This is a genomic window from Streptomyces ferrugineus (genome assembly GCF_015160855.1).
GTDB lineage: Bacteria > Actinomycetota > Actinomycetes > Streptomycetales > Streptomycetaceae > Streptomyces > Streptomyces ferrugineus.
On record NZ_CP063373.1, the window covers coordinates 677,926 to 732,598 of the forward strand.

Genomic DNA, 54,673 nt, shown 5'->3' on the forward strand with positions numbered 1-54,673 from the left:
GCGTCGACGAACTGGTCGCCGAGGCGATGGACCGCTGCCGGCACGCCGCCGGGACCAAGCAGATCACCATGGCGGCCGGCGGCACCGAGGACCTCAGCATCTGGGGCAACCGCGGCCAGCTCGCCGCAGCGCTCGGCAATCTCGTCGAGAACGCCGTCAACTACTCGCCCGCCCGCACCCGCGTCGGCATCGCCGCCCGCCGGGTCACGGCCCCGGGCGGAGACCTCATAGAGATCGCCGTGACCGATCAGGGCATCGGCATCTCGGACAAGGACAAGGAGCGCATCTTCGAGCGCTTCTACCGCGTCGACCCGGCCCGTTCCCGTGCCACCGGTGGCACCGGCCTCGGTCTCGCGATCGTCAAGCACGTGGCCGCCTCGCACGGCGGGGAGGTCACGGTGTGGAGCTCCGAGGGACAGGGCTCCACGTTCACCCTGCGGCTGCCGGAGGCGGGTGCGGCCCGCGACCGTGCTCAGCAGCACCCCGATCTCGACGACGAGGCCGGGCAGCCCGCACCATCCGATCCCCCCAATTCCCCCGACTCAACCGCGTACGAAACGCTTTCCGCCCCGGAGGTCCTTCCGTGACCCGTGTGCTCGTCGTCGAGGACGAGGAGTCCTTCTCCGACGCCCTGTCGTACATGCTCCGCAAGGAGGGCTTCGAGGTCGCGGTCGCGACCACCGGGCCCGACGGACTCGACGAGTTCGAGCGCAACGGCGCCGACCTCGTCCTCCTCGACCTGATGCTGCCCGGCCTGCCGGGCACCGAGGTCTGCCGCCAGCTGCGCGGCCGCTCCAACGTCCCGGTGATCATGGTCACCGCCAAGGACAGCGAGATCGACAAGGTGGTCGGCCTGGAAATAGGAGCCGATGACTACGTCACCAAGCCGTTCTCCTCGCGCGAGCTGGTCGCCCGTATCCGGGCCGTCCTGCGCCGCCGCGGCGAGCCGGAGGAGGTGACCCCGGCCGCCCTGGAGGCGGGCCCGGTCCGGATGGACGTCGACCGCCACGTCGTCACCGTCTCCGGCTCCAAGGTCGACCTCCCGCTCAAGGAGTTCGACCTGCTGGAGATGCTCCTGCGCAACGCCGGCCGCGTCCTGACCCGCATGCAGCTCATCGACCGCGTCTGGGGCGCCGACTACGTCGGTGACACCAAGACCCTCGACGTCCACGTCAAGCGCCTGCGCGCCAAGATCGAGCCGGACCCGGGCGCACCGCGGTACCTGGTGACGGTGCGCGGCCTCGGCTACAAGTTCGAGCCGTAGGCCGCCGTAGGGCGACGGCCGCGGAACACGGTGGCCACGTAGAAGGGCGGGACCCCCATTCCGGGGGTTCCGCCCTTCTTCTGCCTTCTACGGCTGTGACGCCGCGGTACGACCGCTCAGTGGCCGGCCGTCGTCTGCGAGGCGCTGTCGGACGGGGTCGCCGCGCCCGCGCCCGCGCCCTCGCCGGTACCGGCCGCGGCGCCGTCGCCCGGCGTCTCGTCGGCGGAGGCGTCGCCGCCCGGGGTGGACTCCTGGCCCCCGGCCGGGGTGCCGGTGGGCGAGCCGCTCGGGGAGGCCGTGGCGCCCGGCACCGCCGGGACCTCGCTCGGGCCCCAGCTCTCGAAGTAGTGCTCGGCCGGGACGACGAAGGCGCGCAGGCTCACGTCACCGGTCTTGCTGAAGGTGAAGGTGATCTTCTGGGCGTTGCCGTCCTGGACCGCCTCGCGGCTGCTGGGCAGCACGGCGGCGGCGTTGTCCTTGCCGCCGATGATCAGCGAGCCGCCGGCCGGGATGGTCAGGCTGCCGCCCTTGGCGGGCTTGAGCTCGGCGGCCTTGCCGACGCCGGCCACCTCGATCGCGTCCAGCGTCTGGGCGGTGCGGCCGGAGTTGAACAGGGTCGCGGCGATCGCGGCCGGACCGGTCGACTCCAGGTCGGGCTGGGTGATGACGACGGCGTTCTGGATCTTGATGTCGCCGACGGTGGTGGCGGCGTGGTCCGGCTGGATCTCCAGCGTCTGGGCGTTGTTGCCGGCGGCGCACGCGGCGAGCGAGGTGATCGAGAACGCGAGGGCGACGGCGGCCAGGGCGCCGCGTCGAAGGCTGCTGCTCACGGCGGCGGCAACTCCTTGACTCGAACGGGGCGGGCTGCGTAAAGCCGCCCTAAGTATCTGTCAGCGGCCTTAGGTTACCGAGCCGCTCCCGCGCCGCCGCACCCGACCCTCCCCAGGGCGCGTGTCGGATGTCCCGTCGTCCGCGCTGCGCGCGGAGGGACATCCGACACGCGCCCTGGACGAGCGAAGTGCCGTCGAAGTGACCCTTCCAGCACCCCTCTCTCTCTTCACCCACAAGCGACCCGTGAGGCACATTGCCCGACCGCTCGTCCGTCATTCACATAAGTCCGTCGCAAGCACTCGCGCAAAATTTCCGTGAAGGAATGCGCGACCCTCCGGAATTGATCATCCGACCATGCCGCCGACCTGGTCGTGATCAATTCCGGGATTCGTCCGGTACCCGGCTCGGGACGCCGAACGGAGTAGCGGAAGTCGCACACTTGGAACCGGACATATGTGTATGTTCGGTCACTCGGAGGTGCCGCCGGATGTGTGTAACGTACGCGTTTCACCCCGCCCGCAGAGCCGCTCCCACCTGCGAATACCTTCTTCCGGTCGGCCCGCGCAGCACGTTCCGGTTGGAGTTGTCAAGCCCCGAGATATGCCCTGACCTGCGAAAACGCCATTCAGAACCCGCCGTTTCCGTGTTACTCTGGATAGCCACGGAAGGGGTACCTGTCACATGACGTTCAAGGTTGGCGACACCGTGGTCTATCCCCATCACGGGGCCGCGCTGATCGAGGCCATCGAAACTCGCCAGATCAAAGGCGTGGACAAGACCTACTTGGTGCTGAAGGTCGCCCAGGGTGACCTGACGGTGCGTGTGCCAGCGGACAATGCGGAGTTCGTCGGCGTGCGTGATGTGGTCGGTCAGGACGGGCTGGACCGGGTCTTCGAGGTGCTGCGCGCGCCGTACGCCGAGGAGCCCACGAACTGGTCTCGTCGTTACAAGGCAAATCTGGAGAAGCTCGCCTCCGGCGATGTCATCAAGGTCGCGGAAGTCGTGCGTGACCTGTGGCGTCGTGAGCGCGAGCGTGGACTCTCCGCCGGTGAGAAGCGCATGCTCGCCAAGGCCCGCCAGATTCTGGTGAGCGAGCTCGCCCTCGCGGAGAACACCAACGAGGACAAGGCCGAGGCCCTGCTCGACGAGGTTCTCGCGTCCTGACGCGGTTCGTCCGCCTCAGTTCAGCACACAGCGCTGTGTTGTTTCGCTGTGCTGTTTAAAGAGAGTGCCGCGGTGCCCGATGACGTCATTACTGTCGCCGGGCGCTGCGGCATGTTCGCTCACAGACGCCGTACGTCCTGCCTCGGGGTGGCCCCGATACTTTGCTGTGCCGGGTCCGGGCAGCTGGCTCGACCGTTGTCACGGAAGGGTTCGGTCAAAGACGTCCCACCCGGCACGCTGAGGCCATACCCACCTAGGCCGAGCACACAAACCTGACAGGAACCGATGTCTGACGATTCGCGTCCTTCGCCCTCGGAAGTCCGTACCGGAACGCCCGCCGGCCACCGTACGGCCGTGGTGATCCCGGCCGCAGGAAAGGGCGTACGCCTGGGCCCGGGCGCCCCCAAGGCACTTCGCACGCTGAACGGCACGCCCATGCTGATCCACGCCGTCCGCGCGATGGCCGCCTCCCGCGCCGTCTCCCTGGTGGTCGTGGTCGCCCCACCCGACGGCGCCCCCGAGGTCAAGTCGCTGCTCGACGCCCACGCGCTGCCCGATCGCACCGACTTCCTGGTGGTCCCCGGCGGCGAGTCCCGGCAGGAGTCCGTCAGGCTCGGCCTGGAGGCGCTGCCCCCGGACTACGACATCGTCCTGGTGCACGACGCGGCCCGCCCGCTGGTGCCGGTCGACACCGTGGACGCGGTGATCGAGGCCGTACGGGACGGGGCGCACGCCGTGGTGCCCGCGCTGCCGCTCGCCGACACGGTCAAGGAGGTCGAGCCCGCGCAGACCCCCGGGGACCCGGAGCCGGTGGTGGCCACCCCGCAGCGCGCCCGCCTGCGTGCCGTACAGACCCCGCAGGGCTTCGACCGCGCCACGCTGATCCACGCGCACGAGACGGTGACGGACGACGTCACCGACGACGCGAGCATGGTCGAGCAGCTCGGCCTGACCGTGGTGGTCGTCCCCGGCCACGAGGAGGCCTTCAAGGTCACCCGCCCGCTGGACCTGGTCCTCGCCGAGGCGGTCCTGGCCCGACGGAGGCTGAACGATGGCTTCTGACACGGGGATGCCGCTGCCCCAGGTCGGCATCGGCACCGACATCCACGCCTTCGAGGAAGGCCGCGAGCTGTGGTGCGCGGGCCTGAAGTGGGAGGGCGAGGGCCCGGGCCTGGCCGGACACTCCGACGCGGACGTGGTCGCCCACGCCGCCTGCAACGCCCTCTTCTCCGCCGCGGGCCTCGGCGACCTGGGCCGGCACTTCGGCACGGGGCGCCCCGAGTGGTCGGGCGCGTCGGGGGTGACCCTGCTGACGGAGGCGGCCCGGATCGTCCGTGAGGCCGGCTTCCGGATCGGCAACATCGCGGTCCAGGTCGTGGGCCCCCGCCCGAAGATCGGCAAGCGACGGGACGAGGCCCAGAAGCTCCTGTCGGAGGCGGCGGGAGCCCCGGTGTCGGTCTCGGGCGCGACGACGGACGGGTTGGGGTTCCCGGGCCGCGGCGAGGGTTTGATGGCGGTGGCGACGGCGCTGGTGGTGCGCATCGACTGAGCCGCACCCGACAAACAAGGCACTGCTCCACCCACACCCGTCGGCCCACTACCCTAGGTGCCGTGACTATTCGCCTGTACGACACCAGCGCCCGGCAGATCCGTGACTTCACCCCGCTCAAGCCGGGCTGTGTCTCGATCTACCTCTGCGGTGCCACCGTGCAGGCCGCACCGCACATCGGCCACATCCGCTCCGGCCTGAACTTCGACATCATGCGCCGCTGGTTCACCCACCGCGGCCATGACGTGACGTTCATCAGGAACGTCACGGACATCGACGACAAGATCATCGCCAAGTCCGCCGACCAGAACCGCCCCTGGTGGTCCATCGGCTACGACAACGAGCGCGCCTTCACCGACGCCTACACCGCCCTCGGCTGCCTCCCGCCCACGTACGAGCCCCGCGCCACCGGCCATGTCACCGAGATGGTCGAGATGATGCGCGGCCTCATCGAGCGCGGACACGCCTACGAGGCGGACGGCAGCGTCTACTTCGACGTCCGCTCCTGGCCCTCCTACCTGGAGCTGTCCCGGCAGGACCTCGACGAGATGCGGCAGCCCGCCGAGGAGGGCATCACCGGCAAGCGGGACCCGCGCGACTTCGCGATGTGGAAGGCCGCCAAGCCCGGCGAGCCCGACTGGGAGACGCCGTGGGGACGCGGGCGCCCCGGCTGGCACCTGGAGTGCTCGGCGATGGCGCACAGGTACCTGGGCTCCGCCTTCGACATCCACGGCGGCGGCCTGGACCTGATCTTCCCGCACCACGAGAACGAGATCGCCCAGGCCAAGGCGTACGGCGACGACTTCGCGCAGTACTGGGTGCACAACGCCTGGGTGACCATGAGCGGCGAGAAGATGTCGAAGTCGCTCGGCAACTCCGTCCTCGTCTCCGAGATGGTCAAGCACTGGCGCCCGATCGTGCTGCGCTACTACCTGGGCACCCCGCACTACCGCTCGACCATCGAGTACAGCGAGGAGGCCCTGCGCGAGGCCGAGTCCGCCTTCGCGCGCATCGAGGGCTTCGTGCAGCGCGTGGTGGAGAAGGCCGGCGTGGTCGAACCCGCCCCCGAGGTGCCGCTCGCCTTCGCCGAGGCGATGGACGACGACCTGGGCGTCCCGCAGGCGCTGGCCGTCGTGCACACCACCGTCCGGCAGGGCAACAGCGCCCTGGCCGCCGACGACAAGGAAGCCGCGGTGGCCCGCCTCGCCGAGGTGCGCGCCATGCTCGGCGTCCTCGGCCTGGACCCGCTCGACGCGCACTGGGCCGGCGAGACCGACCGCGGCGAAGACCTCCACGGTGTCGTCGACACCCTGGTGCGCATGGTCCTCGACCAGCGCGAGGCGGCCCGCTCCCGCAAGGACTGGGCCACCGCGGACGCCCTGCGCGACCAGCTCAACCAGTCCGGGCTCGTCATCGAGGACAGCCCACAGGGCCCGCGCTGGAGCCTCGGTCCACGGTAGGCACCGTTGGTGATCGATTGTGCCGCCCGGCCTCCCGGGCGGCACACTTCATAGACGTACGTACGACACACTCACGACAGACAGGTAGGTCATGGCCGCGAACAACCGCCGCATGTCCGGCAAGAAGGGCGCGCAGGTCGGCAGCGGCGGCCAGCGGCGCCGGGGCCTGGAGGGCAAGGGGCCGACGCCCCCGGCCGAGATGCGCAAGGGCCACGCCAAGCAGCGCGCGGCGCAGGCGAAGGCACGGCGCGCACAGGGAGGCCGTCCGCAGGCCAGGCGCGGCGGCAAGAGCACGTCCGAGCTGGTCGTCGGCCGCAACCCGGTGGTCGAGGCGCTGCGCGAGGGCGTCCCCGCCTCCACCCTCTACGTCCAGCAGTTCATCGACAACGACGAGCGCGTCCGCGAGGCCCTCCAGCTCGCCGCCGAGCGCGGCGGCATCAACCTCATGGAGGCCCCGCGCCCCGAGCTGGACCGCATGACCAACGGCCTCAACCACCAGGGCCTGGTCCTCCAGGTCCCGCCGTACGAGTACGCCCACCCCGAGGACCTGGCGGACGCCGCCGCGGACGAGGGCGAGGACCCGCTGATCGTCGCCCTCGACGGCGTGACCGACCCGCGCAACCTCGGTGCCGTGGTCCGCTCGGTCTCGGCTTTCGGCGGCCACGGGGTCGTCGTACCCGAGCGCCGCGCGGCGGGCATGACGGCCGGCGCCTGGAAGACGTCCGCCGGCACGGCGGCCCGTACCCCCGTCGCCCGCGCCACGAACCTCACCCGCGCCCTGGAGTCGTACAAGAAGGCGGGGATCGCGGTCGTCGGCCTCGCCGCCGACGGCGAGGTCGAACTCGGCGATCTTCAGGCCCTGGAGGGCCCCGTGGTCATCGTGGTCGGCAGCGAGGGCAAGGGCCTGTCCCGACTGGTCGGGGAGACGTGCGACTTCCGGGTGCGCATCCCGATGCCGGGCGGCGCGGAGTCGCTCAACGCCGGTGTGGCGGCGGGCATCGTCCTCTACGAGGCGGCCCGTCGGCGCGTCTGAACAGGCATCCGTGGCGTCACCCGTGCGGGTTAATTCTGGTGACAGTGGTGCGACCTGCGCATCTTTGACGGGGTCCGGACAGATCGGACCGGTCAAAGCAGTGTCCTAACCACACGTCACTCGGTTAGTTGAGTGTGGACACCAGAACACCCCGCACACCCACGGGGGACCGCTCGTCGGGATACGACGACGCTCCCGCGCTGAGCATGGTGAAGGTGCCGAGCGATCCGGCGCAGATCATCGTCAATCACGCGAGTTTCCGCGTGCTGCTGGGGGCGTCGACCAGGCGCACCAAATCCGCGCAGATCGCACGGCACTTGAGCGCCACCGAGGACACCGCCGGCATCCCCGCCATGGGCGCGGCCCCCGCCGCCCGACGCCGGGTCTCCGTGTGGAACGGCACGTCCGCGCCCGACGACACCGGCGCCCACCGGCTCCTCCAGGCCGTGCGCGACGGCAGCGTCCGCCACGGCGACGAGGCGGCCCACGCGGCAGCGGGCACCCAGGTCATCCCACGCGTCGACGTCGGCTACGACGGCGGCTACGAGGACGACATGGCCCAGACGGTCGAGACCCCGATCGTCGGCGCGCAACGCACCCACGAGTCCCTCGAAACCCGACTGCTGCCCCACATGCGCACGGTCGAGAGCGCGTACGACGAGGAATTCGCGTACGCGCCGGAGGACTTCGAAGCCGAGGCCCCGGACGACACCGACACACCCCCCAGGCGCCCGGGCGGCGGCGACGACCCCGCACGGCACGCGTACTACCCCGGCCGCCGCATGAACCTCGGCGTGGTCCTGCTCCCCCTCCGCGTCTTCCTCGGCTTCATCTCGATCTACGCGGGCATGGGCAAGCTCTGCGACCCCGTCTACTTCGACGGCGGCAAGCGCGGCTCCATGGTGAAGTGGCTCAACACCCTGCACCCCTGGGAAGTGGCCGAGCCCCTGCGCCAGTTCGCCCTGGAACACCCGGTCGGCTCCGGCCTGGTCATCGCCTTCTTCCAGGTCATCGTGGGCGTCCTCACGGTCCTGGGCTGCTGGCAGCGAGTGGCCGCGGTCGTCGGGGCGCTGCTGTCCGCCGCGCTCCTGGTCACCGTGAGCTGGAAGAGCGTCCCGGTCTACGACGCCCCCGACATCATCTATCTCGCCGCCTGGTCCCCGCTGATCATCGCCGGCGCCCCCGTGTACTCCATCGACGGCCGCCTCGCGGGCATGGCCTGGCGCCGTCTCGGCCCCCGCTCCGACATCTGGGAGCTCCGCAGCTACGTCCTTCGCCGCGGCGCCCTGATCACGGCGATCGTCACCGGCCTGACCCTGCTGACCGGCTCCCTGCTCGGCGGCGCCGTCCGCGACGCCGATCGCGTGGTGGTCCCCGGTCCGGGCGAGGCCCCGCGCAACGAACTCCCCGGCTCCCCTCTGCCCGAGGAGTCGGACCGGCGGCACGACAAGAGCCCGTCGGCCTCCAACTCGCCCACCCAGGGCGCCACATCGGGTACGGCGACCCCGTCCGGCGCGGCGACGACGCCGGGCGCCACGAGCGACACGGGCACGACGGGCGCGGGCACACCGAGCCAGACCCAGGGCACCGACGGCCAGGCCCCGCCCCAGCAGTCCACCCCCGCAGACGAGGCCCCCAGTACCAGCACCGGCCCCACCGGAGGCCCCACGTCGAGCGGCGGCTCCACGGGCGGCGGCGGTTCGTCCCCCGAGGAACCGGGCCTGGTGGGCGGCCTGTTGGGCTGACCCGCACCACACCACCACGATGGGCCCCGGACGATCCGACGTCCGGGGCCCACCTGTGTGTGGGGACTGGGCGGGGGTGGATCGCGCGGCCCGGCGCCAGCGGGCTGCCGCCCGCGCCCACCCGTAGCGGCGCCGCAGGCATCGCGCTCAGCGCCCCAGAGCCGCCAGTTCCTTCGCGGCCTCGGTCAGGTCCTTCGCCGTGTCGATGGCCCGCCAGTACGCCCCCTGCGGGATCGGGAAGCCGGCCAGTTGGCGCTCACGGGCCAGGTGGGGGAAGGTCGTACGTTCGTGGTCGCCGCGCTCAGGGAGGAGACCGGCGAAGGCGGGCGAGAAGACGTACACACCCGCGTTGATCTCGAATGTCGACGGCGGCGCCTCGATGAAGTCCGTGATGTGCCCGAAGCCGTCCGTCTTCACCGCGCCCCACGGAAGCCGCGGCCGAGCCAGCGCCAACGTGGCGACAGCGTCCCGCTCGGTGTGGAAGTCCGCCATGTCCCGCAGCGAGAACCGTGTCCAGATGTCCCCGTTGGTCGCGTACCACGGCCGGTCGGGATGCGGCAGATGCGCCGCCGCGTACTTCAGACCGCCACCCCGGCCCAGCGGCTCGGTCTCGACGACAGTCGTCACCCGCACCGGAAGCTCGGCCGACTTCAGCCAGTCCTGCAGCACCTCGGCGAGATGCCCGCAGCTCACGACGACATCCGTCACGCCCTCCTCAGCCAGCCAGACAAGCTGATGGCCGATGATCGGCGTCCCCGTACCGGGGATCTCGACCATCGGCTTGGGCCGGTCGTCGGTGTACGGACGCAGCCGGGACCCCTGGCCCCCGGCCAGGACGACGGCTTGAACGGGGCGGGACGCGGCGTTCGGATCAGTCATGCCCGAACTGTACGCGGCGCCCCGCTCACGGCATCGGCCGGAAACCGTTCGTTAATCAGTAAATGAGGCCACGCCCCCGCGCTAGCCGTGCGCCGCGGCCACGCCGGAGGCGAACGCGGTGTCGCACACGGGCCGCGCATACGACTGCGCCCGCGTCGGCCCGTACACCCGGACCGCCGCACGCCCGAGCGCACGGGCGATCGACGCACAGTGCCGGGCGAGTGACGGCCGGTCGTCGACGGCCTGCTGGAGGTGGGTGAGCGCGGTGCCCGGGTTCTTCTCCTGCAACTCGGTCATCAGCTGGTCGCGCAGCACGTCCTGCGGGGCGCGCGGCGCGGACCTCTTCGCGTTGCCCGCGTTCGATACGTCGGTCGCCGCGAGCACCGAGTCCGAGGGGTTCCCCGACCAGTTGACCCGGGTGACCGCGAGGGTCCCGGAGAGCACCAGGACGACGGGCAATACGAGGGCGATGGTGCGGCCGAGCTGGCGGGCGGGGCCCCGGTGGCCGCGTCGTGTCTGTTGGGTGGTGGAGTGCTTCACGCGAGTGAGGGTAGCGTTCGGTGCTGACATGGCGACATTTAGTCACCGGTTCGGGGGATGAAGAAGGCCCCGGACTCGGGTACGACGTTGACGCACAGCGCTCGAAATGGCCGGTATGCCGGGGTATTTATCGACAACGAGAAGGGCCCCGCAGCAGTCTGCGGGGCCCCTCTTCGTCAACCTGGGTGAATTACCCGGGGTTGTGCTGCCTCGACTGCCTCAGTCGGACAGCCGCTCACCCGTGGAGGTGGAGAAGACGTGCGTCTCGCCGGAGCGCGGGACCACGTGCACCGTGCTGCCCTTCTCCGGGACGTCACGGCCGCTGACACGGACGACGAGGTCCTTGGAGTCGTCGCCCATCTTGGCGGTGCCGTAGACGTACGCGTCGGCGCCGAGCTCCTCGACGACGTTGACGCTGACCGCGAGGCCCTGGTCCGAGTCGGCGCCGGCCACGTCGAAGTGCTCGGGGCGGACACCCACGGTGACGGTCTTGTCGGTGGTGGCGGACAGCGCGTCACGGTCCACCGGCACGACCGAGTTGCCGAACTTCACACCGCCGTCGGTGATCGGGACCTCGACCAGGTTCATGGCCGGGGAGCCGATGAAGCCGGCGACGAAGAGGTTCGCCGGGCGGTCGTACATGTTGCGCGGGGTGTCGACCTGCTGGAGCAGACCGTCCTTGAGGACCGCCACGCGGTCACCCATCGTCATGGCCTCGACCTGGTCGTGGGTGACGTAGACGGTGGTGATGCCGAGACGGCGCTGCAGCGACGCGATCTGCGTACGGGTCGACACACGGAGCTTGGCGTCCAGGTTGGACAGCGGCTCGTCCATGAGGAAGACCTGCGGCTCACGCACGATGGCGCGGCCCATCGCGACACGCTGGCGCTGACCACCGGAGAGGGCCTTGGGCTTGCGGTCCAGGTACTCGGTGAGGTCGAGGATCTTGGCGGCCTCCTCGACCTTCTTGCGGATCTCCGCCTTGTTGACGCCGGCGATCTTGAGCGCGAAGCCCATGTTGTCGGCGACGGACATGTGCGGGTACAGCGCGTAGTTCTGGAACACCATGGCGATGTCCCGGTCCTTCGGCGGCAGGTGCGTGACGTCGCGGTCACCGATGCGGATGGCGCCGGCGTTGACGTCCTCGAGCCCCGCCAGCATGCGGAGCGAGGTGGACTTGCCGCAGCCGGACGGGCCGACCAGTACGAGGAACTCTCCGTCCTCGATGTGGATGTCGAGCGCGTCCACGGCGGGCTTCTCGGTGCCCGGGTAGATCCGGGTCGCCTTGTCGAACGAAACAGTGGCCATGGTGAATGGGCCCCCTTCTACCGGCAGGAACGTGCCGGACGATCCGTTGTAGGAAGGTGGTTGGTTTAGTCCACATGTACGGACTGGATCTGGACGGTACCCGGCGTTCGCCTGTTCTGTCAGCACCTGGGGGCATGTGAACTTCGCGGAAATTTTCGACAGGGCCCCTTCGGAACCTGGGTACACTGCTCGGGCGCGCGCGCCACGGCGCGTGCGGGCCTCCTTAGCTCAGCTGGTCCAGAGCGGCTGTCTTGTAAACAGCAGGTCGTCGGTTCGAATCCGACAGGGGGCTCTCTGTCCACGTGCGGGGCGGTCGTCGATCGACGACCGCCCCGCACGTTTTTCCCATTCCCTCGCGCAACCCCATGTCCCCGTTGGGACACGGGACATGCACCGGCGTGGAATAGGATCGCTACTGCTAGTGTTCGTCCCGTCACAGTGGGCAATCAGCCTCAATGTACATGTAATGAAATCCGAGGGTTCCATGCGCAAGCTTCACCAGGTCATGATCGCCGCGGCGGCTGCGGGCGGCCTGTCCGCCATCGGTGCCGGCACGAGCGTCGCCTACGACGCCACGCCGTCCGTGTCCGACCTCTACCGGCCGTACCAGGAGTGCAGCCCGCAGACGGTTGCCGCGACCGACGTCCCGGTCGCCGTGCTCGGTCTCTCCGAGACCTTCGACACCACCTGCGGTCAGTTCAACAACGCGTTCACCGGCTGAGGCCGGCGGCACAGTCGTGCGCGACGCCTTCCGCGGGCCCCTTCGGGGTCACTCCCGAAGGGGCCCGTCCATGCGTGGCACGCCGTCGCGACGACCCTGAACTCCGTTGTGGTGATGAGCGGTTGGTCCTCGTGGATCGGTCGCCCCCAGGTCAGTCCTTCAGTTCGTAAGCGATACGGGCCCCGACGTCGCGGTGCATGGCGTCCGGGCACACCCCCACGAAGGAGACGCAACACATGTTCAACGGGAAGAAGTTCATGGCTGTCTCGGGGCTTCTCGGCGGCCTCGCCATGACCTGTTTCGGCGCCACCCAGGCCCACGCGGCGAGCCCGGGCAACTGCGCCCTCGACGCCCAGGGCAACATCATCTGCACCCAGACGCTCCAGGGGCAGACGGAGGAGGGCGACGGTTTCATGCTGCGCCGGACGGTGAACTGCCAGCCGACGGAGCCGTTGACCCTGCCCACTCCCGGCCTGCTGTCCAACGGACAGACGCGGATCGGGCCGCACATCACCTGCGCCGACAACAGCACCCCCATGCCGGCCGCGCCCAACACCGGCCAGAACAACGCCGCGGATGACGCCACGAGCCCGTTGCTCGCCCGCTTGTTGGGCTGAGTCTCTTCGAGCGGCGGATGGCCGGACCGGGGTGACCCGGGTCCGGCCATCCGCCGTTTTCGCGCCCTCACATCGGAGTTGTCGGCAAACGGGTGACCAGCCGGCGCCGCCCGTGACCCGACCGCGGGGAAGCGTCGTTGCCCTGGCAGGGAACTCGGTGTGCGCACCGGTGCCTTGTCATGGGCCGACACGACACAGGGAAAGGGGAATGTCCCAAATTGCTACGGTTCGCTTGTATATGCTCACATTAAGTAGTCAACCAGGGCGTAACGCCCGGGAAGAAAGGGTCAAACTATGCGCAGGTTTCAGCGCGTTGCAGTCGTAGCCGCAGCGGTCGCGGGGCTGTCCGCCTTCGGCATGGGTGCCGGCAGCGCCTTCGCCCACGGGGACGACTGGGACGGTCAGGCTGTCACCGCGGTCGCCACCTCGTCGGCCAACGCCGTGGCCACGTGGGGCGCTCCGTACGACAAGGCCGGCGCCGCCCCGCACGGCGCGCCGGAGGCCGCTCCGCAGGCTGCCCCCGCCGCGCCGGAGGCCGCTCCCAAGGCCGCCGCGCCGGAGTACGGCTACGGCGAGTACTCCGCTCCGGCCGCCGCTCCGTACGCCGCTCAGCAGTAAGAAGTCGCCGAGCGTCGATGCGCGCATCTCAGGGCACAGGCGCATCGACATCCGTCGGAACACCGTATGCACGGCGCACGGTCTGAACATCTCAGCTCCTGGATCAGATCGGGCTGTTCGACGGTGTGCTGGACAACACCCTTAGCAATCGCAGCCCGGACGCGCGGCAGACCCATCAGGGAGCGCGGCCGGGCTGTGGCATTTCGGCCTCCTCCAAGGCTTCTCCAAGGCAAAAGGAACGCAGCACATGATCGGTCGACAGAAGTTCGCAACCGTCTCGGGGCTCCTCGGAGCTCTCGCCGTGATCTACAGCGGCGCGGCGCCGGCGTACGCCGACGACCCCAAGGGCAACTGCACGATCACCGCCCAGGGGGACATTGTCTGCATCAAGAAGAGCGAGGTCGTCCACAAGGACAAGCGCAACGGGTACGTCGTCCAGCAGAAGCAGGACTGCACCACGGTCGAGCGGCCGCGCTTCATCGGCCCCAAGGAGGGCATGGCCGCGAACGGGTCCGTGCAGAGCGGTCCGGTCGTGGAGTGCAACAACCGGGCGGAGCTGCCCAAGGGCGTCAAGATCCCCAAGTTCCGTTTCTGATTCTGACGGACCGGACGAAGAATGCCGGATCGGGAGTGATCCCGATCCGGCATTCTTCGTCTCGCCTCGCCTTGAAAAGACCGGTGCCCCGGCCTGGGGCCGGGGCACCGGAGAAGGATCCGGCCTACGTCACTTGTCGAAGGCGCTGTTGTTGCAGCCCATGCTCGAGCCCATCGAGGTGTCCTGGGCGCCCGGGTTGCCCTCGCCGTTGAGCAGGTTGCCGCCCAGGCCGTTGGCGATGCCGACCTGGCCGAGGACGTTGACGTTGGCGTCGTGCGACCGGCAGTTCGTGCTCTGCATGATGTTGAGGCTGTTGCCCTTGCGGCTCTTGTGGCCCCAGTCGCCGTCGGCGTGCGCCACGCCGGAACTCAGGAGTCCGACGCTCCCGAGGGCGGCGACCAGGACGGCGGCCTTGCGGAGCTTGTGCATGTTCATCTCCGGTGGAGTGGAGTGGGTCGATCTCCGGGAGATCGACTTCGTACAATTACGGAGGCTAATAGGAAGTATTTCAGCGCAATCGGCGGCACGCCGAATTCGGAAAAGTCTCACCGCCTTGGCCGATGGCCATGAAATTGCCCGCTGTTGTACACGAATCCGGCACAAAAGAGTCCCGGTACCGGGCCAGGGGCTCGGTACCGGGACCTGTTTCCCGCTTGGGTCGGCTGTGCGACCGTCAGTGCCTTAGAAGGCGCTGTTGTTGCAGCCCATCGACGAGCCGATGTGGGTGTCCTGCGCGCCCGGGTCGCCCTCGCCGTTGAGCGCGCTGCCCAGCAGGCCGTTGAGGACCCCGACCTGGCCGAGGACGTCGACGTTCAGGTCGTGCGACTTGCAGTTGGAGCTCTGCAGGACGCTGAACTTGTCCCCGCCCTTCTTGCCGCCGTGACCGTGGCCGTCGGCGCTGGCGGTGCCGGCGCCCAGCAGTCCGACAGCGCCGATGGCGGCGACAACGACGGCAGCCTTGCGAAGCTTGTGCATGTCATCTCCGGTGGAGTGAGGTGGGTGCGATCTGTGGGAGATCGACTTCGTACAGTTACCGGAGATTAATAGGAAATATCTGGACATGTATGAACGACGCGCCGGGGTTTGTGATCTCGCGCCGGGATACACCCGGAAGTCGCATGCACACATGGAAAAACGCTGGTCACAGTCCTCGATGAGGGATGAGGACCGTGACCAGCGTGGTCGCCGCAGCCGCGCCGGACGATCAGTGCGTGTAGCGCGCGTGGGAGAGGGAGTTCGCCTGGCTGTTGGCCTGGTCGCAGTCGACGCCCTCGGTCTCGGCGGCGGCCAGTACGGCGACCGGGACGGCCGCGTTGAGCAGGGACTGCGGGCTGCACTCCTGGTACGGGCGGAACAGGTTGGCCTGCTCGATCGGCCCGGCCGGCGCCACGGACGGCTGCGAGTTGACCTCGGGGCTGATCTTCGGGCTCAGCTGGGGGTTGACCTGCGGAGAGACATCGGCGCCCTGCTGGGGTGCCGCCTGCCGCCGGCCGTGCGGCGCGTTGGAGGACTGCGCACTCGCCTGGCCGTGGCTCCACGAGGTGGCCTGCATGTCCTGCTGTGGAGCGGGCGGCGGGACGGAGCCGTATCCGATGGGCGCGTCGGCGACGCTGGGGCCGACGCCGATCGCGGACAGACCACTGGCTGCTGCTACGACGAGCGCGACGTGATGAAGCTTGCGCATGGAACCTCGGCCCTTCATTGACCTGTGCATGGAACGTATGGAAATGCGGCTGCGATGGAATCTCCCTGTGCGGAACGAGGAAGTCGCGATTCCGGTCACGTGAGTCCGGGCCGGGTCACCCAATTGCCCGAGAGTGTGTAAATCCGATCGATGGCAATGGAGTGACGGAATTCCGGATCCCGTGACTTGGTCCGGGAAATGTCGTTCCCAGCAAAGAGAGGGCAGCGGCAGCTCAGGCATTACCCCTGTAAGGGAGCAGTACGAATATCAGACTGAGCACACGCAAGACTGCACTGAAATACAACGGATTTCCCTGCACAGGTAATGAAGGGCCGAGGGTTCCATGCGCAAGCTTCACAAGGCCGCGCTCGTCGTAGCAGCGGCAGGCGGTCTGACCGCCATCGGCGCCGGCGTCAGCGAGGCGGCCGACTACTACCCCGCCGGATACGCCGGTGCCGCTCCCGAGTACCCGGCACCTCAGTACGCTCCGGCGCCACAGTACGGTCCGGCTCCCCACTACGGTCCGGCTCCCCAGTACGGCCCGCCACCGCAGTACGGCCCGGCTCCTGCTCCCCAGTACGGTCCGGCGCCCGCTCCCCACTACGCTCCGGCGCCCGCGCCCCATTACGCGCCGCCCCAGCACAGTGCTCCCCAGGTCACGGCGTCGGCTCGCTCGGCGGGGGCCGCACAGGCCAGCCGTCCGTACTACCGGCCGCAGCCCCAGCCCCAGCCGGCCCCGCACTACGCGCCTCCGCCGCCCGCCCCGCGCGAGCAGACCGGTTACGCCACCGCGTCGGCCTCGTCGGGCGGTTCCGCCCAGGCCTCCAACGCGCCGCACTCGGCCCCGCAGCCGTCGGCCCCCCAGGTCGTGCCGCAGGTGACCCCGCAGACGGCCCCGCAGGTCATGCCGCAGGTCGCTCCGCAGGTCTCCGCGCCGCAGGTGTTCAACCCGGAGCCGCCGCCGCGGGTCGCGCCGCAGGTGAACCCGCAGGTCAACCCTGAGGTGAACCCGCTGATCAACCCGCTGGTCTCGCCGGCCAGCGCACCGCAGGTGCCCGGGCTCGGCCTCGGACAGGTCGCGGCGCCGCCCGTGGGCCAGCTGGGTCTGCCCCGGCTCGGCTGACGGCCGTCACGCAACTGCCCACCGTTTCGACCCCATCCCCCGCACAGCACAACCGCTCGACCAACGGAGAAGAAATGCGCAAGCTTCACAAGGCCGCCCTCGTGGGTGCCGTCCTCGGCAGTGTCGGCTCGCTCGGCGCGGGCACGGCCTCCGCCCACGGTGAGGCGATGGCCCACGACTTCGACATCACGCAGGGCATCGAGTGTCGCTCGCACGACATGAACATCGACATCCTGGGCAATGTCGGAGCCCTCAACAGCGTGCTGGCCAACGCCCTCAACGGTGAGGGCTCGCCGGGTGCGCAGCCCAGCCACCTCGGCTCGGACATGGGCTGCAACAGCGCGGTCAAGTAAGCGCACGAAGTGTCCGGTGCAACGCCCGCTCCGTCACGGGGCGGGCGTTGAACTGCTCGCCCCGAAGATCCGGAGGGACCGGTGAGACTGTCCTGTGCCGACGAAATGCTGCTGCTCAACGGGTGTCCGGGAGTCATCGGCCTGGCGGCGGTCCTCTCCGGCGAGCGGCCCGATGTGGATCAGGTGCGGGCGCGAGTCGTGGAGCGGTGGGCGGGTCTGGAGCGGATGAGCTGTGTGCTCGACGGGCCGGACGGGCGGCGTGGGTGTGCGCGGTGGGTCGTACCGGGGCCGTTCGATCCGACCGCGCATGTCGCCGTGGCGGCGGACAAGTTGGACGACCTGTGGGCGCGGAGCGTGGACCGGCCGCTGGCCGGCGGGATGCCGCCGTGGCGGCTGTACGTCGTCCCGGACGCGGCGCACGGCGGTGACTTCGCGCTGGCGCTGGTGGCCCAGCACGCGCTGCTGGACGGGCGGTCGCTGGCGACGCTGATGCGCTCGCTGATGGACGACCCCGGACCGGCCGGGGAGCCGGGCCGGTCGGTGCCGCTGCCGCGCAGCGGGCTGCGCGCGGCCGGCCGGGAGCTCAGGGCCATGTCGGCTCCGGGGCAGGCCCTTCCGACGCGGACGCCGGGGCGGACGTACCCCTCGGTCGCGGTGGTCGAACTGCCCGCGCACACCGTCCGGGCCGCGCGCCGGCAGCCCGCCGACGGTCGCGGCGCGACGCTGAACGAACTGCTGGTGGGCGCGGTGGCCGGGGCACTGCGGGCCGAGTACGGGCCGGTGCGGCGGTGGCGGGAGCGGGACGTGCCCGCGTACACGGCCGTACCGTGCGACCTGCGCGGCCGGGGGAATCCGGGCGAACTCGGGAACACGCTCACCGTCGTCCGGGTCCCGCTGCCCGTCGACATCGACGATCCCGCGGCGCGGCTGCGGGCGTGTCAGACCGCGCTGGCCGGCGTCCCCGAGCGGGCCGCCGTACACGCCACCGTGCTGTTCCCCGCGGCGGAAGCGGCACGGCGCACCGGACCCTGGGTGACCCGGCTGCTGACCAGCCGCGGCCGGCACTCCTGTTTCGCGGCGACCGCGACCACGGCCATGAAGTGGCCCGGCGCGGCCGGCACCTTCCAGGGCCGTCGGCTGGTGCGCACGGTCGGGCTGCCGCCGCTGCAGCACCCGGGCACCGTCAGCTTCGCCCTGGCCCAGACAGGGGACGCGTTCACGCTCACCGCGGTGGGCAACGTCGGCCCGGACGACGCGGACCGGCTCGCCGGCGCGGTCGTCACGGAGTTCGAGACATGGGCTCGAACGGCGACGCCGTCAGCGCTCTGACGGCACCAGGAGATGGAGGCAGTTGCATGGAAGCCGAACGCCGTGACACAGGTGACGTATGGGAAGCGCTGCGCCCGCTGTGCGCGCGGGTGATGTCGGTGCCGCAGGAGGCGGTCGTGCCGCAGGCCCGGCTGGTCGCCGACCTGGGCGCCGACAGTCTGGACATCACCGAACTGGAGGCGGCCTCCGAGGAGTTGTTCGGGGTGTCCCTGCGCGGGCGGGACAAGACCGGGGTGTCCACCGTGGGTGATGTCGCCGACCTCATCGTGCGGCTGCGCGCCGGCGCCCCCGACGCCCACAGCACCCTCGCCCGATGACCGGCCGGCACGCCGTCGCCGTCACGGGGCTCGGCGTCCGCTGCGGGGCCGGGGCGACTCCGGCGGCGCTGTGGGAGAGCCTGGTCGGCTGCCGCTCGGCGGCCTCGCTGCACGCGTTCGACGACGAGGGCACCGTCGTGTACCCCGCGTGTCCGATCACCGACTTCGACCCCGCCGGGTATCTGACGGCCAAGGAGCTGCGGCGGGCGGACCGTTCGGTGCAGCTGGCCGTGTGCGCGGCCGCGGACGCCGTGGCGGACGCCGGAGGGCTGCACGTCGCCCCCGGCCGGCGGGCCGTGGTCACCGGCACCGGTTACGGCGGGGTGATCGGCCAGGAGAACGGCATCGGACGTCCCGATGTGCTCTACGCGCCCCGGCTGATGCACAACGCCGGGGCGTACTGGATCAGCGCCCGGCACGCGGTCACCGGGCCGAGTCTGACGATCTCCACCGCGTGCGCGTCCGGGACGCACGCCGTGGGGGAGGCCATGCAGATGATCCGGGCGGGCGGTGCCGACACGGTGGTGGTCGGCGGGCACGACAGTCCGTTGACGCCCACCACCGCGCTGGCCTTCGGGCGGGCCGGGGCGATGGTCACCGAGTGCGCGGATCCGGCGTCCGCGTCACGGCCGTTCGACGTCGCCCGGCGCGGATTCGTCCTCGCCGAAGGGGCCGCCTTCCTGGTGCTGGAGCGGCTGGACCTCGCCCGCGCGCGCGGCGCCCGTGTCCACGCCACGCTCACCGGCTACGGGCGCACCTCCGACGCCCACCACCTCACCGCACCGCATCCCGACGGGGCGGGGGCCCGGGCGTGCATGGAGCTGGCGCTCGCCGACGCCGGGACGACGGCCGACGCCGTCACCCACGTCAACGCGCACGGCACCGGCACCGAGCTGAACGACCTCGCCGAAGCGCACGCCATCAGTGCCCTGTTCGGACCGCGGGCGGTGCCCGTGACCGCCCCCAAGGCGGTGACCGGGCACGGGCTGGGGCTGGCGGGAGCGCTGGAGGCCGTGATCACGGTCCTGTCGGTGCGCGAGGGGCTCGCGCCGCCGACCGCGCATCTGACGCGGCTGGACCCCCGGTGCGAACTGGACATGGTCACCGGCGAGCCGCGCAAGATCCCGGACGGGCCGGTGATCAGCAACAGCTTCGCCTTCGGAGGCCACAACGCCTGTGTCGTCTTCGACTCGCCGCACGTCTGAGCGGCGATCTGGGAACGGGAGGCTGTGGAGGATGAGGCTGACGGCCATCGAGGAAGGGCATCTGCGCAACGGGCTGCCGGGGACGGTCGGCATCGCCGCGGTGTTCCCCGGAGAACCGTTTGAGCCCGCCTGGGTGCGGGCCCGGGTCGCCGAGCGCTGGGGCGGTCTCGACCGGATGAGCCTGGTGCCGGTGCCCCCCGCCGGGCCGTCGGCGCTGTCCGGCCACCGGTGGTCGGCCGCCCGGCCGTTCGATCCCGCCGTGCACGTCGTCGGCACCGACGAGGACGTGGACTCCCTGCTGGCCGGCGGTGTCACCCGGGCGCTGCGGCCGGGGCGGCCCCTGTGGCGGCTGCTGGTGACACGGCGCCCGACCCCGGCCGGTGAACACGCGGTGGTGCTGCTCGCCCATCACGCGCTGCTGGACGGCAGGTCCCTGGAGACCCTCTTCCGGATGCTGATGGACGACGCCGTACCACCGAGTCCTGCGGCGTCCGCGGCGGTGGCCCGGCAGCGGCCGGCGGTCCGTCTCGGCGCCGTGGGCCGGGAGTTGCGGCGGATCGGGGTCCAGGGGCAGCCCGTTCCGCCGTCCTCCGGTGGCGGGGCGCGGCCCTCGGTGGCGGTGGTCGGGATCGACCCGCGGGTGATGCGTGCCGCCCGCCGCCAGCCGGCCGACGGGCGCGGGGCGACGCTCAACGAACTGCTGCTGAGCACGTACGCCGGTGCCCTGCGCGCCTGCCACGGGCCCCTGCGGTCGTGGCCGAAGGGGCCGGTCCCGCTGTACGCGACGGTGCCGGTCGACCTGCGCGGCCGTGGTGACGCACGGCAGCTCGGCAACGGCGTCACCGCGCTGCGGGTGCCGCTGCCCGTCGACCTCGACTCGCCGGTGGCCCGGCTGCGGGCCTGCCAGGACCAGGTCGCCGCGTTCGACCGGCGCTGCGAGGCGCACCGCGCGATCCTTCCCGCGCTCCAGGGCGCCGCGCGCACCGTGCCGTGGCTGGCCGGGGTGATGGCCAGGCGGCTGGCGCGTCCCGAGCTGACGACCAGTCTGTGCACCGCCTTCAAGTGGCGGGACATCCCCAGCCACTTGCACGGCCGGCCCCTGTCGAGGGTCGTCCCGCTTCCGCAGCTCTCCCCGCCGGGCACGGCGAACCTGTGCCTGGTGCACACCGCCGACGCCTACACGCTCACCGTCGTCAGCCATCTGTGCGCGGGCGACGCCGAGTTGATCGGTGCCGCCGTGGTGCGGGAGCTGGAGGCGGTCGCGGCGGCCGGGGCGCCTGCCGCGCGGGCCGCTCAAGGACTTCGTACGCCTTAGGGCTTTCGCACGTCGTGGCTCAGGGCGCGGGCCAGTTCCGGGTGGGTCAGCGCGTCCGCGCTGTCGACGAACTGGTCCACCGCGCCGACGGGCGGCAGGTCCTTCAGGACCGGGTCGCCGACGCGGGCCAGCAGGGCGGCGGTGAAGCGGTCGGCGCGCAGGACCCGGAACGGGCGGGAGTGGTACGGGCGCGTGGTGGGGGCGACGCGGTCGGTCAGATGCAGGTCGTTGTGCTGGTGGGCGACGATCTCGTAGGCGTGCGCGAGATGGCGTTCGCGGGTGTGCCAGTCCCCGGCGGTGAGGGCGGCCGTGAGGACGGGGGTCAGGCGGGGGGCGGAGGAGGTGCGGGCAAAGGCGCTGCCGAGCCATTTGCCGTACGGCGGATAGCGGCGGTCCATCAGCAGGCAGAGCCGCATCAGATCGCGGGCCAGGCGGGCGGTGACGACGGCGGAGCCCAGCTCGTCGCCGACCTCGCCCGCGCGGCCCACGAAGGCCTCCTCCCGCGCGATGCGCTGCCACTGGCAGGCCAGGACGTACAGCCAGACGTCATGGGGGTACCAGCCCAGCGCGCGGCGTAACGGGGTGAGGGTGTGCAGCCCGTCGTGGAAGACGGCGCCGGCGGTGACCTCCGCCAGCAGCTGGGTGGGGGTGGCCAGCCAGTCGGCCGACGTGATGCCCTGGGCCGGGTCGAAGCCGAGGGCGTCGGTGAACCAGGCGGAGGTGCCGGTCACTTCGACGCGGGGCTCTTCGAGCGGGCCGAAGCGGGTGGGGTGGCCGAGGAACGTCTTCGGGAGGTGCTCGGCGCATATGTGTCTGATGCGGGCCGCGTGCCGGGGCACGTCGTGGCGGTGCAGGAACACCTGCAGGCGCGGGCCCCACTCGTGGTCGGCCGAGCGCGGGGTGTCGTAGCCGAGGACCTCGGAGCCGCTGCCGATGCGGGCGGCGGAGTGGGGGACGCCGGGGGCGGCCTCCTCCAGCAACGGGCGTACGGCGTCGGTGTAGAAGCGGCGGGAGAGTTCCAGGCCGGGGATGAAGTCGGGGTCGGACGCGGGGGTGTGGGGGAGGTGCATATTCGTGGGGCTCATGCCCAGAAGCCGTGCCCGTTCGGTGAGGGGTCATGCGAAGTGCATTCACACTGTTGCGGGTTGCGGACATTCGGGGTTCCTCAGGCGCCTCGCGATCTCCAGGTGGGCCGCGAGCGGGGCGTCGTCCTCCTCGAGCTGCCACAGGGAGTTCTGCAGGACGCGGCCCAGCGTCCAGGCGCGCGCCCGGTGCCGGTCGAGGCCGAGGACGTCCGTCATGGCGTCGAAGCGCCACCGCACCTCGTCCGGCTCGAAGCGGTTCCACAGCGCCGGGAAGAGGTCGAAGCCGGGGTCGCCCGCGAGGGGCTTGGGGTCGATGGCGAGCCAGGGCGCGCGGTCGGCGGCCAGGACGTTCTCGAAGTGCAGGTCCCAGTGCAGCAGCCGGTCGCCGGGCTCGGCGGCGACCTCGCGCACCGCCGCCGCGCAGTCGGCGACGAGGCGGCGGGTGGCCGGGTCCGGGAGGAGTTCCAGGGCCGCGGGGGTCTGCTCCAGCATGTCCTCGGCGATGTCGCCGAGGCGGCGCAGCCCGGCCGGGGCCGGGGTGGCGGTGAGGTGGGCCAGCAGGCGGGCGACGACCAGGGTGGCCTCGCGGGAGTCCGGCAGATCGTCCAGGGGCCGGTCCGGGTCGAGCCGCTCCAGGAGCAGCGTGCCGGTCGCGTCGTCGGACCTCAGCAGCCGGACGGCGCCCTTGCCCCGCCACACCCGCAGCGCGACCGGCTCGCCCACGGTCTCCTCGTCGACGTCCTGGAGCTTGAGCACGGCCCGGGTCCCGTCGGCGTCCAGCACGGGCAGCACCAGTGCGCAGCGGCCGTACATCGTCTGACCGTCCGGCCGCAGTCCCCAGTGCTCCAGGAAGCGCGCGGCGCGCTCCGCGAGCGAGGCGACGTAGGCCCGGCCCGCCTCCCCGTCGTACCGCACGTGTTGGGCGATGAGTTCGTCCGGAAGGTCGATCACCTGGGTGAGCCTAGTGAGTAGACGAAGCTTTGCTTAGTGATTGCCATTTTCATCTCCTCTCGCAACTGCCCTTTGCACAAAGCTGCTTCACAGCAAGTGTCATGTGCACCATGCGTTCGCAGGGGAGGTCCTTCATGGCAGTCAGTGGTCGGCGAGCGAGACGCGTATGGGCGGTGCTCGCCACCTCCGCCGCACTCGGGCTGATGGTCACCCAGGCCCAGGCGGCACCGGACGAACCCGACCCGTTCGGCGTCCGGGTTCTCAGCGAGGAAGGGCCGGGGGAGGAGGAGCCCGGGGACGGCGGCGAGGAGAACGAGCACATCGCCGCGCGGGCCGAGGAGTACGCCCAGGCCCGCACCGCGCCGAGCGGCGTCGTGGCGCCGGGCGCGTTCGGGGCGGCGTTCGGCGAGATGCTCGACCTGCCCAACACCAAGGGGGGTTGGCGCAACGACACCCGGTTGCCGTACGACGCCGACGACCCCCGCTACCGGGACGTCAACTCCAACTCCAGCGGCGGCGCGGGCAAGGTGACCGGACGGGTGACCGGCATGGCGGCCGACGACCGCGGCACCGTGTACGCGGGCTCGGCCAACGGCGGCGTCTTCCGGTCCCGGACCGGCGGCGGCCACTGGACGAACATCTCCGACCAGCTGCCCGCCCTGTCCACCGGCGACCTCCAGCTCGACCCGCGCGGCCGCCTCTGGTACGCCACCGGCGAGGCCAACACCAGCGCGACCGCCTTCCTCGGCACCGGCGTCTACGTCCTGAAGGACCCGCGGTACGGCAAGTTCAGCCGGCGTGACCGGGTCGGCGGCGACGAGCTGGAGTCGACGTCCATCAACGCGCTCCGCTTCGCCGGCGACAAGGTGTGGGCGGCGACCACCCGGGGCGTGTGGAGCCACAGCACCAGGACGCTCAAGGGCCCCTGGAAGCTGGAGTTCGCGCCCAACCCGGACTATCTGCCGGGCGGCCCCAAGGACGACGACGCGAACGCCGCGTACAAGAACATCGCGAGCGACGTCGCCATCGACCCCAGGGACCCGGACAAGGTCGTCCTCGCCATCGGCTGGCGCAGCGGGGACACCTACAACGGCTTCTACGCCAAGGGCCGCGGCGGTGGCTGGGAGCGGCTGACCGACCTCGGTGAGCTGCCGACCGACGCGGAGGACGTCGGCAACGTCAGCTTCGCGCGCAGCGCGGACGGGTCGCGGTACTACGCCATCGACCAGTCGCCGCAGCAGATGGCCGGAAACCCGGACAGCGGCCTGGCGGGCATCTACGTCTCCAAGTCGGGCTCGCCGACCGGCAAGTGGACACAGATCGCCGACTACAAGCAGCTGCGCGACTCCGGCTCGGCGCTCACCGGCGAGGGATACCAGCCCGGCATCCAGGCCTGGTACAACCAGTTCCTCACGGTCGATCCGAAGAACCCCGACCATGTGTACGCCGGTCTGGAGGAGGTCTTCGAGACCAAGGACGGCGGCAGGAGCTGGTCCGTCCCCGGCCCGTACTGGAACTTCGGCTTCGACTGCTGGTCCATCGACCCGGCGAAGCAGTCCGGCGACTGCCCGCAGACCACGCACCCCGACCAGCACGCGGTGGCGATCGGCAGCTACTACGGCAAGCCCTACGTCCTCGTCGGCAACGACGGCGGCGTCTACCGGCGTCCGGTCGACGGCAGCGCGAACGCCGACGGCCACGCCACCGACTGGACGTCCCTGAACGACGGCACGATGGACGCCCTGCAGTACTACTCGGTGGGCGTCGGCACGGATCCCGCCAAGCGCGGCATCGCGGTCACCGGCGGGCTCCAGGACAACGGCCAGTCGATGCTGCGGCCCGGCGACCGGGTGATGGGCTCCAACTTCGGCGGTGACGGCGGCGACACGATCACCGACCCGGACAACGGGTGCAACATCGCCGAGGAGTACGTCTACCTGTCGGTGTCCGTCACGCAGAACTGCGGGGTGAACGACGGCGGCTGGGTCGACGACCCGTCCAAGGCCACGTCGTACTCGGTCGCGCCGCCCGACAACGAGACCTCCGAGGCGCGCTTCATCGCGCCGCTGAGCGCCGACATCAAGGACAAGAACACCTGGGTCGCCGGCGGCCGGCACGTGTGGGTCAACACCAAGGGCTACGGGATCCGCAGCGGCAGCGAGTGGTTCAACGCCTTCGACCTCGGTGAGGGCCGCACCGCCACGGCGGTCGCCTCCTCCGGCGGCAAGGTGTACGCGGCCTGGTGCGGCCCCTGCAACAACCAGGGCTTCGCCCGGGGCGTCGCGGTCGGCAACGCCGACGGCACCGGCTGGCACGAGCTGAACCTGCCGGTCGACAGCAAGGTCCCCAACCGCTATCTGTCCGGCCTCGCCGTCGACCCGGCGGACTCCGACCACGTCCTGCTCGCCGTCAACGGCTTCTCCCGCAAGTGGACGGAGGGCCCCGGCGCGGGCGTCGGCCACCTCTTCGAGACCAGGGACGGCGGCGCGACCTGGACGGACATCTCCGGCAACCTGCCGGATGTGCCCGCCAACTCGGTGGTCCTGCTGAAGAACGGCACGATCGCCCTGGGCACGGACCTCGGGGTGCTGGTCCGCACGCCGAAGTCGTCCGGCTGGAAGGTGGCCGGCGCCAACCTGCCGACCACGGCGGTGCTCCAGCTCAAGACGGGTCCGGACGGGCGGCTGTACGCGGCCACGCACGGGCGCGGGATCTGGTCCATCGACGTACGACGGCTGCGGTGACGTGAGCCGGAGGGGAGGGGCCCGCGGTCCGGTGGGCCCCTCCCCTCGGTCTGTTCAGGCCACCTTCTCCGGCACCGGCGTCTCCTGTGCGGCGCCGTGCTTCGGGGGTTTCGTCGTCACCATCAGGGCCGCGACCAGGCCGGCCACGAGCATGATGGCGGCGGCCCACCAGATGGCGACCGTGTAGCCGTGCACCACGCCCTCCCTGACGATCAGGTCCCGCTGGGCCGGGTCGGTGAGGTGGGCGGTGATGTAGGCGGCACTGCTGGTGGTGGCGAGGGTGTTCAGCAGGGCCGTGCCGATGGAGCCGCCGACCTGCTGCGAGGTGTTGATCGTCGCCGAGGTCACTCCGGAGTCCCGCGGGGCCACGCCCGCCGTCGCCGTGGCGAACACCGGCATGAAGATCAGGCCCATGCCGAGGCCCATGAGGATCAGGGCGGGCAGGATGTCGGCGGCGTACGACGAGTGCACCGTCAGCCGGGTCAGCAGGATCATGCCGATCGCCGCCAGCAGGGCGCCGGGGCCCATGAGCAGACGGGGTGCGACATGGTCCAGGAGCCGGGCGGCGATCTGGGTGGAGCCCGTGATGATCGCGGCGGTCAGGGGGAGGAAGGCCAGCCCGGTCATCACCGGCGAGTAGTCGAGGATGACCTGGAGGTAGTAGGTCATGAACAGGAAGAGACCGAACATTCCGATCACGGCCAGCGCCATGGTCAGGAAGCAGCCGGCGCGGTTGCGGTCCTTGATGATGTGCAGCGGCAGCAGGGGCACCGGGGCCCGCTTCTGCCACCAGACGAAGGCCGTGAGCAGGACGACCCCCACCGCGAACAGGGTGAGGACCATCGGGTCGGTCCAGCCGCGCGGCTCCGCCTCGGCGAATCCGTACACGATGGCGACCAGGCCGCCGCAGCCCAGCAGCACGCCGGGCACGTCCAGGCGGGCGCCCGCGTGGCCGGGGCTGTCGTGCAGCAGGGCCAGGGCGCCGATGACCGCGATCACCGCGATCGGCACGTTGACGTACAGGCACCAGCGCCAGTCCAGGTACTCCGTGAGCAGGCCGCCGACGATGAACCCGATCGCGCTGCCGCTGCCAGCCAGGGCGCCGTAGATGCCGAAGGCCTTGCCGCGCTCCTTGGGGTCGGTGAAGGTCGTCGTCAGCAACGACAGGGCCGACGGGGCCAGTACGGCGGCGAAGACGCCCTGCAGGGCACGGGCGCCGAAGAGCATGCCGGCCGTGGTGGCGGCACCGCCCAGCGCGGAGGCGGCGGCGAAGCCGACGAGGCCGATGACGAAGGTGCGTTTACGGCCCACCAGGTCGGCGATCCGGCCGCCCAGCAGGAGCAGTCCGCCGAACGCCAGGGTGTAGGCGGTGATCACCCACTGGCGGTTGCCGTCGCTCATGCCGAGGTCGTTCTGGGCGGACGGCAGCGCGATGTTCACGATGGTCGCGTCGAGGACGACCATGAGCTGCGCGAGCGCGATGACCACCAGACCCCACCAGCGGCGGGGGTCGGCATCCCGGGCGGTTTCCCCCGGTCGGGTGACGGTCGGGCGCGGTATGCGGTCGGGCCGGGGGTCTTGGCTGGTCATGGCTCCAGCACCACCTTTCCGGCGGTCGCGCGCGTCTGAAGGGCACGGTGGGCGGCCGCCGCCTCCGCGAGCGGGAAGCGGTGCACGGCAGGGGTCAGGCGGCCCGCGGCGGCCTCGGCGAGGGCGCGCAGTTCGAGGGTCTGTAGGGGGTTGGGGCCGCCGGCCTTTCGCATCATCGCGGGGCCGAGGACGTTCTCGGAGACGCCGTCGACGAGGTGGGGCCCGCCGTCGCGCAGGCCCTGGCCGGACCAGCCGAAGACGAGGTGCCTGCCGCCCGGCGCGAGCAGGGCGACGCACTCGCGGGCGACGTCGCCGCCCACGCCGTCGAACACGACGGTGGCCGGCCGGCCGCCGAGAAACGCGCGCACCTTCCCGGGCCACGCCGGGTCCGCGTAGTCGACGGCGAGATCGGCGCCGTTCTCCCGCACACGCGCGGCCTTCTCGGGCCCTCCGGCCAGCCCGACGACGACGGCGCCGGCGTTCTTCGCGTACTGCACCAGCAGCGTGCCGATGCCGCCCGCGGCCGCCGGGATCAGGGCCACCGCGGCCGGGCCGAGCTCGGCGAACTGCACGATCCCCATCGCCGTACGGCCCGTGCCGATCATGGCGACGGCCTCGGCGAAGTCGAGGTTCGCCGGGATCTCGTGGACGCGGTCGACATCGGTGACGGCGAGTTCGGCGTAGCCGCCCGGCGCGAAGCCGAGGTGGGCCACGACACGCTTGCCGAGCCAGAGCGCCGCGACGCCCTCGCCGAGGGACTCGACGACTCCGGCGACCTCGCGGCCGGGGATCGTGGGCAGCGTCGGCGGCTCGGGTGCCGGGCCCTGGACGCCCTCGCGCAGGGCGGTGTCCAGGAGGTGGACGCCGGCCGCCCGCACGGCGATGCGGACCTGGCCGGGGCCCGGAGCCGGGGCGTCGACCTCCTCGTAGGTGAGGTTCTCGGCCGGGCCGAAGGTGTGCAGGCGGATGGCGTGCATGGGTCCCCCATCGGTGTGGACTCGGGTGCTGTCAGAACGCCAACCCTCCAACCTCAAGCTTGCTTGAGGTCAAGGGCGGACCAGTCGAGGGCGGACCGGCCGTGGGCGTTCCTGCCAAGGGCGTTCCTGCCGAGGGCCAGGGACACCGCCGTGAGCGCGCTGTTGAACGACACCTCGGACAGCACGCCGGGGGCCGCGACCTGATCGCCCGCCAGATAGACCCCGTCGCCGCGATCGACCGCGGGGCGGTCCCGCCAGCTGGTGCCGGGCAGGTCGACGGCGCCGGTACGGCCGTTGGCGACGGCCTCGCTCCGCCAGGTGACGCGCTCGCGCCAGCCGGGGAAGCCGAGGTCGAGAAGCCGCTCGGCGCGGGCGACGCCGTCGGCCCGGGACTCGTGCGGGGCGAGGGGGAACTGGCCCTGGAGGAGCTGCTCACCGGCCGGGGCGAGCGACCGGTCCTGGGCGGTGAACCGCTCGATCCACCCGGTCTCGTCGAGGTCGGCGACGACGAAGGCGTCCCCGCGCCGGGTGCGCACCGCGAGATCGATCAGTGCGGTACGTCCGCTCGTCCAGGTCAGGGAGTCGTCCCTCAGCAGACGGCGGGCGGAGTCGAGGGAGGTGGCGACGATGACGGGCGTGTCGGTCGGGAGCTCGTCGACGCGGGACAGGGTCTCCATCCGGACCCCGAGGTTCCAGGCCCGGGCCGCCATCCGGTCGATCATGGTCGCCCATCCGCCCCGCGGATAGTGCGCCTCCGGCGGCAGCCTGGTGGCCCGCCGCAGCCGCTCCCGCACGAACGCGGCGGACAGCGCGCCGGGGTCGTGGTGGAACAGGGCGACGGCGGAGTAGTGCGCGGCGGCACGGGCGCCCTCCTCACCGGCGATGCCGGTCGCCCACGTCATGAAGTCGACGTCGACGGGCGCCTGCGGCAGGGCCGGCCGCAGCAGCTTGAGCATGGCGAACGGCGGGGTGCGGCGCAGTACGCCACGGTGCCGCAGCCGCAGCCGGGCGGCCTCCAGGGGCGGGATCGGCGCGAGCGGTCCGATGAGGTCGCGCTGCCTGAGCCAGGCCCAGTGCGGGCCGCCGCTGTACAGGGCGTGCGGTCCCTCGTTGGTCCGGTACGGCCCCTCGGCGGTCCGCGCCCGCCCGCCCAGGGTGTGGTGGGCTTCGTACACGGTGACCTTGGCGCCCGCCTCGGCGGCGGTGATGGCCGCGGTGAGTCCGGCGAAGCCGCCGCCGACGACGGTGATGCGGTGCATGACTGGGGGTCTCCCTCGTGCTCGGGGTCGCCTTTCTTGCGTCCTCTGTGAGTACGACGGTCCGGGGTACCCAGAATGTGACATCGGCAGTGATCCGCACGGATCGTCGCAGGTCAGGCGGATTGTCAGTGGCGGGGTGCAGCATGGGGACATGGCGAGGAGAGCGATGGGCCGGCGCGGCGGTGCGGGGCGGGGCGGTGTGCAGGGGGCGCGGCGGCCCGAGGTGCGGCTGCCGGCGCTGGAGCCGTTCCGGGACGGGGAGTTGGAGCCGGACGGGGACTACGACGGCCTGGAGTTCGCCGAGGAGGACCTCACCGGGCACGACGGCGGGGGCGCCCGCTTCATGGACTGCGCGCTGAAGGGCTGCGTCCTGGACGAGACGCGGCTTCATCACGCCCGGATCCTCGACTCGGTCCTCACGGCGCCCCGGGGCGTCGGCACCGACCTCGCCGAGGCGACGCTGCGCGATGTGGAGCTGGTCGACGCGCGGCTGGGCGGGGTGCAGCTGCACGGGGCCGTGCTGGAGCGGGTGGTGATCCGGGGCGGCAAGATCGACTACCTGAACATGCGCAAGGCCAAGCTCAGAGACGTCGTCTTCGAGGGCTGCGTCCTGGTCGAGCCGGACTTCGGGGGTGCCCGCCTCGAGCGGGTGGAGTTCGTGGACTGCGCGGTGAAGGGGGTGGACCTCACCGGGGCCGGCCTGGCGGACGTGGATCTGCGCGGGGCGGTGGAGCTGGAGATCGCGCGGGGTGTGGACCGGCTGGCCGGGGCGGTGCTCAGTACGTCCCAACTCCTGGATCTGGCACCGGTGCTGGCGGCACAGCTGGGGATCCGGGTGGAGGGATGACGGCCGACCGGCGCTCCCGCGCGTTCAGCCCACCCGTGGAAACCGGGCCTGGAGCGTCCAGACCGCCGGGTTCTCGCCCAGGTCCTCGTGCAGGTCGATCAGATCGGCGAGCAGATCGTGCAGGAAGTCGCGGGCCTCGCGGCGCAGTTCGGCGTGCGAGAAGGTCAGCGGGGCCTCCTCCGCCGGCATCCAGTCCGCCTCGATGTCCACCCAGCCGAAGCGGCGCTCGAAGAGCATGCGGTCGGTGGACTCGGTGAAGTCCAGCTCCGCCCGCTGGGGCCGGGAGGCGCGGGAGCCGGCCGGGTCCCGGTCCAGCCGCTCGACGATGTCGCACAGGGCCCAGGCGAAGTCGAGCACCGGCACCCATCCCCAGGCTGTGGACAGTTCCCGGTCCGCCTTGGTGTCGGCGAGGTAGACGTCCCCGCAGAACAGGTCGTGGCGCAGCGTGCGGACGTCCGCGCGGCGGTAGTCCGTCTGCGGGGGATCCGGGAAGCGGTTGGAGAGGGCGTAGCCGATGTCGAGCACGTAGGCGATGGTGTCACGGCCGACCTCATAGGATCATCGGCGTGTCCCGTTTCGCGCCCGTTGCCCTGACCGTCACCTCCGCCCTGCTCGTCCTGACCGCGTGCAGCGGCGGAGTCCAGGGCACCCCCGGCGGCTCCGGTGTGCGCGACCCGTACTTCACCAAGGCGGGCAACGGCGGCTACGACGTCACCCACTACACCCTCGACCTCGCCTACGACCCCGACGAAGAGCACCTCACCGGCACCGCCGAGATCACCGCGCGCGCCGGCAAGGACCTCTCCGCCTTCGACCTCGACCTGAAGGGAATGGACGTCGGGGAAGTCTCGGTGGAGGGCGAGCGCGCCCGATGGAGCCGCAATGGCCAGGAGCTGGTGATCCGTCCCCACGACGACCTCGACGAGGGCGAGACCTTCCGCACCACCGTCCGCTACTCCGGCACCCCGCAGACCCTCACCGACCCCGACGGCTCCGAGGAGGGCTGGCTCCCGGGCGCCGCCGGCGCGCTCGCCCTCGGCGAGCCGACCGGGTCCATGGCGTGGTTCCCCGGCAACCACCACCCCTCGGACAAGGCGTCGTACGACGTCTCGGTGACCGTGCCGGAGGGGCTGGAGGCCGTCTCCAACGGCGAGTTGGCGGACCGGAGCACCAGCGGCGGCCGTACCACGTTCCACTGGCGCACGGCGGAGCCCATGGCCAGCTACGTGGCCACGCTGGCGATCGGCGACTACGACATCACCCGCTCCACGGTCACCGGCGCGAACGGCGCCGAACTGCCCGTCTACACCGCCGTGACCCCCGCCCAGGCCACCCCCGCCCGCAAGGCGCTCGCCCGGCTCCCCGAGGTCATGGAGTGGCTGCAGTACAACTTCGGCCCGTACCCCTTCTCCTCCACCGGCGCGATCATCTCCGACACCGACGACTCCGACTACGCGCTGGAGACCCAGAACCGTCCGGTCTTCCCCGGCGCCCCCGGCACCGAGCTCCTCGTCCACGAGCTCGCGCACCAGTGGTTCGGCAACTCCGTGACGCCGAAGAGCTGGCGCGACATGTGGCTGAACGAGAGCTTCGCGACGTACGCGGAGTGGCTGTGGGAGGAGGACGACGGCGGCGACAGCGCCCAGGAGACCTTCGACGCCTTCTACGACCACGGCGGGAAGGACCACAAGGACATCTGGTCCTTCCCGCCCGCCAGGCCCACCAGCGCCGCGCACATCTCCGACCCGCCCGTCTACGAGCGTGGCGCGATGGTCCTCCACAAGATCCGCCAGACCGTCGGCGACGACACCTTCTACGACATCGTCCAGGGCTGGGCCGCCGCCCACCGCCACGGCAACGCGGACACCGACGACTTCACGCGGTACGTGGAGAAGAAGGCCCCCGACGAGGACTTCACGGCCGTCTGGGAGGACTGGCTGTACGGCGACGGAAAGCCCGAGCAGCCGTAGGAACCCGGTCAGACGGCCAGTTCCTTGCGCAGCACCGTGCAGGGGCGGTCGAACTGGCGGTCCCTGCCGTAGCCGATGGTCTCGTAGCCGAGGGCGGTCCAGAAGTCGAGGGCGCCCGGGTTGTTGTCGAGGACGGCAAGGCGTACGGCGGCGGCCCGGCCGGCCGCGCGGAATCGGTCCTCCACGGCAGCCGCGAGCTGCCTGCCGTACCCCTTGCGGTGCGCCGCCGCGTCCACCATCAAAAGCCCGATCCAGGGGTCCGGGTCGACCGGGTCCGGATGGCTGGCCAAGGTGATCACGATCCCGACGAGCCGCCCCTCACTGCGGGCGAGCAGCACCTCAGCCCCCGGCACCAGCAACTCGTCGGCCAGCGCGGCGGCCACCTGCTCGGGGCGGATGTCGTCCGGGTCCGGGAAGTCGCCGCTGAGCGCGTGGAAGTCGCGGTTGGAGGCGTAGAGGGCGGTGAGTTCGGTGAGGACCGGGGCGGGGATGTCGTGGTCGGGGGTGAGGGGGAGGGGGTCGAGGATCATTCGGGCAACCTATCGAAGGGGCACCGACGCCTGGACCCCCGGCCGGAGCCGGGGGTCCAGGCGAGACAGGGCGTCGTCGATGATCAGACGTTGACGCCGAAGTCCTGGGCGATGCCCACCAGGCCCGAGGCGTAGCCCTGGCCCACCGCGCGGAACTTCCACTCGGCGCCGTTGCGGTACAGCTCGCCGAAGACCATGGCCGTCTCCGTCGCCGCGTCCTCGGAGAGGTCGTAGCGGGCGATCTCGGTGCCGCCCGCCTGGTTGACGATGCGGATGTAGGCGTTGCGGACCTGGCCGAAGTTCTGCGAGCGGTTCTCCGCGTCGTAGATCGAGACCGGGAAGACGATCTTGTCGACGTCGGCCGGGAGGCCGGCGAGGTTGACGTTGATCGCCTCGTCGTCGCCCGCGCCCTCACCGGTGCGGTTGTCACCGGTGTGGACGATGGTGCTGTCCGGCGTCTGCTTGTTGTTGAAGAACACGAAGTGGGCGTCCGAGTAGACCTTGCCCTGGGTGTTGACCGCGATCGCGGAGGCGTCGAGGTCGAAGTCCGTGCCGGTGGTGGTGCGGACGTCCCAGCCGAGGCCCACGGTGACGGCGGTCAGGCCCGGAGCCTCCTTGGTGAGCGAGACGTTGCCACCCTTGGACAGGCTTACAGCCATGGTTCGGGAGTCCTTTCCCTCGTTTGCATACGGCGGTACGACATACGGGCTGAGTTGCTGCTGAAGAAGAAGCTACAGCTACCCCTTTGACTTCCTCCCCCTCTCTATGGAGGGGAAGTTCACAGCTCGCGCCGTGGGGCTTCCTGCTTCATCACCGACTGCCCGCCCGGAGATCTCCGTTGAGGTCTTACACCGGCTCCACAGGCCGACACCGCCAGCCCGGCGGCCAGAAGGTTCTTTGCTGCGTTCATGTCCCGGTCGTGGGCCGTGCCGCAGTCGCACGTCCAGGTACGGACGTTGAGCGGCATCTTGTCCTGCAAGCTGCCGCAGACGGAGCACAGCTTCGAGGAGGGGAACCAGCGGTCGACTGCGATCACTTCGCGGCCGTACCAGTGGGCCTTGTACTCCAGCATGCTCCGGAACTCGCTCCATGCCGCGTCTGAGATGGCGCGAGCGAGCTTGCCGTTCTTCAACAGATTGCGAACGGTGAGATCCTCGATCACGACCACTTGGTTTTCGTGGACGAGTCGAGTGGTGATCTTGTGCAGGTGATCGCGCCTGCGGTCGGCGATGCGGGCGTGGATCCTCGCGACTTTGCGGCGGGCCTTGGCCCGGTTGGCACCGTCGCCCTTGGCCTTGCGTGCAAGTTCCCGCTGGGCCTTGGCGAGGCGGGCCCGGTCGCGCCGCTCGTGCCTGGGGTTGGAGATCTTTTCCCCGGTGGACAGCGTCAGCAGGTGATCGAGTCCGGCATCCACGCCGACGGCCGTCTCGGCAGTCGGGAGCGGCGTGATGGACGGGTCCTCGCACAGCAGGGACACGTACCAGCGTCCCGCGCTGTCCTGGGACACGGTCACAGTGGACGGGGTGGCTCCCTCGGGCAGAGGACGGGACCACACGATGTCGAGCGGGTCCGCCATCCTGGCCAGCGTCAGCATGCCGTCCCGGAACCGGAATCCGCTGGTGGTGTACTCCGCGCTCTTGCGGGACTTCTTCCGCGACTTGAACCGCGGGTACTTCGCCCGCTTGGCGAAGAAGTTGGTGAACGCCGTCTGGAGGTGCCGGAGTGTCTGCTGGAGCGGGACCGAGGAGACGTCGTTGAGATACGCCAGTTCCTCGGTCTTCTTCCACGCGGTCAGCATCGCCGACGTCGAGTTGTAGTTGACCCGCTCCTGCCGGAGCGTCCACGCCTCTGTGCGGGCCGCGAGTGCCATGTTGTAGACCTTCCGCACGCAGCCGAACGTGCGCGACAGCTCGGCAGCCTGCCCGTCGGTCGGATAGAAGCGGTACTTGAACGCCCGCTTCGCGCGAATGGTCACGTCTCACAAACTAGCACATCCTCTTGTGAGTGCCCTCGGATTGTCGCGCTTCCTCCCTGCCCCGCTCCGCAGGAGCATGGTTTCGTCCTCCGGGGAACGCTGGGGGAGGTGTCGGAGGTTCCAGGTCTCTTTACTTTCTTTGCCGAACGGCGCTCGCGTGGGCATGGACGATCCCGGCGATATTCGCGTGACGTGGACCGGACAGAGGCGGGAACATGGAGCACATGTCCGGTCCCTACGTCATCCGTGGCTCCGTCTCGCTCCCCGAGGCCGAGCTCATGTGGCGTTTCTCCCGCTCGAGCGGCCCTGGCGGCCAGCACGTCAACACCAGTGACTCCAAGGTGGAGCTGAGCTTCGACCTCGCGAAGACCGAGGCACTGCCGGACGTATGGAAGCGTCGGGCACTCCAGCGCCTGGCCGGCAAGCTCGTCGACGGCGTCGTCACCGTCCGGGCCTCCGAACACCGCTCCCAGTGGCGCAACCGCGAAACCGCCGCCGTACGCTTGGCGGCCCTCCTGTCCGAGGCCACGGCCCCACCCCCCAAGCCCCGCAAGCCGACCCGCATCCCCCGCGGCATCAACGAACGCCGCCTGAGGGAGAAGAAGCAGCGAGCGGAGACAAAGCGGGGCAGGTCGGGTCGCGACTGGTCGTAAGGACCGGTGGCCCATGCCACCCGCACTGGCGCAACGGCGAGCAGGGGACGTGCCGGGGGGTGTCCGCCCGCAGCGGCGGGCGTCGACAAAGGCCGGCCTCCCTGCCCAAGGGCAACCGCCCGACCGAGGACGGACACCCCCCGGCGCGGCCCCGACCCCCGACGGCGAGCAGTGCGCAACGCAAGCCCCCACCGAACCGCAACGGGCCGCCGCAGGCATCCCCCGTCACACCCGCGCCTCCCGATCCGTCATCCCACTGACGACGGACAACGACGAGAGGCCGCGCCCCATGACCACCGACGACACCAGCGACACTGACGTCCTCGCCCAGCGCTTCGAGGCACACCGAGGCCACCTCCGTGCCGTGGCCCACCGCATGCTCGGCTCGACCGCGGAGGCGGAGGACGCGGTGCAGGAGTCCTGGTTCCGCGTCAGCCGCTCCGACACCAGCGGCGTCGACAACCTCGGCGGCTGGCTGACGACGGTCGTCGGTCGGGTCTGTCTGGACATGCTGCGCTCGCGCAGGTCCCGCGCGGAGGAACCCCTGGAGACCACCGCGCCGATCCACACCGCCGCTCCGGCCACCACCCCGGCCGCCGACCCGGAGCAGGACGCCCTCCTCGCCGACTCGGTCGGCGTCGCCCTGCTCGTCGTACTGGACACCCTCACGCCCGCCGAGCGGCTGGCGTTCGTGCTGCACGACCTGTTCGCGGTGCCGTACGAGGAGGTCGCGGCCATCGTGGACCGTACGCCGACGGCCACGCGGCAGCTCGCCAGCCGCGCCCGGCGCCGGGTGCAGGGCGCCGACGCGCCCGAGGCCGACCTCGCCCGGCAGCGGGAGGTCGTGGACGCCTTCCTCACCGCCGCGCGGGGCGGCGACTTCGAGGGGCTGCTCGACGTCCTGGACCCGGACGTCGTCGTGCGCACCGAGGCCGGGGTGACCACGGGCGCGGCGGCGGTGGCACGGGGCGCGACCGCCTTCGCCAGCCGAGGTGCGGCCGCCGGCCGGCCCGCGCTGGTCGACGGTGCCCCGGGCCTCGTACTGCTCGCCGGGAGGCGCGTGGAACGGGCCCTGAAGTTTGCGTTCGTACGGGATCGCATCGCCGTGATCGACATCGTGACGGACCCCGGAAAGGTGTCCCGGCTCGACGTCCGGCCGGACTAGGACAGGCCCCGGCCCGGCCGGTCCAGCTCCAGCACGCCCACCGTCTCGCCCTCGCTGGTCTCCCCGTTGGGGCGGAAGCCGAGGCCGAGGTAGAAGCCCTCGGGGCCGTCCGGGCCGGGATGCCAGGTGACGTACAGCTCCTTGCCGTCCCGGCGGCGGATCTCACCGGCCACGGACTCGACCGCGAAACGGCCGTACCCGCGGCCCTGTTCCGCGGCCGAGATGTTCAGACGCCACAGGCCGGAGCGGTGGGCGCTGCCGTCTCCGTACCAGTCGATGTCGAAGAAGGCCATCAGGAACCCGACCGGGCGGTCGTCGTCGACGATCAGGCGCGGCCAGGCGACGCCGGGATGGACGTAGGCCTCGGCGAGCGACTTCACGACCGGGTCGACCGCGTGTTCCTGATCCGGGCGGACCTGGATGCCGAGGGCGGCTTCGAGATTGCGGGAGGAAACCTTTTCGAGGCGCGGTCCGGTCGTCGCTGTCGTCGTCATGTGCGCACTCTAGGTGGGGAGTTCACCGGGGGCGAATGAATTCCGCGAGCGGTGAACTCACCCCAAGTGCCGGTAACGGCCCCGGAAATACGTCAGCGGCCCCCCGTCGGCACTCGGCAGCGAGGCCGACAGAACACGTCCGATCACCAGGGTGTGGTCGCCGGCCGTCACCCGCTGCTCGGTGCGGCACTCCAGCGTGGCCAGGGCGCCGCCCACCAGCGGGGCGCCGCTCTCCTTGCCGCGGACGTACGGGATGTCGGCGAACAGTAGCCGGTCGCTGACCCGGCCCTTCATGGCGAAGCGGCCCGCGATGTGGCGCTGGCTCTCGGCGAGGACCGAGACCGCCCACAGCGGCTGCTCGGCGAGCAGGTCGTCCATCCGGGAGCCCTCACGCAGGCTGACCAGCACCAACGGCGGGTCCAGGGACACCGACAGGAACGCCGTGGCCGTCATGCCGACGTCCTCGCCGGCCGGGGCGTGCGGGTCGTCCGGGTCCAGGGGCGGCTCCAGCGCGGTCACCAGGACCACGCCCGCGGCGAGCCGGGACATGGCGGCTCGGAACTCGTCGTTGCTCACCCCCTCAGCATGCCGGGCGGCGCTGCGGGAGGCGGGGAGGAGGGTGGTCGCGGGCTGCGCGGCAGGGGAAGTGTTCGGCACGCCGAAAACGCTAATGTCGCTCCCGCACACCCACATCGGGCCTGCGCCCGAGAACGGACCTAGGACTCCCGACGGACTCCGATCGCTTGTGCGGAACTCGGGTTCAGTAAACACACAGGAAAAACGCAGAAACACCGCTCAATTGTTCACGTTTACCTGTGACTTGAGTCACAAGAGCCAATAATTGTTGACCCTGTGTACCGAGTGGGCAGCGCGCTGTGATTCAGTGGCGGGGAACTAGCAAGGGACGTTACGCCGAAGTAGAACCCTTGATTCACTGCGAGGTCTCGGGGGGAGGGCGAGCATGGAGACCGAGTCGGAGCCGTATGTCCGTCTTGCGACCCTGCGACAACTTCACCAGGTCATGGCTGACATGAACACGGCCCGTAGCCTGGCGGACACACTACAGACCGTCGCCGACGGCGTCGTCACCGGCCTCGGCTACGAACTCGCGTGCGTCAACCTCGTGCGCCCCGACGGCGACCTCGTGGTCGCCGCCTTCTCCGGCAACCCCGCCGCCGAGGCCCTGATCACCGGCCGGGTCGGCTCCCGCGAGGCATGGGAGCGGCGGCTGAGCATGGGCCAGCACTGGGGCGACCTGGTGTTCATCCCGCACACCGAGGGCTGGATACTCGACGACGACGACGTCCCGCAGTGGTACACCGACGGCCCCGCGCCCCGCTTCGAAGACGAGTGGCACCCGAGCGACCGGCTCTTCGCGCCGATGTACACGCCCGGTGTGCAGGGCGGCGCGTGCGGCGAGCTGATCGGGGTGCTGTCCGTGGACCGGCCGCGCAACGGCCGGCTGCCGGGCGCGTGGGGGCGCGAGGCGCTTCAGATGTACGCGTTCCAGGCCGCGATCGCCATCAGCAACGCACGTCTACGCGCGAATATGCAGCGGGCACTGGTCAGGCTGGAGCGCGATCAGCAGGCCCTGCGCGCCAGCGAGGAAAGCTTCAGGCAGGCCTTCGAGTACGCCCCCTCCGGCATGGCCATCGCCGAGATGGGCGGCGACCAGCACGGGCGGATCCTGCGCACCAACGACGCGCTGTGCCGCCTCCTCGGCCGCCCCGCCTCCGCGATGCGCCGCTACTCCTTCTCCGACCTCGTCCACCCCGAGGACATCGGCACGCTGCTGCGGACGTCGGCGGAGGGCGGCCGCGCCGAGCTCCGCCTCGGCCGCCGCGACGGCACCTACGTCTGGGTCTCACTCCGCAACAGCGTCGTCGCCGACGCCGCCGACGGCCCCCGCTTCCTGCTCACCCACGTCGAGGACATCGAGGAGCGCAAGCGCCGCGAGCTCCAGCTCGCCCACCGCGCCTCGCACGACTCGCTCACCGGGCTGCCGAACTCCGCCGAGCTGCGCGCACGGCTGGCCGCCCGGCTGTGCCGGCGCCCCGCGCACGCCGGCGCCCTGGAATCCATGGACGCGGCCTACGGCCACCCGGCCGTCTTCGACGCCAACGGCCACGGCTTCGACTTCCCGGGCGCGGCGGCGCTCGAGGCCTACGACCACCACGTCCACACCGTCTCCCCGGACGAGGGCGAGCGCGACGACGGCACCAAGGGGCTCGCGGTCCTCTTCTGCGACCTCGACGGCTTCAAGTCGATCAACGACCGGTTCGGGCACAACGCGGGTGACGCGGTGCTCATCGAGGTCGCGAGGCGCCTGTCCCGCCAGGTCCGCGACGGCGACACCGTCGCCCGGCTCGGCGGCGACGAGTTCGTGATCCTCGCCGACGGGCTCGGCCGGGCCGACGCGCAGGACCTCGCGGTCCGTCTGCGCAATGAGATCATCCAACCGATCCGGGCCGAGGGACGGGCGGTCCGCGTCGGCGCGAGCTTCGGCATCGGGTGGGCACACTGCGGGATGACTGCGGACGAAGTGTTGAAGTCCGCTGACGAGCGGATGTACGTAGAGAAACGATCTCGTCCCAAACAACACAGACGCGCGGGATGAATCCCAGGTCAGCGAGCTGATGCGGTCTGAGTCACCCGTTTGGGCCAGCAGGAGCGGGTAGGCTCGCCATTCTGACCGACATACCGCAACGCCCGCACCTGGTGAGGAGTACCACAGGGATGACGTCCGGCAACAACGGCGCGAACACGCCGCCCGAGGACGACGACCCGTTCGGCTACCTCTACGCCGACGGCCAGGCCAACGGAGCCCAGCCACCGTCCGGTGGCTACGGCTATCCGAACGCCGTGAACCGGGTGCGCGCGGTGGGCCAGCGCCAGTACGGCCAGCCGCCGGCCGCGCCCCAGATCCCGCAGCAGGGCGCCTACGGCCAGCCGAACGCGCACTACGCGGCACCGGAGACGCTGCCCGGCGGCGCACCGACGACCCAGCAGCCGTCGTACAGCGGCGGCAGCGGCCGCGGCGCCGGCCGCGGCGGGGGCCCCAACACCAAGGGGCTGCTGATCGGGGCCATCGCGGTCGTCGCGGCGGTAGTCATCGGCATCGGCGTGGCGATGCTGGGCGGCGATGAGGACCCGGGCGACAAGGACAACGAGGCCGGGGCGACGCCGTCGCAGTCCCAAAGCGCGGAGTCGAGTCCTTCGGCGAGCAGCAGCGCCGGGGCGAGCGAGGAGGACCTGCAGGCGACCGATGCCAAGACCCTGCGACTCGAGGGGGGCGCAACCACGGACTCCGCCTTCAAGGGGGCCAGGGCGGACGGCGGGATCTACGTCACGAACTTCAACAAGGTCGGCGCCAAGGTCACCTGGACCGTGAACGGTATCGACGAGGCCGGCCCCTACACCCTGAACGTGCGCTACAGCAGCGCGGGCAAGGATGCCAACGCGACCCTTCTGGTCAACGGGACGGCGAACTCCGCGCCGCTGGGTCTCAAGAACTTCATCGGCGCGCGGGCCCCGGAGGGGGACTGGGAGAAGGGCTGGCAGACCACCTGGGCGCCCGTCACCCTGAACAAGGGCACCAACACCCTCGCGGTCGCCTGCAACGACGGCAACAAGTGCGACGCGATCCTCGACCAGATGTGGCTCACCAAGGGCACGAAGAGCTAGACGGTACGACGTGACGGCCGTCGCCCGCGGGGAGCGGGGACGGCCGTCGTACGGAGCGGTACCGTACTCAGGTCACTCGACGCGGCCCCACTCCAGGCAGCGGCTCGCCGCCCAGGCCCTCTTGTCGTTCCATTGCACCTTGCGCACGGTGCGGCGATGGCGCGAGGGCGGGACGCAGGCCCCGCGTTCCAAGGGGGCGGTGTCGCCGGAGTGCCTGTCGGGCGCGGCGGTTCGTGCGCCTGGAAGCGGAGCTGTGGCGTGTCTCGGAGTCCTTCCCCTCTTGCTTCTCGCGATCCTGCCCGACGGCACCTACAGGAGCGGGCTGCGCGGTCGGCGTGCGAGAGAATGGATGCCGGTCCAGGGTATCGAGTACACCGTCACCTTCACCATCGGGTTGGACGGCTCCACCGAGGAGACCTCCGAGCTATTCTGCCTGATCATTACGCTACTCGATCCCGACAAGGCCCCGGCGGGCGAACTTGCCGAGCCGTACGCTGCCCGGTGGACCAGCAAAACGATCTACAAGAACATCAAGATTGAGGGTCGCGGCGGGCGCACCGCGACCCTGCGCTCGAACAGCCCCGCCCTCATCGAGTAGGAACTGTGGGCCATGCCCTGCGTCTAACAGGCCCTGCGTCACCTGACCGCCGACGCTGCCCACCACGCCAGCCTCCCGTGACGCACAGCTGCCTTGCTCACGTCCAGCAAGAGCTCAGGCCGCTCCCCGCCCGCAGGCGTGACGTTCCTTCAGCTCACATGAGCTGACGCAACGTAGGAAGAACACTCACGCCCCGACCGAGCTGCCTAAACGATCGCCGTTGGACTCATGCCAACGGCGGAACTCCATGTAGTAGCTCGGCCAAACAGGCTGCGAAAGGTAGCTGAGATTGTTATCCGATGCTTGGGGTCCAGTCCGTGCAGCTTCGGACTATCGAAGACCCTTCCATGACCGCTACCTGGGCACCGAGGGTGCGGAGGCCACCACTGCCGTCGGTTGCCGTAGTGTTGATGATGAGTGTCGTTCCGGATCCGCCGTATTCATGATGCCAGCGCCAGTACTTCGTAGTGCCGTTGTTGTTTTTAGAGAGCATTCGGATGGCTACATGGTGACCATCTGGAGCATTATCGGAAACCCAGCCGCTAACAGCCACGTAAATGGGGGTGCGGTTGTCAAATGTGAGAGCCCCCTTGACGCCAGTTGTAGAGCATGCGGCAGTGTTCACGCCGGCTGTCGCGTTCACTGTTGTTGCGGCGAATATTGCCGTTGCGGCAATGCCTATCGTTGAAAGGCGCTTCATTCTCTTCCTCATTTAGGCAGGATACCCTATTTGCGTGGAAGTGTGATCTTGGGTGATCGCTTTGTCTTGTATGAGGGTAACTTGCCTCCCAATTTGTCATGATTTATGCAGTTAAGAAAACGAGATATGGCTGGAAGTGATCGCTCCCAGGGCTTCGGCGTAGTCGCCTGACATCCGGTTCGTGAAGCGGGGGCTTCGGGAACGAGGCAGGCACGGGCTTCCAAGACCATGGATTCTCTACGCCCCGTACCTGTGTGGAATACCGTGTCTGCCGATGCGTTATCGCCGAATCTGCCTGCCTTTGCCTAGCTCCGCATCCCGAGGCCGTACCCGAGGGGATCTCGGGCGGCTGGCCGAGGTGACTGAGCTGCGAGCTTCGGACCGGCGCCGAACCCCGCGCTATGGGGACCTGGCGCCACCTCGAGTCGGCGCGCTCCGCCTAGAGGTTGTCCCGTATGAGGCGTGAGTTATCCGGTGAGGGCCAGGTTGTGGAGCCGGGCGATGCCCAGCATGGCCTGATGAACACCGTTGCCCTTGAGCCGGCAGTCCCGCAGGATCTTCCAGTTCTTCAACCGCGCCAGGGCGTGTTCCACCCGGGCTCGCGCCCTGCGGTGGACGGCATTCTCCGCTTCCTGGTGTGGGCTGAGGCGTGTCTGACCTCGTCGTTTGCGGTGCGGGACGAGCAGGCCGGTGCCTTGGTACCCGCCGTCGGCGATGGTCGGTGCGCCGCGGCAGGCCCGGTCGACGCCGGACTCGGTGAATGCCCGGCAGTCGTTGCGGCTGCCGGGCAGCGGAAGGCCGATCGCCACGACCAGACGGCTGTTGGCGTCGATAACGACCTGCAGGTTCGTCGAGTAGCGGTAGTTCTTGCTGGAGGCGGCGATGCTGCGGTCGCGGGTGGGCACGAGGGTGCCGTCGACGATGTAGACGGTGTCTTTGCGCGGCCGACGGGCCGGCGAGATGGCCAGCAGGGGCGCCAGGTGATCGAGGATGCGGTCGGCCGCAGACTTCGAGACCCCGAACAGCGGCGCCACTTGCCGCAATGTGAGGTTCGTGCGCCAGTACGTCGCCACCAGCAACACGCGGTTCTCCAGCGGCAGCCGCCAGGGACGGCCGCGCTGAACATCACCACCGCGACGCCGCACCAGAGCCACCAGCCTGGTGAACTGCGACTCGGTCAGTCCGGAGAACGGCTCAATCCACTTCGGATCATCCGCTGAGATCACCCCACCCATGCTCAGCCAACGCACCAACTGCCCCACCAGTTACGGGACAACCTCTAGCCGGGAAGGCCAACGTCGCCGCTGGCTTTTGGTGCAACGCCCGCGACGCCAGCAGGCCGCTCGCCCTCCTCGACCATCTGTGGCTAGAAAAGGGCTGGGTCAAGTCAAAGTCGTAATCAGGCCGCGGTGACCTCCCCGGTCACCACAACGTGCCCCACCAACTCCTCATACGCTCCTTGGTCAAACTCCCCGGCCACCGCCGCCAGCACACTCGCCGCCGACAGTGCCGCCGCACGGGCCAGCCGGTCCGGCCACGGCAGTCGCTCCACCCATCCCGACAGCAGCCCCGCCACCGCCGCGTCGCCCGCGACGGTCGGGCTGCCGTGCAGGCGGGTCGGGGGAGTTGCGCGCCAGCGGCCCTCGGGGGTTACCGCGAGCAAGCCCGCCTCGCCGAGGGAGGTCACGATCGAGCGGGCGCCTCGTCGCCGCGCGTCCTGCGTCGCGCGCAACGGCTCGTGGGAGCCGGTCAGTTCGGTCAGTTCGTCGCCGTTGGGCTTGATGAGGTCCGGGCGGGCGGCGACGCCCCGGCGCAGTGCCTCGCCGCCGGTGTCCAGCAGTACGGGCACCTCGGCGGCCTTCGCTGCCCGCACGAGACCGGCGTACGCCCCCACCGGCACCCCCGGCGGCAGGCTGCCGCACAGGGCCACCGCGGAGGCGGACGCCAACAGGTCGTCGTAGGCCTCCTGGAAGGCGGACCACTCGGCGGGGGTGATCGTCGGGCCGGGCTCGTTGGGCTGGGTCGTGTCGCCGGTTCGCTCGTCCACGACGGCGATGGTGCGCCGGGTCGCGCCGGTGACCGGTATCAGGGCGTCCACCACGCCGGAGGTCCGGGTCAGCTGTTCCTGGACCATGCGGCCCGTCGCGCCGCCCGTGAAGCCCGTAACCGTCATCTCGTGGCCGAGGGCCGCCAGCACCCGGGCCACGTTCAGGCCCTTGCCGCCGGGGCGCTCGGTCACCTCGGAGACCCGGTGGGTGGAGTGCGGCCTGAGGGCCCGTACCCGATAGGTGATGTCGAGAGCGGTGTTCACTGTGAGGCCGCTTTGGCGGCTTACTTGGGGACCTGCCTCCCTGTGGGGAACATGACTTGGTGAGGGGACTGGTGTTCGACGCCTTGAGGATGGATGTTCCTGTGAGAAAGCGCTCCCTGCTGCTGGCCGGCGCGGCCCTGGCCGCCACCCTTCCCCTCGCCTCCGTGCAGCCCGCTTCCGCCGCGACGGTGTGTCCCCAGGGCAAGGTGTGCACCTGGGTGAAGCGGAACTTCGAGGGGAACCGCAAGGACCGCACGACCCCGGGACACGGCTGCTTCCCGGTGCAGAGCGCCGGTGTCCGCACGGTGTCGAACCAGTCCGGCAAGACCGTCACCGTCTACGACGACCCCGGTTGTTGGGGAAGCAAGGTGGTGCTCAAAACCGGGCACTTCTCCAGCGCCCTTCCCTTCGTGGGCGAGGCTATTTCGTGGTAAGGCCTTGACTCCGCGCCTCAAATCAACATAGAAGCGCTCGACCGATGTCTCGGTCGAGCGCTTCTATGTTGCGGCCTGCGCGGTCAAGCTTTCCTCGGAGGGCATTTGATCTAGGCAGATTGCCCTTTCTGTCCTAGTGGGTTCATAGCCGGGTTGGTGTGGTCACATCCGTTATGCGCTTGATGAGGTTGTCGATCGACAATGTGGATCATGGCCTCGGAGTTGGCGGGAAAGGTCTCGTAATCGGGAGAAAGGCGCTGGTGCAACATGGGCCAACTTAAACTTCGCTCGACAACCCAGCGCCTTTTGGCAACATGGAAGCCGCGACTTCTGGGTTTCTGCCCGTCGTCCCGCCAGAATGGCCCGGCGACAGCCCTGGGGTGTCTGCCTGTTGAAAGGACTCGTCCGAACTCCATGTCTCCGTCACGCTCGTTCGCCCTAGCACCTACAGCCGCGCTGATGGCTGGCGTGGCACTCGGGGTTCTAGCCGCGCTCCTTGGAACGGTCGAAGTTCCTGTCATCAACTCGCTACACCTTGTGCTGGCGGCAGGTTGGACTTGGGCGGCCCTGGCCTTCTGTGTCGGCTTCGCATGCAGATCCAGGGTCAGGTCCGCCGTCGTGGCCCCTGCTGCCCTCGCTGTGGGCGTGGTCGCCTACTACGTGACCAAACTTGTGCAGGGGGAGTACCGGGAATGGGTGAACCTGGACGACCCCTCGCAGGGGACGCACATCTACTGGGCTGGATTCCTGTCGAAGACCCTGTTCTGGGGTGTAGCAGCCGTAGTTCTCGGTCTTCTCCTTGGGCTGGCTGGAAACTTGGGGCGAAGTGCTGGCCTTCGCGGACTCGGCTTCCGGGTGCTGATTCCGTTGATAGCCATCGCGGAGACCTCAATGCGGCTCAATGCCGAGGCCTCTTCACAAGGTGCAGTTGCCAGCACGACATGGAGTGTCACCCGCCTCGTAGCGGTGGCTGCCATCGTCGTCCTGGCAGGACAAGAGGTCAGGGCAAGGTCGAATCGCGCTCTCCGGCCAACTGGCCGGTAGGGCATCGCCCGGAGGCGCGAACCCGTCCGGGGCTGGGTCGGAGCGGGAATCTTTGGGACCTGTCCCGCCGGAGGCTTGCGGTCCTCCGGCGGGACGGGCGTTCGTGGTGCGACCTTGACCCTGCGGTCGCCGTGGGGCCCTTCATCGCCGGGGCAGGGCGTCAGCGTCGGCGTACGGCGTCCGCGCACGTGGCGTGGATACGGCCCGGCTGAGTGGCGCCCCCGGAGGGGCTCACCTTCTCGTAGGGCAGTGATGCCTGTTCCTCGATCGGCTTGTCGCAGGCCAGACACATGCGCGCCCCGGTGAGGGCGTCGCGGTGGTCGCACAGGGCCACGACGGAGCGTGCGAGGCGCTTCACGCGCTCGACTTCGCCGAGCAGTCCTGCGGCCTCCGGCTCGTGCAGCCGCCGGCGAGCCTAGCCGACTCCGGCCAGCGCCACTTGCGCGGGCACGTCGTCCTTGGGCCGACGCCCGGCGAGCTGCTCGACCGTCGGGATCAGGTGCTCCAGGAAGGCGGTGAGGTCCTGCGGTAGAGCTTCACGCTCTCATGTCGCGGCAGCGTGCGCTGATCCAGGAACCAGCCTGCCGAGGCGCGCATCGACACGATGCCCGGCATCGCGTCGGTCTCTTCCTGGATGCCGTTCACCGGGTCACCACCGGCTGTCCGGCCCGGTGGCGCGGGCACCTGCACGGCAGGTTCGGGGACGTCAGCGGCAGCGGCTCGGAGCCGTGCACGATGTCCAAGCAGCCGCGTTCCTCGGTGATCGCGCCGTGGCGATCCACGGTGTACACACGCAGCGTCATCTTGACGCTGCTCTTTCTCGTGGCTGTAGCGTTCGTCATGTCGATCTGCTCTCTCAGGTCGGCCGTGCCCTGGGGCCGTCGTGAGCGGTCGCCAGGGTGTCATTTGGGCACCGTGCCCGGCTGGGTCGTTGCTGTGGTCCTACCGTTTCAACAGCGGCGTTTGGCGTCACGGGCGGCCGTGACCAACTTTTCTGGACACCGCGCGCGGCTCTGACCGGGGACAACTGGCGTTTATGGACATTGCCTTGGGCGCCCGGTCACCCCAATCCCTGGGCACCCAGGGCTCTTTGAGTAACGGCGACGCTACGGTGAGTGCACCCACTTTGCGCAGGAGCCCGCCTATGAACGACCGCGTCAAGCCCGGTTCCAAAGCAGACCGGGACACCCTCCGCCACGCCATGACGGCCGCCGGATGCACGATCGCTGACATCCCCGTAGAACTGCGAGCCCGCTACCGGATGCGTCCGCGCGAAGCATGGCGTCATGCCCACGGCTGGACCCTGCAAGAAGCGGCGGACCGCATCACTCAGGCCGGTAGCGCGCGCCCCGCCGAGGCAGTCGCCGCCGACGCCTCTCTCGTCGGAAAGTGGGAGAAGTGGCCTGGTCCTTCATCGCGCCGCCCGAGCCTGCCGGTCCTCCTGGCAATGGCGGCTGCCTACGCCTGCCGCCCCGAGGACCTGCTGGACCTCGACGACCGTAAAGCGCTGCCCGAAGGTGACCTGCGCCTGCGCGGCCGCCAAGATGCCCCCCGCGAACCGGCGCTGCCCGCCTTGCCCGTCTCCGCCGTCACGCCACCGGAACCGATGGGCAGCGAACTGGTGCGGCTCGCCGCCGACGAATCCGCGGCCTGGGCGCAGTGGGCCGAAGCTTCGAACGTTGGCGACATCGCTCTGGAACAGCTCATGGCCGACACCCGAGCCCTCGCCGAGGACTACCTCACCTCCGACCCCGTCCCTCTCTTCGTCCGCACGCGGGCGCTTCGCGACCGGGTCTTCGCACTTCTCGAAGGCCACCAGTACCCGCGTCAGTCTTCCGACCTGTACGTGGCGGCCGGCTATCTCTGCGGGCTGCTCGCGTGGATGTCGTCAGATCTCGGACAACTCCGGGACGCGGACACGCAGGGCCGCACCGCGTGGCTGTGTGCCGAACTGGCCGGGCACAACGAACTGCGCGCGTGGGTGCTGTCGACGCGGTCGAAGGTCGCGTTCTGGGACGGGCGGCTGCGGGACGCCATCGGCCACGCCCGGCGTGGTGCCACGTACCGCCCATCCGGCACAGTCGCGGTACTGCTCGCCTGCCAGGAAGCCGATGCCTGGTCCCTGCTCGGCGCCGAGGATGAGCCGCTGGGGGCACTCGCCCGCGCCGAGGACGCCCGCGCCGGCATTAGCAGTGAGGACGACATCGGTGGCCTCTTCTCCTGCCAACCTGCCCGCCAGGAGAACTACGCAGCCGCTGTACAGCTACGCGTCGGCCGCCCCACGGATGCTCTTCGCGCGGCCGACCACGCCCTGGAGCTCTTGCGGGACCAGCCCGTACGGGCCTACGGCACCGAGGCACAGATCCACATCAGCAAAGCCGCGGCGCACCTGTCCACGGGAGAGGCCGAAGGCGCACTCGAAGCGCTCATGCCCGTGCTCGCACTTCCACCGGACCACCGGCTCGAACCCGTCACCCGACGCCTGAGCGAACTACCCATCGGCACCGGGCGCCCGGCCGGGACCAGCCGGGCAGTCGTCGGCTTGCGCGCAGCCATCGAGGAGTTCTGCCTCGACTCAGCTCCCCGGCACCTCGCCCTCTCGCCAGGGGAAGGCACTGCCTGATTTGATCTCAGTTATGACGACGCGAACCGAGACCATGCGGAACCACTGGTGGTGGCGGCCCGGTTGGAGCATGGGCCGCCGCTTCTACACCTGGCACCTCACCTTCGAAGGCCAAGCCGACGTGCACCGGCTCGCTGACGAGTACCGTTCCGCACTCGCGCCCCTTGGAGACGCCCTCACGCCGATTCCTGACAAGTGGCTGCACCTGACCATGCAGGGCATCGGCTTCGTCGGCGAGGTCAAGGAGCAGGACGTCCACGCCGTCGTGGACGCAGCCCGCGCGCGCCTCGCCGCCGTCCCAGCCTTCGACCTCCAGATCGGCCCGGAGGTCCTGGACCCCGAGGCGGTGCTCCTGCACGTTCGCCCTGACGGTCCCGTCCGGGCCGTACGGGACGCCATCCGGGCGGCGATCGGCGAGGCGCTCGGCGAAGTCCCGGAGAAGGCAGAGGGCTTCACCCCGCATGTCTCCGTCGCGTACAGCGCGGGAGACGGCCCCGCTGCTCCGATCGCTGAGGTTCTCGCTGGTCTCAGTCTGGCGCCGGCGCAGGCGCGCATCTCCGGCGCGGAGCTCATCGTGCTGCACCGCGACAACCTGATGTACGAGTGGGAGTCCTTCGCCATGGCGCCGCTCGGATGATCACCCGTCTCCTGGGCGGGTGCGCCGGCCGGTCACAGGGGGGCGGAGACGGCCAGGGCGCCAGTGCAGCGTCCCGCGCGGCCGCTTGGGCGCGCCGATTCACTCGGGGAGGCGAGTCTGGGGGCAACGCCCGTTGAGGGAGGCGCCACCAAGGGGTCCGACATCGCCGTCGACGCCGCCGGGCAGACCCAGTCGAACCGCGTCCGCGCGCAGCTGGGCCAGCTGTACCCGTACACCGTGGGTCGCTCGGCATCGCGTACGGTCGTCGAGGCGCGGGCGAGAATCCGCCAAGTCCTGTCGAGCTGAAGGAGCGGGGAGCAACGTGACCACGATCGCCGTCACTGGGCACATGGACCTGACCGAAGCCAGCGTGTCCCTCGTGCACGACGCCCTGCGGGAGACGCTGAAGCCGTACGTCGACGACCTGACCGGCGTCTCGTGCATCGCGAAGGGCTCCGACTCGATCTTCGCCGAGGTTGTGGTCGAGCTCGGCGGCCGTCTCGTCGTGGTGATTCCGTCGAAGGACTACCGGCAGAACAAGGTCAAGCCCGATCACGAAGAGACCTTCGACCGGCTTATCGACGCCGCAGCCGAAGTCGTGGTGCTGGAACACGAGACCGCGAACCGCTTGGCGTACGAGGACGCCAACCGCACGTTGCTGAAGCGGGCCGAGCGACTGGTCGCGGTCTGGAACGGTGAGCCCCCGAGCGGCAAGGGCGGCGGCACGGCGGACACGGTCCTGGAGGCGCGCGACGCCGGTCTCCCCGTCGACGTCGTCTGGCCTGCCGGGGCTTCACGCCGGGCCTGAGACCTCCGCTCGGCAGCGCTCACCGAGCCAGAGGCCTTCTGGGCGTCCGGCCACTCGTCAACACGGTGCCGCCCTGCTCGCTCGCCATGGACCAGTCGATTCGGCCTGCCGCCTCGTTGGGCGCCCCGGCCGGTCACCGGGGGGCGGACACGGCCAGGGCGCCGGTGCAGCGCCCCGCGTAGCAGGTCGGCAGCGTCTGGGCTGATCATGAAGTGGGCCGTGGCGGTCGTATCTGCCGCGGCCACAGCCGTGGCCTCAGGCCGCGCTGGCCTCGCCGGTCACCGTCACCCTGCCCAGCAACTCCTCATACACCCCCTGATCGAACTCCCCCGCCACCGGCGCCACCACGCTCGCCGCCGACAGGGCCGCCGCGCGGGCCAGCCGGTCCGGCCAGGGCAGTCGCTCCACCAGTCCCGACAGCAGGCCCGCGACCGCAGAGTCGCCGGCTCCGGTCGGGTTGCCGTGGGCGTGGTTCGGCGGGGTGGCACGCCAGCGGCCCTCCGGGGTCACCGCAAGCAGGCCCTCCGCGCCCAGCGAGGCCACGACCGTGCGGGCGCCGCGCCTTCTCGCGTCCTGCGTCGCGCGCAGCGGCTCGTGGGAGCCGGTCAGTTCGGCCAGTTCGTCGGCGTTGGGCTTGATGACGTCCGGGCGGGCGGCGACGCCGCGGCGCAGGGCCTCCCCGGCGGTGTCCAGGAGGACGGGGACGTCGGCCGCCTTCGCGGAGCGGATGAGGGCGGCGTAGGCGCCCACCGGCACGCCCGGCGGCAGGCTGCCGCACAGGGCCACCGCCGAGGCCGACGCCAGCAGGTCCTCGTATGCCGTCTGGAAGGCGGACCACTCGGCGGACGTGATCGTCGGGCCGGGCTCGTTGAGCTGGGTCGTGTCGCCGGTCTGTTCGTCGACCACGGCGATGGTGCGCCGGGTCGGGCCGGAAACGGGGATCAGTGCGTCCACCACACCCGGCGTGGTCGTGAGCTGATCCTGTACGACCCGGCCCGTCGCGCCGCCCGTGAAGCCCGTGACCGTCACCTCGTGGCCGAGGGCCGCCAGCACCCGGGCCACGTTCAGGCCCTTGCCGCCGGGGCGCTCGGTCACCTCGGAGACCCGGTGGGTGGCGTGCGGCCTGAGGGCCGGTACCCGATAGGTGATGTCGAGAGCGGTGTTCAGCGTGACCGTGAGGATCACCTGGGCCGACCTCCCCCGGAGAGTTCAGTGTGCGTTTGCCGTCCGGAGTTGCCGATCATGCCAAATGGGCGGCGGTCGTCCCAGTCTCGCAGGACAACCGCCGCCCTCAACACCAGGACAGATCAGCCCAGTTGCGGCTCAACCACCCATTCGCCGAGGCGCATCACGCCCTTGAGGTCGTAGTCGGAGTCCAGAATCACCAGGTCGGCGTCCTTTCCGGGCTCCAGTGAGCCGATGCGGTCGTAGCGGCCGAGGAGGCGGGCCGGGTTCGCCGACAGGGCCGCCACCGCGTCCTCGATCGGCAGCCGGTCGATCGTCACCGCCCGCTTGAAGGCGCGGTCCAGGGTGAGGGTCGAGCCCGCGATCGAACCGCCGTCCACCAGGCGGGCCACGCCGTCGGCCACCTCGACCTCCAGCGGGCCGAGCATGTAGCGGCCGTCTCCGAAGCCGGCCGCGTCCATCGCGTCCGTGATGAACGCGACCCGGTCCGCGCCCGCGTGACGGAACGCCAGCTCCAGGGCGGCCGGATGCAGGTGTGTGCCGTCGTTGATCAGTTCGACCGTCACCCGCTCGTCCTCCAGCAGGGCGGCGATCGGGCCGGGCTCGCGGTGGCCGAGCGGCGGCATCGCGTTGAAGAGGTGGGTGGCGACCGTCGCGCCCGCCTCGATCGCCTGCACCGTCTGCTCGTACGTCGCGTCCGTGTGCCCGATCGCCGCGATGACGCCGTGCTCGGCGAGGAGGCGTACGGAGTCGACGCCGCCGGGCAGTTCCGTGGCGAGGGTGACCATCGTGGCCCTGCCACGCGCCGCGTCAATCAGTTTGCGGACCTCCGCCGGGGCCGGGTCGCGCAGCAGTTCCTCGGAGTGGGCGCCCTTGCGGCACGGCGAGATGAACGGGCCCTCGAAGTGGATGCCGGCGATGTCGCCCTGCTCGGCCAGCTCCGAGAGGAGGCCGGCTCGCCGGGTCAGGAAGTCCATGTCGCCGGTCACCGTGGAGGCGACGAGGGTGGTGGTGCCGTGCAGGTGGTGGGTCCGGATGCCCTTCAGGACCTCGTCGACCGTGCCGGAGGTGAACGAGGCTCCGCCGCCGCCGTGGTTGTGGATGTCGACGAAGCCGGGGACTACGTAGTGGCCGGTTACGTCGATGACCTGGGCGTTCTCCGGTGCTGTGCCGGTGATTCGGGGGCCGTCGACGATCACTTGGCCGTCTTTGACCGGCCCTGTGGGGAGGACGACCGTTGCGCCGGAGAGCACCAGGGGGGTGCCGGCCATCGCGGCCTGCGGGTGTGTTGTGGCTGGTCGCGCAGTTCCCCGCGCCCCTAGGGCGTTCGCCATCAGCGAGTTACCTCCGTACGGTCGGTGTGGTCCAGGAGATCCCAGGCCAGTAGCCCGGCACCGAGGCATCCCGCCGTGTCCCCCAGCGCCGCGGGGACAATGGACGGCAGCTTCTGGAAAGTGACCCGCCGCCGGACGGCGTCCCGCAGCGGTGTGAACAAGGTTTCCCCCGCCTCGGCCAGGCCGCCACCGATGATCAGGACCCGCGGGTCCAGCAGGGTGAGTGCGGTGACCAGGCCGTCGGCGAGGGCGTCGACGGCGTTCTGCCAGATTCGTACGGCGTTCGAGTCGCCGGACGCGACGGCCTTGGCGCAGTCCGCGGCGTCCGCCTCCGGGTCCCCGACCGCGGTGGCCCACGCCTCGCTCACCGCCGCCGCCGACGCGAACCGCTCCAGGCAGCCGCGCTGCCCGCACGGGCAGCGGGTGCCGCCGGGCCGTACGACGATGTGGCCGATCTCGCCCGCGAAGCCGTGCGCGCCCGCCTCGACCCGGCCGTCGATGCCGATGGCACCGGCTATCCCGGTGCCGAGCGGCACGAAGAGGTACCGGTCGGCACCTCGGCCCGCGCCGATCCGGCCCTCCGCCAGCCCACCGGTGCGCACGTCGTGGCCGAGGGCGACGGGGGTGCCGCCGAGCCGTTCGGACAGCAGTCGGCGCAGGGGCACGTCCCGCCAGCCCAGGTTGGCCGCGTAGGCGGCGATGCCCCGCTGCTCGTCGACGATGCCGGGGACGGCGATGCCGACGGCCGCCGCGGGCTCGCCGAAGCGCTCCTCGCCGTACGCGCGCAGCTCGGCGGCGAAGTCGAGGATGCCGTCGATGACCGCCTCTGGGCCGCGTTCGCGGCCGGTCGGGCGGCGGGCCTGGTGGAGCAGCCCGCCGCTCGCCCCTGCCAGGGCGGCCTTCATCCCGGTGCCGCCCACATCGAGGGCGATGACATGTCTCACGGGGGACAGTGTGGCTTGCGCACCCGCGAGAGGTCTAGTCCACTTACGTGGTGTAGACCTTATGGGGGCAATATGTATGACGTTTCGAAAGTTTCGAACACAACTATGGGGCGGGTTCGCGTGCAGCGGCAGAGTCGTAGTCGTAGTCCTCGGCGTACGGGAGCGATCGCGGTGGTGTCCGCGCTGGGCCTGACGGCGGCCCTCGGCGGCTGCGGGCTGACCGGCGAGTCGGACGGGGTGACGCTGAAGCTGGTCGCGGCGGACTACGGCGACAGCGAGGCGAACAGTTCCCAGAAGTACTGGGACAAGCTCGTCAAGGCGTACGAGGCCGAGCACCCGGGGGTGCGGATCGACGTCACGGTGTACTCCTGGAGCGACGTCGACGCCAAGGTCAAGGAGATGGTCGACGCCGGGAAGGCGCCGGACATGGCGCAGATCGGGGCGTACGCCGACTACGCCGCCGAGGGCCTGCTGTACGAGG

58 protein-coding genes, 1 tRNA gene and 2 pseudogenes (2 of these 61 running past the window's edge) are annotated in these 54,673 nt (G+C 70.4%); 33 read left to right on the top strand and 28 right to left on the bottom strand.

Annotated features, from left to right (window positions below; all coding sequences use genetic code 11):
* Both phoR and phoP read left to right on the top strand, forming a co-directional pair.
* Nucleotides 1-587: the 3' end of a two-component system sensor histidine kinase PhoR gene (gene phoR, locus IM697_RS03230; RefSeq protein WP_194044484.1), read on the top strand. It extends 691 nt beyond the left edge of the window; 587 of the gene's 1,278 nt are visible here — the last part of the coding sequence; the start codon falls outside the window, past its left edge; its stop codon occupies nt 585-587.
* 5 nt (nt 588-592) lie between these two features.
* On the top strand, nt 593-1,264 hold the full coding sequence (gene phoP, locus IM697_RS03235; RefSeq protein WP_004000192.1) for a two-component system response regulator PhoP: 672 nt from the start codon (nt 593-595) through the stop codon (nt 1,262-1,264).
* A 116-nt stretch (nt 1,265-1,380) separates the two neighbouring features.
* On the opposite strand, the gene IM697_RS03240 is transcribed toward phoP, so the two are convergent.
* Nucleotides 1,381-2,094: a copper chaperone PCu(A)C domain-containing protein gene (locus IM697_RS03240; RefSeq protein ID WP_194044485.1), complete on the bottom strand. Its 714-nt coding sequence runs from the start codon at nt 2,092-2,094 to the stop codon at nt 1,381-1,383.
* Nucleotides 2,095-2,776: 682 nt separating this feature from the next.
* On the opposite strand from IM697_RS03240, the gene IM697_RS03245 reads away from it, so the two are divergent.
* The 6 genes from IM697_RS03245 (at nt 2,777) to IM697_RS03270 (ending at nt 9,046) form a co-directional block, all read left to right on the top strand.
* Entirely contained in the window at nt 2,777-3,259 is a 483-nt protein-coding gene (locus IM697_RS03245) for a CarD family transcriptional regulator (protein WP_003953493.1), read from the top strand.
* Between the two features lie 285 nt (nt 3,260-3,544).
* Nucleotides 3,545-4,321 (top strand): 2-C-methyl-D-erythritol 4-phosphate cytidylyltransferase, encoded by a 777-nt coding sequence (gene ispD / locus IM697_RS03250; RefSeq protein WP_194044486.1) that lies wholly within the window; start codon nt 3,545-3,547, stop codon nt 4,319-4,321.
* Nucleotides 4,311-4,808: a 2-C-methyl-D-erythritol 2,4-cyclodiphosphate synthase gene (ispF, locus tag IM697_RS03255; protein ID WP_194044487.1), complete on the top strand. Its 498-nt coding sequence runs from the start codon at nt 4,311-4,313 to the stop codon at nt 4,806-4,808. The genes ispD and ispF overlap by 11 nt, the downstream gene beginning before the upstream one ends.
* Nucleotides 4,809-4,870: 62 nt before the next feature.
* Nucleotides 4,871-6,268 (top strand): cysteine--tRNA ligase, encoded by a 1,398-nt coding sequence (cysS, locus tag IM697_RS03260; protein WP_194044488.1) that lies wholly within the window; start codon nt 4,871-4,873, stop codon nt 6,266-6,268.
* Between the two features lie 91 nt (nt 6,269-6,359).
* Nucleotides 6,360-7,301 (top strand): 23S rRNA (guanosine(2251)-2'-O)-methyltransferase RlmB, encoded by a 942-nt coding sequence (gene rlmB, locus IM697_RS03265; RefSeq protein WP_194044490.1) that lies wholly within the window; start codon nt 6,360-6,362, stop codon nt 7,299-7,301.
* Between the two features lie 134 nt (nt 7,302-7,435).
* A complete protein-coding gene (locus IM697_RS03270) occupies nt 7,436-9,046 on the top strand; it encodes a DoxX family protein (protein WP_194049564.1) in 1,611 nt (536 codons plus the stop codon).
* Between the two features lie 147 nt (nt 9,047-9,193).
* On the opposite strand, the gene IM697_RS03275 is transcribed toward IM697_RS03270, so the two are convergent.
* From IM697_RS03275 to IM697_RS03285, 3 genes are all read right to left on the bottom strand, one after another.
* Nucleotides 9,194-9,925, bottom strand: a complete 732-nt coding sequence (locus IM697_RS03275) for a nucleotidyltransferase family protein (RefSeq protein WP_194044492.1) — start codon at nt 9,923-9,925, stop codon at nt 9,194-9,196.
* A gap of 81 nt (nt 9,926-10,006) precedes the next feature.
* Nucleotides 10,007-10,465, bottom strand: coding sequence for a hypothetical protein (locus IM697_RS03280; RefSeq protein WP_194044494.1), 459 nt, complete (start codon nt 10,463-10,465; stop codon nt 10,007-10,009).
* A gap of 219 nt (nt 10,466-10,684) precedes the next feature.
* The gene (locus tag IM697_RS03285; RefSeq protein WP_194044496.1) at nt 10,685-11,773 is read right to left on the bottom strand and encodes an ABC transporter ATP-binding protein; all 1,089 of its coding nucleotides are present in this window, start codon (nt 11,771-11,773) and stop codon (nt 10,685-10,687) included.
* 217 nt (nt 11,774-11,990) lie between these two features.
* Here IM697_RS03285 and IM697_RS03290 point away from each other — a divergent pair.
* From IM697_RS03290 to IM697_RS03310, 5 genes are all read left to right on the top strand, one after another.
* A tRNA-Thr gene (locus tag IM697_RS03290) sits at nt 11,991-12,065 on the top strand.
* A 192-nt stretch (nt 12,066-12,257) separates the two neighbouring features.
* Nucleotides 12,258-12,494 (top strand): hypothetical protein, encoded by a 237-nt coding sequence (locus IM697_RS03295; RefSeq protein WP_194044498.1) that lies wholly within the window; start codon nt 12,258-12,260, stop codon nt 12,492-12,494.
* A gap of 236 nt (nt 12,495-12,730) precedes the next feature.
* Nucleotides 12,731-13,111 carry a hypothetical protein gene (locus IM697_RS03300; RefSeq protein ID WP_194044500.1) on the top strand — a complete coding sequence of 127 codons (381 nt, stop codon included), beginning with the start codon at nt 12,731-12,733 and terminating at the stop codon, nt 13,109-13,111.
* A gap of 294 nt (nt 13,112-13,405) precedes the next feature.
* Nucleotides 13,406-13,729 (top strand): hypothetical protein, encoded by a 324-nt coding sequence (locus tag IM697_RS03305; protein WP_194044502.1) that lies wholly within the window; start codon nt 13,406-13,408, stop codon nt 13,727-13,729.
* A 247-nt stretch (nt 13,730-13,976) separates the two neighbouring features.
* On the top strand, nt 13,977-14,324 hold the full coding sequence (locus tag IM697_RS03310) for a hypothetical protein (protein WP_194044504.1): 348 nt from the start codon (nt 13,977-13,979) through the stop codon (nt 14,322-14,324).
* 129 nt (nt 14,325-14,453) lie between these two features.
* Here IM697_RS03310 and IM697_RS03315 read toward each other — a convergent pair whose 3' ends face one another.
* The 3 genes from IM697_RS03315 to IM697_RS03325 all read right to left on the bottom strand — a co-directional run bounded on the left by IM697_RS03315 (nt 14,454) and on the right by IM697_RS03325 (nt 16,008).
* A complete protein-coding gene (locus IM697_RS03315; protein WP_194044506.1) occupies nt 14,454-14,753 on the bottom strand; it encodes a hypothetical protein in 300 nt (99 codons plus the stop codon).
* Nucleotides 14,754-15,005: 252 nt separating this feature from the next.
* Nucleotides 15,006-15,299 carry a hypothetical protein gene (locus IM697_RS03320; RefSeq protein WP_194044508.1) on the bottom strand — a complete coding sequence of 98 codons (294 nt, stop codon included), beginning with the start codon at nt 15,297-15,299 and terminating at the stop codon, nt 15,006-15,008.
* A 229-nt stretch (nt 15,300-15,528) separates the two neighbouring features.
* Entirely contained in the window at nt 15,529-16,008 is a 480-nt protein-coding gene (locus tag IM697_RS03325) for a hypothetical protein (protein WP_194044510.1), read from the bottom strand.
* 343 nt (nt 16,009-16,351) lie between these two features.
* Between IM697_RS03325 and IM697_RS03330 the strand changes: the two genes are divergently transcribed.
* The 6 genes from IM697_RS03330 (at nt 16,352) to IM697_RS03355 (ending at nt 21,650) form a co-directional block, all read left to right on the top strand.
* The gene (locus IM697_RS03330) at nt 16,352-17,131 is read left to right on the top strand and encodes a hypothetical protein (protein ID WP_194044512.1); all 780 of its coding nucleotides are present in this window, start codon (nt 16,352-16,354) and stop codon (nt 17,129-17,131) included.
* A 74-nt stretch (nt 17,132-17,205) separates the two neighbouring features.
* On the top strand, nt 17,206-17,484 hold the full coding sequence (locus tag IM697_RS03335) for a hypothetical protein (RefSeq protein WP_194044514.1): 279 nt from the start codon (nt 17,206-17,208) through the stop codon (nt 17,482-17,484).
* Between the two features lie 81 nt (nt 17,485-17,565).
* Entirely contained in the window at nt 17,566-18,813 is a 1,248-nt protein-coding gene (locus IM697_RS03340; RefSeq protein WP_228044478.1) for a wax ester/triacylglycerol synthase domain-containing protein, read from the top strand.
* Between the two features lie 26 nt (nt 18,814-18,839).
* Nucleotides 18,840-19,130 (top strand): phosphopantetheine-binding protein, encoded by a 291-nt coding sequence (locus IM697_RS03345; protein ID WP_194044516.1) that lies wholly within the window; start codon nt 18,840-18,842, stop codon nt 19,128-19,130.
* Nucleotides 19,127-20,335, top strand: a complete 1,209-nt coding sequence (locus tag IM697_RS03350; protein ID WP_194044518.1) for a beta-ketoacyl-[acyl-carrier-protein] synthase family protein — start codon at nt 19,127-19,129, stop codon at nt 20,333-20,335. Before IM697_RS03345 ends, IM697_RS03350 begins: the two co-directional genes overlap by 4 nt.
* A 31-nt stretch (nt 20,336-20,366) precedes the next feature.
* Complete coding sequence (locus tag IM697_RS03355; protein ID WP_194044520.1) at nt 20,367-21,650, top strand: wax ester/triacylglycerol synthase domain-containing protein; 1,284 nt, start codon at nt 20,367-20,369, stop codon at nt 21,648-21,650.
* On the opposite strand, the gene IM697_RS03360 is transcribed toward IM697_RS03355, so the two are convergent.
* Together IM697_RS03360 and IM697_RS03365 are read right to left on the bottom strand one after the other, a co-directional pair.
* Complete coding sequence (locus tag IM697_RS03360; protein WP_228044479.1) at nt 21,647-22,735, bottom strand: DUF4037 domain-containing protein; 1,089 nt, start codon at nt 22,733-22,735, stop codon at nt 21,647-21,649. The two genes, IM697_RS03355 and IM697_RS03360, sit on opposite strands and share 4 nt — an antisense overlap.
* Before the next feature lie 45 nt (nt 22,736-22,780).
* On the bottom strand, nt 22,781-23,686 hold the full coding sequence (locus tag IM697_RS03365) for an aminoglycoside phosphotransferase family protein (protein WP_194044522.1): 906 nt from the start codon (nt 23,684-23,686) through the stop codon (nt 22,781-22,783).
* Between the two features lie 134 nt (nt 23,687-23,820).
* On the opposite strand from IM697_RS03365, the gene IM697_RS03370 reads away from it, so the two are divergent.
* Nucleotides 23,821-26,430 carry a glycosyl hydrolase gene (locus IM697_RS03370; RefSeq protein ID WP_194044524.1) on the top strand — a complete coding sequence of 870 codons (2,610 nt, stop codon included), beginning with the start codon at nt 23,821-23,823 and terminating at the stop codon, nt 26,428-26,430.
* Between the two features lie 54 nt (nt 26,431-26,484).
* Here IM697_RS03370 and IM697_RS03375 read toward each other — a convergent pair whose 3' ends face one another.
* Genes IM697_RS03375 through IM697_RS03385 form a run of 3 tightly spaced genes read right to left on the bottom strand, consistent with a single transcriptional unit; the run spans nt 26,485 to nt 30,256 of the window.
* Nucleotides 26,485-28,020 carry an MFS transporter gene (locus IM697_RS03375; protein ID WP_194044526.1) on the bottom strand — a complete coding sequence of 512 codons (1,536 nt, stop codon included), beginning with the start codon at nt 28,018-28,020 and terminating at the stop codon, nt 26,485-26,487.
* On the bottom strand, nt 28,017-28,997 hold the full coding sequence (locus IM697_RS03380; protein ID WP_194044528.1) for a zinc-binding dehydrogenase: 981 nt from the start codon (nt 28,995-28,997) through the stop codon (nt 28,017-28,019). Before IM697_RS03380 ends, IM697_RS03375 begins: the two co-directional genes overlap by 4 nt.
* A 53-nt stretch (nt 28,998-29,050) precedes the next feature.
* Complete coding sequence (locus IM697_RS03385) at nt 29,051-30,256, bottom strand: NAD(P)-binding protein (protein ID WP_194044530.1); 1,206 nt, start codon at nt 30,254-30,256, stop codon at nt 29,051-29,053.
* Nucleotides 30,257-30,407: 151 nt separating this feature from the next.
* On the opposite strand from IM697_RS03385, the gene IM697_RS03390 reads away from it, so the two are divergent.
* A complete protein-coding gene (locus tag IM697_RS03390; protein WP_194044531.1) occupies nt 30,408-31,103 on the top strand; it encodes a pentapeptide repeat-containing protein in 696 nt (231 codons plus the stop codon).
* A 24-nt stretch (nt 31,104-31,127) separates the two neighbouring features.
* Here IM697_RS03390 and IM697_RS03395 read toward each other — a convergent pair whose 3' ends face one another.
* The gene (locus IM697_RS03395) at nt 31,128-31,628 is read right to left on the bottom strand and encodes a hypothetical protein (protein WP_194044532.1); all 501 of its coding nucleotides are present in this window, start codon (nt 31,626-31,628) and stop codon (nt 31,128-31,130) included.
* A gap of 41 nt (nt 31,629-31,669) precedes the next feature.
* Here IM697_RS03395 and IM697_RS03400 point away from each other — a divergent pair, with 41 nt between their 5' ends.
* Nucleotides 31,670-33,073 carry a M1 family metallopeptidase gene (locus IM697_RS03400; protein WP_194044533.1) on the top strand — a complete coding sequence of 468 codons (1,404 nt, stop codon included), beginning with the start codon at nt 31,670-31,672 and terminating at the stop codon, nt 33,071-33,073.
* 8 nt (nt 33,074-33,081) lie between these two features.
* On the opposite strand, the gene IM697_RS03405 is transcribed toward IM697_RS03400, so the two are convergent.
* The 3 genes from IM697_RS03405 to IM697_RS03415 all read right to left on the bottom strand — a co-directional run bounded on the left by IM697_RS03405 (nt 33,082) and on the right by IM697_RS03415 (nt 35,578).
* Nucleotides 33,082-33,603: a GNAT family N-acetyltransferase gene (locus IM697_RS03405; protein ID WP_194044534.1), complete on the bottom strand. Its 522-nt coding sequence runs from the start codon at nt 33,601-33,603 to the stop codon at nt 33,082-33,084.
* 83 nt (nt 33,604-33,686) lie between these two features.
* Entirely contained in the window at nt 33,687-34,262 is a 576-nt protein-coding gene (locus IM697_RS03410) for a TerD family protein (RefSeq protein ID WP_194044535.1), read from the bottom strand.
* A 119-nt stretch (nt 34,263-34,381) separates the two neighbouring features.
* Nucleotides 34,382-35,578, bottom strand: coding sequence for an RNA-guided endonuclease InsQ/TnpB family protein (locus tag IM697_RS03415; RefSeq protein ID WP_194044537.1), 1,197 nt, complete (start codon nt 35,576-35,578; stop codon nt 34,382-34,384).
* Between the two features lie 215 nt (nt 35,579-35,793).
* Here IM697_RS03415 and arfB point away from each other — a divergent pair, with 215 nt between their 5' ends.
* On the top strand, nt 35,794-36,231 hold the full coding sequence (arfB, locus tag IM697_RS03420; protein WP_194044539.1) for an alternative ribosome rescue aminoacyl-tRNA hydrolase ArfB: 438 nt from the start codon (nt 35,794-35,796) through the stop codon (nt 36,229-36,231).
* A gap of 289 nt (nt 36,232-36,520) precedes the next feature.
* Nucleotides 36,521-37,396 carry a sigma-70 family RNA polymerase sigma factor gene (locus IM697_RS03425; protein ID WP_194044541.1) on the top strand — a complete coding sequence of 292 codons (876 nt, stop codon included), beginning with the start codon at nt 36,521-36,523 and terminating at the stop codon, nt 37,394-37,396.
* Here IM697_RS03425 and IM697_RS03430 read toward each other — a convergent pair.
* Nucleotides 37,393-37,890, bottom strand: coding sequence for a GNAT family N-acetyltransferase (locus tag IM697_RS03430; RefSeq protein WP_194044543.1), 498 nt, complete (start codon nt 37,888-37,890; stop codon nt 37,393-37,395). The two genes, IM697_RS03425 and IM697_RS03430, sit on opposite strands and share 4 nt — an antisense overlap.
* A 57-nt stretch (nt 37,891-37,947) precedes the next feature.
* Nucleotides 37,948-38,547 carry a flavin reductase family protein gene (locus tag IM697_RS03435; RefSeq protein ID WP_194044545.1) on the bottom strand — a complete coding sequence of 200 codons (600 nt, stop codon included), beginning with the start codon at nt 38,545-38,547 and terminating at the stop codon, nt 37,948-37,950.
* Nucleotides 38,548-38,851: 304 nt separating this feature from the next.
* On the opposite strand from IM697_RS03435, the gene cdgB reads away from it, so the two are divergent.
* The 3 genes from cdgB to IM697_RS03450 all read left to right on the top strand — a co-directional run bounded on the left by cdgB (nt 38,852) and on the right by IM697_RS03450 (nt 42,172).
* The gene (gene cdgB, locus IM697_RS03440) at nt 38,852-40,507 is read left to right on the top strand and encodes a diguanylate cyclase CdgB (RefSeq protein ID WP_194044554.1); all 1,656 of its coding nucleotides are present in this window, start codon (nt 38,852-38,854) and stop codon (nt 40,505-40,507) included.
* Nucleotides 40,508-40,626: 119 nt separating this feature from the next.
* On the top strand, nt 40,627-41,574 hold the full coding sequence (locus IM697_RS03445; protein WP_194044557.1) for a CBM35 domain-containing protein: 948 nt from the start codon (nt 40,627-40,629) through the stop codon (nt 41,572-41,574).
* 280 nt (nt 41,575-41,854) lie between these two features.
* Nucleotides 41,855-42,172, top strand: a complete 318-nt coding sequence (locus IM697_RS03450) for a hypothetical protein (protein ID WP_194044558.1) — start codon at nt 41,855-41,857, stop codon at nt 42,170-42,172.
* Between the two features lie 1,167 nt (nt 42,173-43,339).
* Here IM697_RS03450 and IM697_RS03455 read toward each other — a convergent pair.
* Together IM697_RS03455 and IM697_RS03460 are read right to left on the bottom strand one after the other, a co-directional pair.
* Nucleotides 43,340-44,107 carry a transposase gene (locus IM697_RS03455; RefSeq protein WP_194038268.1) on the bottom strand — a complete coding sequence of 256 codons (768 nt, stop codon included), beginning with the start codon at nt 44,105-44,107 and terminating at the stop codon, nt 43,340-43,342.
* Nucleotides 44,108-44,271: 164 nt separating this feature from the next.
* The gene (locus tag IM697_RS03460; protein WP_194044559.1) at nt 44,272-45,183 is read right to left on the bottom strand and encodes a 1-phosphofructokinase family hexose kinase; all 912 of its coding nucleotides are present in this window, start codon (nt 45,181-45,183) and stop codon (nt 44,272-44,274) included.
* 101 nt (nt 45,184-45,284) lie between these two features.
* Between IM697_RS03460 and IM697_RS03465 the strand changes: the two genes are divergently transcribed.
* The gene (locus IM697_RS03465) at nt 45,285-45,617 is read left to right on the top strand and encodes a peptidase inhibitor family I36 protein (protein ID WP_194044560.1); all 333 of its coding nucleotides are present in this window, start codon (nt 45,285-45,287) and stop codon (nt 45,615-45,617) included.
* 142 nt (nt 45,618-45,759) lie between these two features.
* On the opposite strand, the pseudogene IM697_RS03470 reads toward IM697_RS03465, so the two are convergent.
* Nucleotides 45,760-45,958, bottom strand: a pseudogene (locus IM697_RS03470) (IS5/IS1182 family transposase); the annotation flags it as partial.
* 118 nt (nt 45,959-46,076) lie between these two features.
* Here IM697_RS03470 and IM697_RS03475 point away from each other — a divergent pair.
* Nucleotides 46,077-46,661, top strand: coding sequence for a hypothetical protein (locus tag IM697_RS03475; RefSeq protein ID WP_194044561.1), 585 nt, complete (start codon nt 46,077-46,079; stop codon nt 46,659-46,661).
* A 160-nt stretch (nt 46,662-46,821) separates the two neighbouring features.
* Here IM697_RS03475 and IM697_RS03480 read toward each other — a convergent pair whose 3' ends face one another.
* The 4 genes and pseudogenes from IM697_RS03480 to IM697_RS03490 form a co-directional block, all read right to left on the bottom strand.
* Nucleotides 46,822-47,019: a hypothetical protein gene (locus tag IM697_RS03480; RefSeq protein ID WP_194044562.1), complete on the bottom strand. Its 198-nt coding sequence runs from the start codon at nt 47,017-47,019 to the stop codon at nt 46,822-46,824.
* An 18-nt stretch (nt 47,020-47,037) separates the two neighbouring features.
* A pseudogene (locus IM697_RS45645) lies at nt 47,038-47,169 on the bottom strand (DUF6415 family natural product biosynthesis protein); the annotation flags it as partial.
* Nucleotides 47,157-47,306 (bottom strand): hypothetical protein, encoded by a 150-nt coding sequence (locus tag IM697_RS03485; protein WP_194044563.1) that lies wholly within the window; start codon nt 47,304-47,306, stop codon nt 47,157-47,159. The gene IM697_RS03485 and the pseudogene IM697_RS45645, both read right to left, overlap by 13 nt.
* Entirely contained in the window at nt 47,303-47,464 is a 162-nt protein-coding gene (locus IM697_RS03490; protein WP_194044564.1) for a hypothetical protein, read from the bottom strand. The genes IM697_RS03485 and IM697_RS03490 overlap by 4 nt, the downstream gene beginning before the upstream one ends.
* Nucleotides 47,465-47,805: 341 nt before the next feature.
* Here IM697_RS03490 and IM697_RS03495 point away from each other — a divergent pair, with 341 nt between their 5' ends.
* The 3 genes from IM697_RS03495 to IM697_RS03505 all read left to right on the top strand — a co-directional run bounded on the left by IM697_RS03495 (nt 47,806) and on the right by IM697_RS03505 (nt 50,729).
* Nucleotides 47,806-49,284 (top strand): NsdA family TPR-like regulatory protein, encoded by a 1,479-nt coding sequence (locus IM697_RS03495; RefSeq protein WP_228044481.1) that lies wholly within the window; start codon nt 47,806-47,808, stop codon nt 49,282-49,284.
* Between the two features lie 13 nt (nt 49,285-49,297).
* Nucleotides 49,298-49,921 carry a 2'-5' RNA ligase family protein gene (locus tag IM697_RS03500; protein WP_228044482.1) on the top strand — a complete coding sequence of 208 codons (624 nt, stop codon included), beginning with the start codon at nt 49,298-49,300 and terminating at the stop codon, nt 49,919-49,921.
* 322 nt (nt 49,922-50,243) lie between these two features.
* The gene (locus tag IM697_RS03505; protein WP_194044565.1) at nt 50,244-50,729 is read left to right on the top strand and encodes a hypothetical protein; all 486 of its coding nucleotides are present in this window, start codon (nt 50,244-50,246) and stop codon (nt 50,727-50,729) included.
* A 255-nt stretch (nt 50,730-50,984) separates the two neighbouring features.
* On the opposite strand, the gene IM697_RS03510 is transcribed toward IM697_RS03505, so the two are convergent.
* The 3 genes from IM697_RS03510 to IM697_RS03520 form a co-directional block, all read right to left on the bottom strand.
* Nucleotides 50,985-51,914: a 1-phosphofructokinase family hexose kinase gene (locus IM697_RS03510; protein ID WP_194044567.1), complete on the bottom strand. Its 930-nt coding sequence runs from the start codon at nt 51,912-51,914 to the stop codon at nt 50,985-50,987.
* Nucleotides 51,915-52,036: 122 nt separating this feature from the next.
* Complete coding sequence (gene nagA, locus IM697_RS03515; protein WP_228044483.1) at nt 52,037-53,185, bottom strand: N-acetylglucosamine-6-phosphate deacetylase; 1,149 nt, start codon at nt 53,183-53,185, stop codon at nt 52,037-52,039.
* Between the two features lie 62 nt (nt 53,186-53,247).
* Nucleotides 53,248-54,192 (bottom strand): ROK family protein, encoded by a 945-nt coding sequence (locus tag IM697_RS03520; protein ID WP_194044576.1) that lies wholly within the window; start codon nt 54,190-54,192, stop codon nt 53,248-53,250.
* Between the two features lie 105 nt (nt 54,193-54,297).
* Here IM697_RS03520 and IM697_RS03525 point away from each other — a divergent pair, with 105 nt between their 5' ends.
* Nucleotides 54,298-54,673, top strand: the beginning of a protein-coding gene (locus IM697_RS03525; RefSeq protein WP_194044577.1) for an ABC transporter substrate-binding protein. 929 nt of this gene lie beyond the right edge of the window; the window shows 376 of its 1,305 coding nt (coding positions 1-376); its start codon is at nt 54,298-54,300; its stop codon lies beyond the right edge, outside the window.

What these genes read in the sequence shown, in the direction of transcription:
- IM697_RS03310 (WP_194044504.1), top strand. Translation starts at nt 13,977, where the DNA reads ATGATCGGTCGACAGAAGTTCGCAACCGTCTCGGGGCTCCTCGGAGCT.
- IM697_RS03495 (WP_228044481.1), top strand. Translation starts at nt 47,806, where the DNA reads ATGAACGACCGCGTCAAGCCCGGTTCCAAAGCAGACCGGGACACCCTC.
- IM697_RS03335 (WP_194044514.1), top strand. Translation starts at nt 17,206, where the DNA reads ATGCGCAAGCTTCACAAGGCCGCCCTCGTGGGTGCCGTCCTCGGCAGT.
- IM697_RS03500 (WP_228044482.1), top strand. Translation starts at nt 49,298, where the DNA reads ATGACGACGCGAACCGAGACCATGCGGAACCACTGGTGGTGGCGGCCC.
- IM697_RS03380 (WP_194044528.1), bottom strand. Translation starts at nt 28,997, where the DNA reads ATGCACGCCATCCGCCTGCACACCTTCGGCCCGGCCGAGAACCTCACC.
- IM697_RS03285 (WP_194044496.1), bottom strand. Translation starts at nt 11,773, where the DNA reads ATGGCCACTGTTTCGTTCGACAAGGCGACCCGGATCTACCCGGGCACC.
- IM697_RS03325 (WP_194044510.1), bottom strand. Translation starts at nt 16,008, where the DNA reads ATGCGCAAGCTTCATCACGTCGCGCTCGTCGTAGCAGCAGCCAGTGGT.
- IM697_RS03410 (WP_194044535.1), bottom strand. Translation starts at nt 34,262, where the DNA reads ATGGCTGTAAGCCTGTCCAAGGGTGGCAACGTCTCGCTCACCAAGGAG.
- IM697_RS03375 (WP_194044526.1), bottom strand. Translation starts at nt 28,020, where the DNA reads ATGACCAGCCAAGACCCCCGGCCCGACCGCATACCGCGCCCGACCGTC.
- IM697_RS03430 (WP_194044543.1), bottom strand. Translation starts at nt 37,890, where the DNA reads ATGACGACGACAGCGACGACCGGACCGCGCCTCGAAAAGGTTTCCTCC.
- IM697_RS03490 (WP_194044564.1), bottom strand. Translation starts at nt 47,464, where the DNA reads ATGACGCTGCGTGTGTACACCGTGGATCGCCACGGCGCGATCACCGAG.
- IM697_RS03305 (WP_194044502.1), top strand. Translation starts at nt 13,406, where the DNA reads ATGCGCAGGTTTCAGCGCGTTGCAGTCGTAGCCGCAGCGGTCGCGGGG.
- IM697_RS03320 (WP_194044508.1), bottom strand. Translation starts at nt 15,299, where the DNA reads ATGCACAAGCTTCGCAAGGCTGCCGTCGTTGTCGCCGCCATCGGCGCT.
- IM697_RS03455 (WP_194038268.1), bottom strand. Translation starts at nt 44,107, where the DNA reads ATGGGTGGGGTGATCTCAGCGGATGATCCGAAGTGGATTGAGCCGTTC.
- IM697_RS03475 (WP_194044561.1), top strand. Translation starts at nt 46,077, where the DNA reads ATGGCTGGCGTGGCACTCGGGGTTCTAGCCGCGCTCCTTGGAACGGTC.
- IM697_RS03425 (WP_194044541.1), top strand. Translation starts at nt 36,521, where the DNA reads ATGACCACCGACGACACCAGCGACACTGACGTCCTCGCCCAGCGCTTC.
- IM697_RS03390 (WP_194044531.1), top strand. Translation starts at nt 30,408, where the DNA reads ATGGCGAGGAGAGCGATGGGCCGGCGCGGCGGTGCGGGGCGGGGCGGT.
- IM697_RS03370 (WP_194044524.1), top strand. Translation starts at nt 23,821, where the DNA reads ATGGCAGTCAGTGGTCGGCGAGCGAGACGCGTATGGGCGGTGCTCGCC.
- IM697_RS03355 (WP_194044520.1), top strand. Translation starts at nt 20,367, where the DNA reads ATGAGGCTGACGGCCATCGAGGAAGGGCATCTGCGCAACGGGCTGCCG.
- arfB (WP_194044539.1), top strand. Translation starts at nt 35,794, where the DNA reads ATGGAGCACATGTCCGGTCCCTACGTCATCCGTGGCTCCGTCTCGCTC.
- IM697_RS03315 (WP_194044506.1), bottom strand. Translation starts at nt 14,753, where the DNA reads ATGCACAAGCTCCGCAAGGCCGCCGTCCTGGTCGCCGCCCTCGGGAGC.
- IM697_RS03445 (WP_194044557.1), top strand. Translation starts at nt 40,627, where the DNA reads ATGACGTCCGGCAACAACGGCGCGAACACGCCGCCCGAGGACGACGAC.
- IM697_RS03330 (WP_194044512.1), top strand. Translation starts at nt 16,352, where the DNA reads ATGCGCAAGCTTCACAAGGCCGCGCTCGTCGTAGCAGCGGCAGGCGGT.
- nagA (WP_228044483.1), bottom strand. Translation starts at nt 53,185, where the DNA reads ATGGCCGGCACCCCCCTGGTGCTCTCCGGCGCAACGGTCGTCCTCCCC.
- IM697_RS03385 (WP_194044530.1), bottom strand. Translation starts at nt 30,256, where the DNA reads ATGCACCGCATCACCGTCGTCGGCGGCGGCTTCGCCGGACTCACCGCG.
- IM697_RS03245 (WP_003953493.1), top strand. Translation starts at nt 2,777, where the DNA reads ATGACGTTCAAGGTTGGCGACACCGTGGTCTATCCCCATCACGGGGCC.
- rlmB (WP_194044490.1), top strand. Translation starts at nt 6,360, where the DNA reads ATGGCCGCGAACAACCGCCGCATGTCCGGCAAGAAGGGCGCGCAGGTC.
- IM697_RS03295 (WP_194044498.1), top strand. Translation starts at nt 12,258, where the DNA reads ATGCGCAAGCTTCACCAGGTCATGATCGCCGCGGCGGCTGCGGGCGGC.
- IM697_RS03350 (WP_194044518.1), top strand. Translation starts at nt 19,127, where the DNA reads ATGACCGGCCGGCACGCCGTCGCCGTCACGGGGCTCGGCGTCCGCTGC.
- IM697_RS03360 (WP_228044479.1), bottom strand. Translation starts at nt 22,735, where the DNA reads ATGAGCCCCACGAATATGCACCTCCCCCACACCCCCGCGTCCGACCCC.
- IM697_RS03345 (WP_194044516.1), top strand. Translation starts at nt 18,840, where the DNA reads ATGGAAGCCGAACGCCGTGACACAGGTGACGTATGGGAAGCGCTGCGC.
- IM697_RS03405 (WP_194044534.1), bottom strand. Translation starts at nt 33,603, where the DNA reads ATGATCCTCGACCCCCTCCCCCTCACCCCCGACCACGACATCCCCGCC.
- IM697_RS03300 (WP_194044500.1), top strand. Translation starts at nt 12,731, where the DNA reads ATGTTCAACGGGAAGAAGTTCATGGCTGTCTCGGGGCTTCTCGGCGGC.
- cdgB (WP_194044554.1), top strand. Translation starts at nt 38,852, where the DNA reads ATGGAGACCGAGTCGGAGCCGTATGTCCGTCTTGCGACCCTGCGACAA.
- IM697_RS03275 (WP_194044492.1), bottom strand. Translation starts at nt 9,925, where the DNA reads ATGACTGATCCGAACGCCGCGTCCCGCCCCGTTCAAGCCGTCGTCCTG.
- ispF (WP_194044487.1), top strand. Translation starts at nt 4,311, where the DNA reads ATGGCTTCTGACACGGGGATGCCGCTGCCCCAGGTCGGCATCGGCACC.
- ispD (WP_194044486.1), top strand. Translation starts at nt 3,545, where the DNA reads ATGTCTGACGATTCGCGTCCTTCGCCCTCGGAAGTCCGTACCGGAACG.